This is a genomic window from [Clostridium] polysaccharolyticum (assembly GCF_900111595.1).
Taxonomy (GTDB): Bacteria; Bacillota; Clostridia; order Lachnospirales; family Lachnospiraceae; genus Clostridium_AI; species Clostridium_AI polysaccharolyticum.
The window spans coordinates 1-42,978 of sequence record NZ_FOHN01000026.1; the positions used below are offsets into that span (position 1 = coordinate 1).

Below are 42,978 nucleotides of genomic sequence, written 5' to 3' on the forward strand. Positions count from 1 at the left end.
TTAAATCATTTAAGGAATATATAGTTAAATCAGTGGTTATATTAGTTTGAATGATCATAATAGCGCCTCCTATCAGGAATCTATTATAATCAGTTTTTGTACATATTTATATTAGATTTTCTGTACTTATTTATGTTAGCATTTATAAATATTGCAGCTACGTTCTTGAGCAATATGAGAAAGCCAAAGAATACTGCAGCGATCCTCTTGTATTTATCGAGCAGCGCTTGGACTTCTCCCGCTACGTAGAGAATGGTTTCGGTACCGGTGACTGCGTCATTATTGCAGACGAAGTGCTTCATATCATCGACTACAAGCATGGTCTTGGTGTCCTGGTTGAAAGCGAAGGTAATACACAAATGATGTGCTATGCCTTAGGTGCTTTAGAAGCCTTCGATGACTTATACGACGTGAACACCATCGAAATGACAATCTTCCAGCCCCGTCGTGAGAATGTTTCCACCTGGAGCATTTCCAAAGAGGAACTACTCAAATGGGCTGAGGAAGTATTAAAACCTACCGCTGCCCTCGCCTATGAAGGCAAAGGTGAGTTTAAGGCTGGCGACCACTGCCAGTTCTGCAAGGTCAAAGCCACCTGCAGAAAACGTGCTGAGACAAACCTTGAGCTTGCAAAGTATGACTTTGAGATGCCCGCAACACTTGATGATTACGAAATTGCAGCTATCCTGCCTCGTATCGATCAGTTAATTGCATGGGGCAATGACATCAAGGATTATGCGCTTACCCAGGCTCAGTCCGGTACACATTATGAAGGTTTCAAAATCGTTGAAGGCCGAAGCAACCGCAAATACACAGATGAAGCTGTTGTTGCCTCAAAGGTATCTGAAGCCGGTTACGACCCTTATGAGAAGAAGCTCCTCGGCATTACCGCCATGAGCACTCTTCTCGGGAAAAAGAAGTTTGAAGAATTATTAGGTGACTTAGTTTACAAGCCGCCAGGCAAACCAGCTCTTGTTCCTGAGTCTGACAAACGTCCGGCCATGAACACTGCAGCAGATGATTCCAAAGACAATTAAGGAGGAAAATATTATGTCTAAAATCGCAAACCCTACTAAGGTGATCACAGGAGTGAACACCAGATGGTCCTACGCTAACGTATGGGATCCTAAGTCAATCAACGGAGGCGCACCTAAGTACAGCGTTTCCCTCATCATCCCTAAGAATGATACCGTAACTGTTAACAAGATTAAGGCTGCTATCCAGGCTGCTTACGAGGAAGGCGAGTCCAAGCTTAAGGGTACCGCCAAGGTATGTCCTGCTCTTGATGTTATCAAGACTCCTCTTCGTGACGGTGACAAGGAGAGACCGGGCGATGAAGCTTACGCGAACAGCTACTTCATCAACGCCAACTCTGCTACTGCACCTGGAATCGTAGACGCAGATCGCCAGCCTATCCTTGACCGCTCCGAGGTTTACAGCGGTGTGTATGGTAGAGCATCCATTAACCTTTACGCTTTCAACTCCAACGGTAATCGCGGAATTGCCTGCGGTCTTAACAACCTTCAGAAGATCCGCGATGGCGAGCCTCTTGGTGGTAAGTCCAGAGCCGAGGACGACTTTGCCACCGAGGAAGACGACGATTTCCTTAGCTAACAAACTACTGACAATCATGGCGGTGGGTACGCCTGCCGCCCATCTTCTGAAAGGTATGGTGACAATCAATGACAATGGATTATATTAACCAGTTAATCGACGCTTCTATCCGAGGAACTTTAATCGGAATTACACTCTTTTTCTGGGGCTGCGGGCTTGTCGCAGTATGGAAGTGGGTGTTTGGGCTTGCTAAGAAATTTCTCAAATGGCTCTGCCCTAACCTCTTCAAGAAGAAGGAAACAACCGAAGCAGACAATAAATAATCTCAGGGCGGTAGCACATTCTGCTGCCGCCTTATTTTAGGAGGATGCTATGACAATACATGAAATGTCCATCGACTTAGAAACTTACAGCGATGTTGATATAAAGAAAAGCGGCGTCTACAAATACGCCGAGTCAGATAATTTTGAGATACTTCTCTTTGGAGTGTCCATTGACGGAGGCCCCGTAACTGTTTATGACCTTGCCTGCGGTGATGCAATCCCTAAAGACATTATTAATGCCTTGGTAGACGATACCGTAATTAAATGGGCTTTCAACGCAGTGTTCGAAAGAGTCTGCTTATCCTACTGGCTCAAAAAGAACTACCCTGACAAGTTTAAAAGCTACGGCCCTGAAAATGACACTACCGGTAATTACTTAAACCCTGTCTCATGGCGCTGTACTATGATTTGGACTGCTTACATGGGACTTCCTCTTTCTCTTGAGGGCGTTGGTGCTGTACTCGGACTTAAGGAACAGAAAATGAAAGAAGGCAAGGATCTCATCCGGTACTTCTGTGTTCCCTGCAAACCCACAAAAACTAATGGCGGCAGGACTCGTAACCTTCCGCAGCACGCTCCCGATAAATGGTCCACCTTTAAGTCCTACAATGAGCGAGATGTTGTTACAGAAATGGGCATAAAAGAAAAGCTGCACAAGTTCCCGGTCCCCGACTTTATTTGGGATGAGTACCACCTGGACCAGCAGATAAATGACAGGGGCATTCTCGTAGATATGCAGCTTGTAAAAAATGCCATCGCCTTTGACGAGCGTTCTAAGACAGACATCTCCGATCAAATGAAAGACATGACGGACCTTGAGAACCCTAACAGCGTAGTTCAAATGAAAGCCTGGTTATCCGAACAGGGTCTGGAGGCAATCAAATCCCAATATCGTATCCCTGTGGTGGGATGTTGATACTGCTGTAAAGAATGCAATTAAAATGCACAGCAGCACTGAAACGCATGGCATCAAGTTTACTTGGCGCAGCGGCATGTTATTTATCACTCTCCCGTCCGGACGTAAGCTCACATATATTAAGCCAAGGATCGGTGAAAACCAGTTCGGTGGAGAAAGCGTAACCTATGAAGGTATCGACTCCACAAAGAAATGGGAGCGTCTTGAAAGCTACGGTCCAAAATTCGTCGAGAATGTGGTCCAGGCTATTTCCAGGGACCTTCTTATGAATGCCATTAAGAACCTGCCAGGTGCACTTATTTGTGGGCACGTGCACGATGAGCTTCTCATCGAATGCAAAGAAGATGTATCCCTCGATGACGTCTGCAAGGCTATGGCGCACAACCCTGAATGGTTCCCAGACATTTTACTTCGAGCGGACGGTTATGTAACATCATTCTATAAAAAAGACTAAAAAGAAAAGCAGCACCGGCGTGATCCAGTGCTGCTTCTTATTATGCCTAATCATTTTCTCCAGATAGTTATACTTTTTCTCAATGCAACTCTTCCGTACTTAGCCATCTGTTGGCTGCTATTACCTTTCTGCTGCTTCAAACAGTACACCTTCTCTGCCTTAAATCCAAATTGTTCAGCAAAACTAGTAGACAAAAAATCTACAGGGATAACTTCTCCCCCATATCTCACATTATCATTTACAAAGGCTACCAGTGCTCCAGGTTTGCACAATCGATATAATTCAGCGTATATGAATGCTAATTCGGTAAAATATCCTTCTATCATTCTTATAACGCCCTTGTTATTTAAGTCTCCATTGTCCTTTCGTTTATCCATCGCCGTTTTTATTTCAGTAAAGGCCGCGTTACTTTGTATCGTGTCATATATCTTTTGGAAGCGTTCTTCTTGCCCAATAGACGAATAGTACTCTTTTAGTGCTTCAACTTTTGTTTTACTCTCAACAGTACACGATAACAAATCTTGACGCATTTTTTTGATTCCGTCCTCTGTAGCCCCCAAATAAACCAATTCAAGAGCATAAGTTCTTGTATAATCGTACCTGTTGCAATATGGTGGCGATGTAATTACACCTTTGAGACAACCATCTTCTAATTCAGCTAATCCATAAAGTACACTCTTTTCTCGATAGTCTATTTCAGAAGTGTATTCCTTTTCTCCCTGAGCCTGAATCATCTCTATATCAGCTAATATGTGCTCTAATTCAGCAACTATTGTGTCTTGAACATTCTGTATCTCTTCTCTAACATGTTTTTCAGGAAGAAGCTTCCTTCCTTGCTCTTTTCGTATAATATTTGCATTCTTAACTTTATCAGATCTACAATCCCAACTTAAATACTGCCCCGACTTAGTGGTATAGCTACACCGTTCTAACGAATTCAAAACTGCTAATGTAAATAAATTTTTAACAGTATCATCAAAAGTTGTTGTTTTGATCCAATCTGATGAGTACTGAATAAATTGACCATTAAATACCGGATAAGCCGTATCGGTGATAGTCACATATGGCGTGAATCCCTTATAACCATCTGGTAAACTAAGATTTTTTACTGCTGCAATTAGTTTCCTAATTTCATCTTGGTCATATCTCATGACATTTGCCTTGGCTTTAATAGCTACTGCAGAAATTGGCATAATATCAAATCCTATGCTATTAATTCCCCTCATTTGACATACTAACGCAGTAGTTCCCGACCCCATAAATGGATCCATAACAAGATCGCCTGGTTTAGCCTCCATATCATCTAAAATCTGACCAACCAAGTCAGCAGAAAAGCCTTCTTTATATTTAAGCCAACTATGTAAAGCATCCTTTTTACTTAGCTGATAGCTTACACTTCTTCTGTCGAATCTGTTTGTTACCTCTAGAATTGATTCATATTTCTCTTCTAATGCTTGTCTAGCCCGCTCATCACACAAATCTCCTGCTGAAAATTTATCTACAATATATTCGGACTTATCAGCTACCACTCCTATTTCTTCTAAAAAAGACATCTGTTCCATTTTTTCTTATTACCTCACAGTTGAATTATCCAGTTACAATACTCGACTAGTTGATTAACGTCGGTCAAATTAGCTGCATTACTTAGCACTTCATCCTGTAACTGATCATAAATCTCTACAGCCATAGCATTTGCGATTGCTGCGCCGATAAAGGATGTTTTTATACCGGGATATCCCGCAGCACTAAACGAATCTCTAATACGTATAAGCGCGGTATTTCCTGTTTTCCAATGTTCATCAGCTCCCGCAGGGTCAATTCCTCCTTTGAGCTCACCTAACATAATTGCTCTCTCTGGTCTTCTAACGATTTTCCCTTTATCGTATTCAGTAGTATTGCTCTTATACAAACAAATATCAACGTTTTTCTTAACTGTTGGTATAGTCATATTAAAAGCAAGTATTCTGTCACCATTCGTATTTTTCCAATGTAAAGCCTTTACCTGTGATTCTATATCAGCCTGCCCCACCGCTTTTCTTTTCCATGTAAAAGTTTTATCATCACCAGATAACCAATAGCAATCTATCCCTTGGACATCCATACTAGAAAAAATTGCTCTAATAAGTTTCTCCTGTCCTAATGCACCGATCTTATTTCTCATGGTGCCTCCAACAGCATCACCCTTGATCAACAAATAACGATATGTTGCCTCGTCAATATAGTCAGCTCCTGCTGGTTTCAAAAATTTTTCTATCAATTCTTTAATGGCCGCAGTTTGATCGTCTTCAGTTAAATAATTCATAGACTTATCCGACAACCCAGCGGCAGTTAACAAAAAAGGACGTATGTTGGGCATACACCAAAAATCATCTGGCGAAGTAGTATGACTAACCATAGCCTTAAAGGCCAATGCATTCTTTACATATGGGTCACCCACCTTATTTTTTTCTAGCGCAATGCTTAAAAAACCAGCTCTTGTCTGCTCATGTGTTGTTACTAAGCTCTCAGCACTTGTTATAAACGAATTAAAAGACATACTATTATCCTCCTCAGGTTCTATACTTACTATAAATCATTATGTGTCCTAAAAAATGGACTCAATATCTCTACTTATATATTTACAATTTTTTAGTTTCAGGCTTACTTAATTAGGAACACGCTCAACAATATCGTTAAGCTCAACATCCAAAGCTTCACAAATCCGAAGCAAAACATCCATTGTTACGTTTTCACATCGACCCATTTTTGCTATTGAAGCAGCACTAACATGGCTCATTTTCTGCAATTCCTGTTTTTTTATTCCTCTATCAATAAGCAGATGCCATAGCGGATTATAGCTAAAATGTGTTTTTAGTTGTGTTGTGGAATTATTCATTTTTGTTTTCCTCTTCTTTTAATGGCTCTTTGTTCCAACCTCTGCCAAAAAGCTGATTACCATTACCTGATAATTCAATTACTTTTCTCTTTTTTATTAGGGGCTTCGCTTCCTCAGCATAAAAGTCTAATGATCTGAATGATACAAATGTCTGCTGTCCTCGCTTCCCTACTGCATCATACTCTTTTATTATTTCCGTCAATGCTGGCTTCTCAATCGGATCCAGTAAGTCAGAATCATGAACGATAAATGGAATATTAGACACCTCCATGTTAGCTAAATCAAAAGTAATTAACCCTCTGAACTGAGCACCACTTCCACCATCATCTCTTGTGCTAAAACTATATTTACCAAGCTTCTCTAACTGCAAAGTAGGTGGCCGCTGAATATCATTCTTGACAATCCTGGCTGTGATTTCTCGCATTTTCTTATTTACAACAGTTTCTATATCAGACAATTGGGTTGCAATCACTTCATCTCTTGTCTCAGCATATTCTGCGGCTGTCTTTTTAAGCCGTTCAAAAGTAATAAAGTTTTTATTAGCTTCTCGAAGGTTGTTCAGCTCTGTAGTTATTCTCGCATACTCTCTAAGCACTGCCTGAGTAACATTAGGAATACTTTTCACCTCGGCAATCTGCTCTTTTATACTTACAATTTCATTGCCAAGCAAAACATACGCCGTCGCGAGATCTTTTTCTGTTTCCTTAAACTCTGTAGTTAAGACCTTTGCCAAACTCTGATGAAACTGCTCTACTTCTGTTAAAGCCCTAAACTCTTCTTGCGGGAAATACTTTTCTAATTCTGTAAACGTTTTTTTAAAGCTCTTTTTCCCTTCAGTCATTTCTCGTCTTAACGAATTAAGCTGTGTTTGTACTTTTGCGCGTTGCCTACGATAATTTATAAGCATTTCATTTAATTCACTTAAGCGCTGCGCCTGCATGCTATCAAGATCTAATAATCCTTTACTACTATTTTCAGCTAACTGCTGCTCCTGAATTTCTAATTCAGCCGCTTTCTTTTCGTTTTCGTCGTATTCTTTTTGATTCTTTGCAGCACGAATATGCTCATATTGTTGTGTTTTTCTAAATGCATCCCTTTCATCAGCGGCTTTATCTGCCTGCTTTATCTGCGCATCAACAACATTATATTTGCTAAATTGCTGCATGTATTTCTTGATTGCGTCCTTCACATTCTCCTGCTTTGCAGATTGTAAAGGCCTCTCTTCATCCATTGTTTCTCTTTTATATACCCGGATGAATTTTGACATCGCTCCTCGCCAAGCTAACCCTTCAGTATTAACCGCATACTTCTCAGCAAGAAAGTCCCTGAAGTCGTCTATATGCATTTTATCTGCGCCTTCACTAGGTCTATAGTCTTTATCACACTTCGTAACTGACATATAATCTACTGTATTTCGCGCAAAATGGTATTCCTGACCATCGAACAGAAATGTAAAATTTATGGTATGTTCAAGAACATTTTCCTGGACATCCTGGCATTTTTTTACATAGTCTTCGCCTCCAAATACAAAATCAAGTATCATTAAAAGTGTTGATTTTCCTATGGAATTAGATCTATCCTCATCCCCAAGAATAGCGTTTAGCCCTTCATGAAATTCAATTGCTGGACGCTTCTTTCCATTGGCAACAAACTTGTCACACTGCACTCTAACCAACATAATGAAGCATCTCCTCTCTTAGTTCTATCTTGTTTAACGTATATAGACAGTCGAGTATTTCCATATACTCCCTAACATCTGTCACCTTGTTTTTCACCTTTTTATATAACTCCCCCGGCGTCATGTCACTCTTCTCAAGGTAAGACAATAATACCGGAAACTTTGATATTGTACTTTCTTTATATGTCGTTACTTTACTTGGAAATCTCACGACTAAACACCTCACAATTCTGAATAAAGAAAGCCACCACTATGCGGCAAGCTGTCCTACTCCTGTCTCCTAAATTTGCCTTTTTTCTTATCCACTCTGCCAAACTCTCAATAACGTCTTCCTTTGACAAACCAGCCTTTTCAAGCTTTAAAGAGCTTAGTTTAATCTCTGTTGCTATAGTATCAAAATCAGCCTCACTGTCGTTGAATGCACCTTCTATAGTTCTATAATATTGAAGTACATGATTCTGCACTTCATTTTTTAATAGCGGCTCATTCTTAATCTTCTCATCAATTCTTAATGCCTTGTAGTCCAATCCAATCATTTTTGATGGATTTTTTATTTCCATAAGCGCTGCCAAGGCTATCCTTATATCTTCTTCAAGCTCCATACGATCTATCGACTTCTGGGCCTCATATCGCGTTGATAGAAATTCTTTTATGTCACGCAGTTTTTTAAACTCTTCAACTGTAGGATTAAGCAAATATTCTTCAGATGCTTTCTCCCCAAGTGCTATAAGGTTGCTTACCGAATCGTAATCCTGCGGCCTTGGAACTACTTTTTCAAACTCTTTTAGTTCATCCTCCGTCAAATCGTCTGGAAAAATCTGTGTGATTACATACCTACGCATAGGAACATCTTTCACATATTCCACTAACTTATCATGCGTGATGGGACATTCATAATTCACCTCTGTTAGGAATGGTACATCCTGAGGCTCTACCTTATCTGAAACCTTTTTATTATCTCTACTTAGCGTATATAAAAAAATATCTGCAAGAAATTTATCATACTCGGCATTATCAAAAAGACTTTTAAACTCTTCTTTCTTTTTTCTTGCTACTTGAACATCCTGCTCAATAACCTTACACAGCTTTTCAAATATATCGTACTTTAGATTTGGATTGAGGTCAGCCAATACTTCTTTCTTAAAATACTCATATACTTTATCCGCAACCTTGCTATCAAGTGATGCCTGCTTTATGTCGTCTGGGACAGGATCTTTCCTGCTGACCAGACGGCTTATTTTTTTGGAGTTTAAATCAGTTGTACAATTCGCATCTTCCTGAAGGGATACTGACTCTAGTAAAAACCTTCCTGCTGCTTCTTGCTTATCATTTCTTACAAATCCACTCTGCATAATCTGAATGAATGTAGACAGTATCAGTTCGTTCAAATATATTTCTCCCTTCTCAACAGAAAAATATTGGCAAAACAGTGGCAAAACGGTGGCAAGTACATTCATTCCTCAAAAATTTATACTTAAAGCAGCTTCAGAGAAAGACCGTTTGAGCCCACTATCGTTATTCATTATATCACGCGCAGACGCAAAAATCTATCCTTTAAGATTATTTTTTATGCTTTCGCATAAATATTTCTCTGATTAATACGTCCTGAGTAAGACGTTAAAAGATTCCCATTCAGGGCAGGGATGCTTGGACGCAAGTGTCCGTCTCAACGGTCTCTGATTGGAAAACTAAATACAGCGTCAGTTCATTGAGACGAGCTGGCCACAGAACAAGATGGAGGAAATTTATCTTGGTGGTCAACTACGCTCTTTTTTCAAGCTGCCTGACGGATTTCCTCCGGGCCAACCTAAGGAGGAAATCAAAATGGCAAAAGACGAATTTTATAGAAACTTTAGTAATAGAGCATCATTCAATGGACAGGCTATCAGAGCCGATGAAGAACTTGTTCCTGTAGTTCTTTCCAAGGAGATGGCCCAGACACTTAAACCAGCGGGCCTCAATTATGACAACGTTGAAACCTGGACATTCCGTCATGGTAAGAAAGTCCCCGTTGTCTTCATCCCTAACAAAAAGGGTAATATGGAATCGTACATGAAGATTTTTAATGATGACGTGGAGCGGTATCTTAAGCACAAAGACAGCATTCTTTCCGACGACTTATCTCTTGATGAGTTTTTGGATAATATTGACGATGAAGATGGTTCTGGCTACGACCCTACAGGAACCACTGAAAACGAAGATAATGCTATGTTCTTAATGACAATTAGTATGTTAATCGATGACCTTGCAGAACAGGATGCGAACATGGGTAAAATCATGCAGCTACTTATCGACGGATATCAGAAAAATGAAATTCTCAGTAAAGTAGAGCTTGGTAAAGGTAAGACTCAGGGGTATGCATTTATTGAGAAAACCCAGAAGCTTGCAAAGGAACTCTTCGATAAGAAATATCGTTAATCGATTATTAAAGGCAGCAAAACTCTATTTGCTGCCTTTTCTTCCCCCTAAATCGTAATATCAAAGTCCTCTAAAATCCACATTAATTGGAAATCTTCGAGTTCTATAAATTTATCAACATAATCCTTATATTCTCTTGTAGCATCATGGGTTTCGTTGATTACTAATTCACCAATAGAAAGTATTTCATTTGTGGATGCCATTGTCAGACATTTTTGAGCATACCCATATGCCATATAAGGCATCCCATACCGAAGTGCACTAATGCAAATATCCGCATAGATCTGAGCACATTTTTTCTCGTCTCTGAGAATACCATGATCCAACAGGCTCATTATATGTACTGTATTCTGCAAATAGTAACCATTCAAAGGATGTATTATTTTTTTCTCTTTTTCTTGCTTAAGTTCCAAGTCCGACTGTACATTCAGCAAATCAAGAGGTATCTCTATCCACTCACCTATCAATGGTTTTACATCTTCCCACTTTGTAATTCTTCCCAAACTATGAGCGGTATTTCTTAATGATTTTTCCACGAATAAGAAACTAGAATATCCATTGTCGCGAGCATCTTCATATACCATATGACCCAACATTCCGGATCTTGCCAAGAATCCTGCTCTAACATAGCTTTGTGCTTCAAAAGATCCTTCGTAGTTATCAACAAGTGAAAAAATAGATTCTTTTATGATTCTAATAACATCCCTTGTTAGTGCTGCAGGTAATTCAACACCTATTATATCTGCATAATCCATTAGCACCGGTATCCCATTCCTGATCCCCACATTTTCAACTTGAAAATCAGGTTGGATACATCCTTTGGAAATTAAAAGTTCACCAGCAAATACCCCTAATAGAAATGCTTCCATATTCTTATTTGGTTTTTTCATTATAATCCGTCTCCAATAGCAAAATAGTGAACTATCATTTCATCCTCGCTCTTTTCAAGTACCTCAAGCCATGCTATACATGTAACACTTTTAACTTTTGTAACATTATTCACATAGCTTCTTGAAATCCAATTATCTAATGATGTATCCCCGCATATTACTAATCCACCAAATATCGTCTTGACTCTTATACTTCTTGCTCCATCATTGTCATAAAAAGAATCAAATGAAAATGGGCCTTCTAAGACATACTTGCCGTTAACGCTGATGTCGTCGATTTTTGTAATGCGATTAAAAGTTTTATAAATCTGTTCAGTCGCTCCATCATCTGACAGTATAGAGCTTTTGTATAATAGCCTTTTCGGGCGCTGTATTATCGACTTACTGTTTTTCTTATTATTCTTACCTAGAACATATAAAAATATTTCTGCCAAATAATGATCATACTCTTTTGTATAATAAAGAGTCGCCAAATCGTTCTTTTTCACTGTTGAAATAGTACTATCATCTTTTATGAGATCAAACAGCTTTTCGTAGACGTCACATGCAAGATTAGGATTTAATGCCTTTAGGATTACTTCTGTGAAATATTTATAAACCCCATTTATTATTTTTTGATCTGCAGATGCTATAACAATATCTTCTGGTACAGGATCTTTTCGATTAATAATATTACTAACTTTTTTTGAACTAAGATCACAAGTACAATTTGCTTCTTCCTGATTAGTAATTGCTTCTAGTATTAACCTGGCTGCTGATTCTTGCGAATTTTCCCTAGCAAATCCACCCTGAAGAACCTTAATATAAGTTGCTAAAACCAGCTCATTCATAAATCACCAGTTCCTTTCATTCCTCATATATTTATAAACCTATCGTTGAACTGTATGCATTTTTCATATGTCCATAGAGTAGTGTCAGCCCCCTGCTATGGACCAGTTCCTACTGAGTTTATTTTATCCTAAAAAGAAAAGGCCTATCCAAGGCCAAATCTATCGTTTAACGATAGTGCCTGAATAAGCCTTAGAAATCAATACTTTTATTCTCTATATGTGCTCACCTTTGACAGCAAAACTACCGTCTCGACATGCACCGTCTGAGGAAACATATCCACACAGCAAACCTTCTCCACCTTATATCCTCTAGCCTGCAAGGTCACAAGATCCCTGGCCAGACTAGTAGGCTTACAAGACACATATACCATACGATCCACACCATACTCAATAATTTTTGCTAACGCCTTAGGATTAATTCCATCTCTAGGAGGATCTAGCACAATTAAATCTGGCTTGTCTTCAATCGTATCCAGCATCTTAAGAACATCCCCAGCAATAAACTCACAGTTGTCTAATCCGTTAAGTTTTGCATTTTCACGGGCTGCCTCTACTGCTTCCTCTACAATCTCAACACCTACAACCTTTTTCGCAACAGGAGCCAAAATCTGCGCAATGGTACCTGTTCCACTATATAAATCAAAGATTAACTTATCCTTTGTATCACCAATGAAATCTCGTACAGTACGGTAAAGCACTTCTGCTCCAAGGGAATTTGTCTGGAAGAAACTAAAAGCAGAGATCTTGAATTTCAATCCAAGAAGTTCTTCCATAATATAATCCTGACAATATAAGATCGCCGTTTTATCACTTTGCACTACGTCGGCTAAACTGTCATTTTCAATATGAAGAATACCAGCTATTCTGCCTTCTAATGTCTCGCCCTCTATTGCCTCCCCACCTGTTACAGCAGGGCATAGACTAAGAAGTTTTTCCTTCAGTGGTTCTAAATCCACATTTTTCTGAGAAGAAGTAACCAGACTGATTAAAATTTCCCCTGTTTTCACAGCACGACGCACTAAAAGATGACGTAAGCAGCCTGTATGGGATAATCTGTGGTAGAAATCCACATTTCTTTCCGTAAAATACGCAAGTATGCACTTTAATATGATGTTATAATCCGGATGAACGATTTTACAGTCTCTGGCATTTACAATATCATGGAAGCTGCCACGTTTGTGCAGCCCTAGAGCAAGTGGGCCATCTTTAAATTCATCTCCAAAAGAGAATTCCATCTTGTTGCGGTATTGCCATTCATCTGGGCTTCCTTTAATTCCCAGCAGTTCATATTCTGGCACAACAGGATTTAGTAAATCTGTCACCTGTCTCAATTTCATCTGCAGCTGGTTCTCATATGAAATTGTCTGATAGCTGCACCCGCCACAAGGTCCAAAAGCTGGACATTTTGCTTCACGTGTCTCTAGGGTGGAGGGTTCTAATACTTCCAGTAACCGTCCCTCTGCTTTTCCATTTCTTATTTTATTTACTGAAAAGCGGATTTTCTGACCTGGAAGTGTGTTCTTTACCGTCACTTTTCTACCTTCCACTTTTACGATTCCCTTACTTGGAAAATCGGCTTTTTCTACAATGCCTTCATATACTTGGCCCTTTTTCATTGTATGCTCCTTCAAATATATATTCTTCGTCCATTCTACTATTTCATAGATAAGCCGTCAAGAAGTTTTAAATCGGCCCTTGTCATTTTCTGAATGATTTACTATAATAATAAGTCGGTTAAATAATATTTATTTGAATAGAGTAGAATGGAAGTGAAACGATGGAGTTTCTAATTGATACCCACACCCACACCCTTGCTAGTGGTCATGCTTACAGTACAATGAGCGAAATGATTACGATGGCAAAGGAAAAGGGGCTGAAATATCTTGGAATTACAGAACATGCACCTAAGATGCCAGGAACCTGTCATATTTTCTATTTTGAAAATCTGAAAGCAGTTCCTAGACAATATGGCGGTTTAACATTACTTCTAGGTGCGGAAGCAAATATAATAGACGCCAATGGTACCCTTGATTTATATGACGACCTAATGAACCGTTTGGATATTATTATTGCCAGCCTTCACAACCCTTGCTATGAATGTGGCTCTGCAGCAGAAAATACCAATGCCTATTTAGGTGCTATGAAAAATCCAAAGATTTCCATTATTGGACATCCTGATGATGGACGCATTCCTGTGGATTATGAAGTACTTGTACGTGCAGCCAAAGAACATCATGTGGTACTGGAAGTAAATAACAGTTCCCTATCCCCTAACAGTTTCCGCCAGAATACCAGGGAAAATGTAATGACTTACCTGTCTTTATGCAAGGAACAAGGGGTTCCCGTTATCTATGGAAGTGATGCGCATATCTGCTATGATGTGGCGAACTTTACCTTTGCAAAAGAAATGACGGATGCAGCAGCATTCCCTAAGGAACTTATTGTCAACTATAATCAGAATTTAATTGAAGAATATATTTTAACAAAAAACAAACATACAACTTTACTTTAAAACTTTACTGTGATAAAATAAATAAAAAATTAGTTTTAAGCGCATTCTGGGATTTTTATGATGTTTTATCACAGTTACGCTTTGAAATGAGGAGATTACATGAATAAAAAGTTAAAAACACCGGCTGTTGATTTTTTATTTGATGCAATATTAAGTTTAAATAGTCTAGAAGAGTGCTATACATTTTTTGAAGACATATGCACTATAAATGAATTATTGTCATTATCCCAACGTTTTGAAGTTGCAAAAATGCTGAGAGAACACAGAACATATCTGGAAATTGCAGAAAAGACAGGGGCTTCTACTGCTACAATCAGCAGAGTAAACCGTTCTTTAAACTATGGAAACGACGGATATGACCTGGTATTTGAACGAATTGCACCTGAACTAGTAAAAAAGGAACAGGACTAGAATACATTTTGCTTTATAAAAATAAAGCATGCCTGAATTTTGCATAAAATAAACAAGCTCGGAAACCTGCAGTTCCGAGCTATTTTTTTTCTTTCTCTTTTTCCCTTTTCTCACGCTTCGCTGCCATAGGTGCCAGCTGTTCGTCAATTATTTTTTCAATCATCATTTTCTTACAGTATACATCAAAGCTTAACATGCAGATAAAAGAGAATGTTGTTAAAAATTCACGATCTTCTTCATTTTCAGCATTTTGGAAAGTTTCTTCTGCGTCTTTATATTGTCTGATTACACTTTTCACATATCTATCAATCTGATTTCGCTCAAAACGATATACTTCTTTGTAAATTTCCTCCAGACTTATGCCATCCAGTTTTCCATAAAAACGCTCTGTAAGCGGTTCAAAAATCATCTGAATATCACTAATGGAAAGAAAACTTTTAAAATAATAGATAAAGATTAATAATAACATGTGTTCTTTGGAATACTTCTTCTTACTTGGAGAAGGCAACAGGTTATTCTTCGTATAGTTATTAATCATTGTCTTCGTAAGCATTTTATCATCTTCATACCGCTTACAAGACTTTAAGTGCTCGTCCATAAAAGTAGTGACTTGATCCATATACAAATCAATATCTGGTACTTCAGACGGTTTAATATAATTCACACGCTCCATTTTCCTTAACAGTGATCGCACATAATCCTCGTTCTTAACTGTCACAAGAAATCACCTCTGCTCCCTATTATATAGTATTTAAAACCATATCGCAAGCCATTTTTTTATTGTAAATGGATATGACCAATGCTATAATAGAAACGTATGTTTGTAAAAATAATAGTTAATTGGAGGCCTCTATGAGCATTTACGATACATTAAATCCAGAACAGAAGAAAGCAGTAATGCATGACCGTGGACCTTTGTTAATTCTTGCAGGTGCAGGTTCTGGGAAAACAAGAGTTTTAACTCACAGAATCGCATATTTAATCGGCGAAGCAGGTGTAAATCCCTGGAACATTCTTGCCATTACCTTTACCAATAAAGCTGCACGGGAAATGCGGGAACGTGTGGATAAAATTGTGGGATACGGTTCCGAAAATATCTGGGTCAGCACTTTCCACTCTGTTTGCGTCCGTATATTAAGAAGACACATTGACCGATTAGGATATGATACAAACTTTGCCATATATGATTCGGATGACCAGAAAACATTAATCCGTGAAGTCTGCAAATATTTAGATATTGATACGAAGAAATACAAAGAGCGTTTCTTAATGGCAGCCATCTCCAGTGCCAAAGATAAACTCATATCGCCTGAACAGTTTGAAAGGGAAAACCAGGTGGACTTTGGCAAGCGAACCATCACTAAGGTTTACAAAGAATATCAGGCTAGGCTTAAGAAAAACAATGCCCTTGATTTTGATGATTTAATAAACAAAACCGTAGAATTATTCCAGACTAACGAAGATGTTCTTGGCTATTACCAGAACCGCTTTAAGTATATTATGGTAGACGAATACCAGGATACCAATACAGCACAATTTGAACTAATCCGTACTTTAGCTTCTACCATTAACGAAACTGGTGAAGTGGAACATAATTTATGTGTAGTAGGTGATGATGATCAGTCCATCTACAAATTCCGTGGAGCCAATATTTACAATATCCTGCATTTTGAAAAAGAATATCCAGATACGGCAGTCATTAAGTTAGAGCAAAACTACCGCTCTACCAAAAATATTCTGGCTGCTGCAAATGAAGTAATTGCCCATAACACAGAACGTAAATCCAAAGCTCTTTGGACAGAAAAAGAAGAAGGCGATCCGATTTACTGGCAGGTATTTGATTCGGATTGGGAGGAAGCGGAATCCATTGCATCAGACATTGCGTCTGCTGTTCTTCATGGTGGAAAAAATTATGATGATTTTGCCATTTTATACCGGACGAATGCTCAGTCCCGTATTCTAGAGGAACGCTTAGTCAATCTAAATGTCCCTTATAAGATTATTGGCGGGGTAAACTTTTATCAAAGAAAAGAAATTAAAGATTTGCTTTGTTATCTAAAAACAATTGACAATGGAACTGATGATATTGCGGTAAAACGTATTATTAATGTTCCAAAGCGTGGAATCGGCTTAGCCAGTGTTGATAAAGTACAGGTTCATGCAATTGGAAAGGGGATAAGTTTCTATCAGGCACTAAAGGAAGCAGACTACATCCCAGCACTTGGCCGTGGTGCTAGTAAAATCAGTCCATTTGTCAGCATGATGGAAATATTAAAAGGAAAAATACAAAATCCCGATTACTCTCTTTTAGACCTATTTGATGAAATTATTGAAGCAACTGGATACGTGGAAGAACTAAAAGAAGATGGAACCATTGAATCCCAGACTCGTATTGAAAACATTGAGGAACTTCGTAACAAAATCGTTTCCTATCTGGATTCTGCCGACGAGCCATCTTTAAGTAATTTCCTTGAAGAAGTATCTTTAATTGCTGATATTGATAATGTTACAGACGACACTAATGTAGTTATTCTGATGACCATTCACAGTGCCAAAGGGCTTGAGTTCCCTTACGTGTATATGTGCGGTATGGAAGACGGCATTTTCCCAAGCTATATGACCATTACTTCAGACGATGCTTCGGAAATTGAGGAAGAACGCCGTTTATGCTACGTTGGCATTACAAGAGCCCAGACAAAACTGTCTTTAAGTGCGGCTAAAATGCGTATGCAGAATGGAGAAATGAAATTTAACAAACCTTCCCGTTTTATTAATGAGATTCCTCGTTATTTATTAAAACAGCAAGGTACTATTAAAACTCCTAGATTCCCACGAGAAGATTCTGCATTCGGTAATTCTTATGGCAGTTTTTCAAATTACAGTACCATTTCCAACAAAATGGCATCTTCTCCTTATCAGAAGTCTGCTCCTATTGGAAAATCAGCTGCCATGTTTGACAAACCCAAAACAGGAACTAAAGCCCTTAACAGTATTCCAGGCCTTCAAAAAGGACTTTCAGCTCCTACGGCAAAAGCATTCCAGCCTAACTACAAAGTTGGCGATACCGTTAAGCATATTAAATTTGGTACCGGAATGGTTACCAAAATGCAGCAAAGCGGCACAGATTATGAAGTAACTGTTGATTTTGGTGGCAGCCAAAGAAAGCTTCGTGCTTCTGTGGCCAGATTAAAGAAACTATAATTCCAATTAAGTTAGGAGGCTTTGCATACAAGGCTTCCTTTTATTACCAATGCACAAACAAACGATATTCAGAAAGGAATTGAGTTCTTACTAAAACATGGCTACACTTACGAAGAAATTGTTAATACATTTCCTGATAGTGATTTAGAACTCATTGCAAATGCAACTTCATTTAATGAAAATGAAATTGTTAGCACAACTGATGAAAACGGAAACATTTTAAATAACAGCACATCATTATTAACAAGTAACTACATAGTTCTACCAGATAAAGATGTAAAATCAACTACAGGTGGTAAGTTGCAACAAAGAGTTGATGTTTTTGGTTTAGACGATAACACAGTAATGTTATCATATTCATTTCATTGGTTAGAAATCCCCAAAAATCGAAAAAAAAACAGACCAACCGTTACATCCTCACACGGGGTAGGCTTTTCATTTTCTTTTGCAAAAGATACTACCCATGCAGATGGCATCAAAGATCATCAAGCTTGGGATGATCGTGGATACATAAGCTGTCGTGCAACTATAAAAAGTAGTAATTTATGTTTATGGTCTAGATACTATCATCAGCAAGGTGTGTTATCGTTATCACCTAGTATATCTCTTTCAGGTGCTAACGTTTCATTAAGCAACGATTACCAGATGGAATTAATGCTTCCAAATCCTTATTTAAACGTAAAAGCCAAATAATTAATGATAATAAATAACTGATTAAAAATGATGTGCCTGAATTTATATACCGCCTCCAAAAGCCAGATCAAAAATCCAACATTGGAGGCGGCTATTTTTTATACTAAACTATTATCACTAAATTAAGAGAATATTGCCCTAATATACCTTAGAGGCGATGGCAATTTTAAATACTTAACATTCTTCTGTACTTACTACTGCTCCATCATAAAGTACTTCTACCTTTTCTGCTTTAAAATTATCATAGGATGACCAGTCATTCTGATAGAAACGTACTCCCATAGATAAATTACCTTGGGCAAAAAAAACTGCATCTGTAAAAGCCAGTTCTAAATATCCATCATAAAAGGTACCTTTTACATCACTTGCATAATTTATATAATAAGGTGCTTTATTTAATGAAATACCAGCATTGTCGCAAGAGAATGTCTGTGGCTTGCTGCTAGTTTTCTTATAATAAAAACGCACTGTTACTTTTGAAATATCAATTTCCTCTTTGCTGCTAGAAGAAGTTATCTTGTAGCTTTGAGATACTCCGCCACCAAGGCTAGTTGTGACAGATACAACTGGAACTGCACCAGATAGTTCCACGGGTTTAGCAGAAGCACTTGGTACCGGTGTCTTGACTGGTTCAACCGATGGACTTGGTGGGATTACAGCTGGTTCTGCTGACGGGCTGGTGGCAGGCTGTTTACTTGGCTCTGCTGATGGACTGACAGCAGGCTGTTTACTTGGTCTTTCTGTAACCATTGAACCGTTCTTTTCCTGCATTTTCTTAGACATTGTCATGAAATAGTCTAAGATTTTATCCCCATCCATTACCGTAAATGGACTTAAACGGAATGTGTTAAACTCCCAGAACAATGCACCTGCCGCATCTTCTTCCTCAATCGTATCATAAACGGAACGCCAATATGCTTCGTATTTTTCGTAAGGCAAGTTGTTGTGTGCATTAAATTCTCCAATTACAATTGGTTTGCCCACTTCTTCATGGGCATCTTTTATCCATGCACGAACTAATTTCGCATTTCCTTCCGGTGTCAATCCTGCCCAGCCTTCTGATGGGTATGGATGGGCACTGCAGAAATCTATATATGGTGACTGTTGTAAATACACAAATGGATTTCCTTCATTTCCACCAAAACCATATTTTGCTTCATGGCCTTCAATTCCTGCACATACCATATGATTCGGATCTAAAGATTTTAGATAACTTGCAGAAGCATCTACCCATTTACGAAGAGTTTTTCCACTAGCATCTTCCTCGGTGCTGTAATCTTCATATCTAGGTTCATTCATCAAATCCCAAGCGAAAATGTCTGGGTCATCTTTGTATGTTTCTCCTGTAAAATAGTTGACACGATTTACAAAGTGATCAATATAATTCTGATACCATTTCTGGCAATCTTCATTGGTGAACCATTCACAACGTGCTTTATAATTTCCAGAATCTTTTCCTGCCCAGTTAAGTTTTTCATCAATACCGCCATAAGCATCCCAGAAATTTTCTAACGTAATAATCATTTTAATGTCATATTTTTCTGCACATGACATAATATAATCAAAGAGCATAAACTGTGCTTCATTGTATTTTCCTGGTGCCGTTTCAAAACCATGCCATGTTTCGGAAGAAAATCCCCATGTACGGCAGACAGTTACACCGTTTTTAGCCATTAATGCAAATCTTTCTTCAATTTTTTCCTGGTTCATAAATTTATCACAGATTAATTCTTCTGTAGAATCGTTCCATCCGTCGCCCAATGTAAACAGATCATATGAGTTACATCCCGCAAAATAAAAGGGATGGCCATCTAGCATAAATTTTGTTCCTTGTGTGTATACAAATCCTTCATCCGAAGATGCTGCTTTTACCGTTTTACTGCCAATGCTTACACTTCCTGGGATTGCAAGTGCGGCTGCAAGACACAGTGCAAGACATTGTCTGATTGATTTTTTCATTTACGTTCCTCCCTTATTTCTTTTGAACTAACCTAACTATAGACTAAAATTCTTCTTACTTATAGTAGTTTTGTTCTAAATGTAAAGCTAATCTGTATAACATGTCAAAGCCTATGAGCGATTCACTTTCTAATCTTATTTTCTACTTTTTTTAGTAATATTCCTATAATTTTAATTAGTAAAAACGCTACTGTTGTGATATAATAATTGTATTGTTATACAAATTTAAAAGAAAAGAGGAAAGGACGTGTTTTTCATGAATAGTAAACTTGAAGAAATCTCATCAAAACTGACTCAGCTGCTTCATAAAAAAGAAGAAGAGGAAAAGAGAAATTGTCCTATCGTCATGATTTTAGCAATTATCGGTGCTGTTACTGCAGTTGCTGCCATTGCTTACGGGGTTTATAAATATTTCTCACCAGACTATTTAGAAGACTTTGATGATGATTTTGATGATGACTTTGATGATGACTTTTACGAAGATGATGAAGTAGTATCTTTCTCCACAAGCAAGGAAGAAGATAAGGCTTCTGATGATTCTGAAGAATAATATAGAGCTTTAAGCTGTTATCCGTTACAAGGTAACAGCTTTTTTTCTGTTTTTCCAGAAAATTTACATCTTAATACCTTATATCTATCATGTTACAATACTCAACACAAAAAAGTATTTACTATTTCTTTTGTTATGCTATGATTATTTTAACAGAGGAAATATTCTATTCTTCTGCCATAGGATAATCATTGATAATTAATAAGGAGGTTTACTTATGAAACGAAAAGTGTTTTTACCAGTTCTACTAATGATTGCCATGATACTTACCAGTATGAATATCATGGTTCCAGCATCACAAGTCCAAGCGGCAACCACTTGGAACAATACTGCTAATGTGTCCTGGATCGACTCTAGCAAAAAAATTGTTGCATTTGCATTTGACGATGGTCCTGTAAATGGAAATACTGCTACAAGAATCCTTGATACGTTAGAAAAGTACCAAATGCATGCTACTTTCTTTTACGTTGGCAACCAGATTAACAATTCCAACAAAGCAGAAATCCAGCGTGCTTACAGATTAGGAAATGAAATTGCTAACCATACCTGGACTCATCCATACTTAACCAACATGTCCTCTTATCAGATCCAAGATGAGGTAAATAAAACAGCAAATCAGTTAAGAAGCATCACAGGTGCCAGCAATGCAAAATATTTAGTACGTCCACCATATCTTGCAACAAACCAGACTGTTTTCAATGCTATTGATACACCATTAATCACATGCAGCCTTGATAGCCAAGACTGGAACGGTGCAAGCAAAGACACCATTATCAGCCGTGTATTAAATGGTGTGCAAGATGGTTCTATTCTATTAATGCACGAAACATACAACACAACCGCAGAGGCAGTTGCATACCTTGTTCCTGAATTAATCAAAAGAGGTTATGTAATCACTTCTGTTTCTGAGTTATTTAAAATGAAAGGCAAAACAATGACTTCTGGACAGGTTTACACTTCCTGTTCTGGACGTAATGTTGTTAACAACACTAACCCTGTAACTAGCATAGCTCCAAGTTCAGCTCCAGTTCAGCCAAATGCTAGTATCCAAAATGGTACATATTATATCAAAAATGTAAATGCACAGAAATATTTACAAGTCAAGGGCAATACTGGTGCCGACGGACAGAATGTGGAAATCGGTGCTGGTACTGGTGCTGCTGGCCAGAAATGGCTTGTAACCAACACTTCCGACGGCTATGTAACATTAACAAGTTCTGTTGGCAATTACATGCTTGATATCGCCAACGGTGCAGATGAAAATGGTGCAAATGCCCAGATTTACTCTGCTTACTCAGGAGACCCACAGAAATTCCAAGTAAAATTAACATCGACAAATGGTGTTTACACTATCGCTTCTAAAGGCAGCAACGGCTCAAAAGTATTAGATGTATCTGGCCGTGGAACTGCTGACGGAACCAATGTACAGCTTTACACAAGTAATGGACAGACTAATCAGCAATGGATTTTTGAAGCGGTAAATCAGGCTCCTGCTGCAACTCCAAGTCCATCTGTAAAACCAAGTGCAGCTCCTAGCATCGCTCCATCTGTGGCACCTAGTGCAGCTCCTAGCATCGCTCCATCTGTGGCACCTAGTGCAGCTCCATCTGCAAATCCAGGAAACACATCTGGAACTTTACCTGCTGGTATTACATGTACTTACAAAGTAACCGGTGACTGGGGAAGCGGTTACCAAGGTGAAATTACTGTAACCAATGCTTCTGGAAAATCCTACAATGGATGGACTTTAGGCTTTACCTTATCAAACAGCATTAACTCCTTATGGGGTGCTGACCTTGCAAGCCAGACTGGTTCTAAAGTAACAATTAAGAGTCCTTCCTGGTCAGGTGCATTTGCTTCTGGCTCATCTGTAACAATCGGATTTGTTGCAACAGGAAGTTCCTCTAATGCACCATCTGGATTTACCTTCCAATAAATAAACCACTGCAAAATATCAAAAGTGCCACCTAGTAATCTAAGTGGCACTTTTCTATTTAAAAAGAAATTCTGTACTCTCCTAATTCTGAGTTGCTTTTACTGCCTTTTCTGAATACGATATGGTTACTAGTTCTTCATAAGGAACTATTTTCTCAATCACCTTTGAATCCTTTAAAATATTCTGTAACAGTTCAAAGTTTTCTTTTTGGAAAATAGTATCTTCCTTCCAAGTATCCTGCTCATAATATCTTTCTACAATGGCCTCTATCACTTTCCTATCGGTCTCAGGAAATTGTGGCTGAATCACCAGAGCAATTTCATCTGGCGTATGGGTTGCCACATAATCAATGCCTTTTTGAATTGCATTCGTAAAGGACTGTATAACCGCTGGATGCTTCTTTATATAACTCTTCTTTGCCGAGAACGCTGTATAAGGAACCAGCCCACTCTCCACCCCAAGTGAGGCCACAATTTTACCTTTGCCTTCTAACTCAAGTGCTTCTGCTGCCGGCTCAAATTCAACGGTATAATCACCCTCTCCCGCTGAAAATGCTTCCGCTGTATATCCAAAATCTATATTCTTTATAATTTTCAAATCAGAACTAGGATTTAATTCTTTTCCCTTTAGAATGTACTCAAAAACCATTTCTGGCATACCGCCTTCACGGCCTCCTAATACGGTCTTATTCTTTAGGTTACTCCATTGAAACTCTTCCTCTAAATCTCTGCTCACAAGGAAATTGCCAGCTCGCTGGGTCAGCTGTGCAAAGTTTACAACGTAATCCTTCGCCCCTTCCTGATAAACGTAAATAGATGATTCCGAACCCATAAATCCAATATCACTGTCTCCAGATAATACCGCTGTCATAGTTTTATCTGCACCCAGGCCATTTACTAGCGTTATTTTCAAACCCTCTTCTTCAAAATATCCTTGCTGGATCGCTACATACATTGGTGCATAAAAAATAGAGTGTGCAACTTCCGTTAGGGTAACTTCTGTATACTTATTCTGCTTTCCACATCCTGTTAATGGGATAACCAAAAAAACAATGCATACACAAAAACTTATAAAACGACTCATTTTTTTCACCTGAAAAGCCCCCCCATATTCTAACTGCATCATAGTTACTTTTATGATATCCTATGAAGAATCGGGGACTTTGGTTCTTCTTTCTATTTCAAATCACAGTTTTGAAACAACTGTTTCGTAACACTGTGGTATTCACTTAAATGATTCATTTTCCGTATCTCTTTTAAATATTTATCTGCACCTGTGAAAGATTGACCCATATAGAACCATACTTCCTTCATTTTAAACAATACATTTCTGTCACCTGACATAATCTCCTGGTACCCTGCACATAATTCCTCATGAAAGTCAATTAATGTCTGTTTATCTAATGTTTTCCCTTTTGCGATCTCTTCTCCCAGCGCTGGATTCCTTATAAGCCCTCTACCTATCATTATGGACTCAACTTGCGGAAATGTTTCCTTTATCCGATGATAATCTTCCACCGTTACAATATCTCCATTGTAGCATACAGAATTCTTGCTTTCTTTCACTGCCATGGAAAACACCTCTAAATTTGGTTTATTTTTATAATAATCCTGCTGCACTCTAGGATGAATGATTAACTCTTCTATTGGGTACTGATTATATAACTTAAGGATATCCACAAACTCCTCTGGATCTTCCACGCCAATTCTTGTTTTGATGGACAGCTTCACATGAATCCCTTCATAAACCTTATCTAAAAAACGCTCTAAATCTTCTAGATGTAATAGAAAACCAGATCCCTTCTTCTTAGTAACAACAGTTTTTGCTGGACAGCCCAAGTTCAGATTGATTTCCCGATACCCATATCCTTCCAAAAAATGGGCCATTTTAAGAAACTGCTCTGCATTGTTGCTAAGTATCTGTGGTACAGCAACAATCTCTTTATTATTTTCAGGTAAAATGTCCCTTAGTTCTTTTGATTTGAGTTTTCCTGTCTGACTGGTTACTATAAAGGGAAGAAAATATTTATCTATATTCCCAAAATATTTCTTGTGTGCATTTCTATAAACGTATCCCGTTACCCCCTCTAAGGGTGCAAAATATAACTTATCCATTCCGTTCTTATTCCTCATTTATAAATTTCTTAACTTTCTGCAGTTTCTTTTCCAATCTGATTGCCATACTCAAAAAATTCCTTTATCCCGTTCTAAGCCGTTTTTATTGGCTTAACGGCTGGAATATCAGGCCAAAAGATTTCTTTCTATTTTTCTAAGTATAGCCCATTCTTATACAAATGTAAACGTAACTTTAAAAATTCAGATTCGTACATGCACACAAAAAAACTCTGTTTAATAAAATAAAAAATGTCAATACTTTTGCTGGAGAATAAATTCAGAAAGGGTTGAGGGTTATGTGTATATTTTCTAACCAGGTGCTACAGATAGAAAATACTGATTTTACCAAATGGCCTACCATTAATGGAGATGCAGTTGTATTAGAAACGGCTCGTTCCGAATACTTAGATACCTGTCTTGAAAAATTGAATTATTTCATGAACCGTTATGTATCCCACATGAATTACCCAGTATGGGAAAAATATGCAGATGTGATAGAAGACATCTTAGCCCATCGCAATTAATAAAACATTACGCAATTGCGGAATTTCCTAAAATTAAAAATGACTGCCTCGCCTATATTTCTTGCGGTGCAGTCATTTTCATATATTTCCACTTAATTATCTTCCAAAAAAGCTAAATGGATCTTCATTGTAAAAGTCATTTCCATTATCACCATTTGGATTCTGGTTTGGATTTTGATTTCCGTTTGAACTAGAGCCTGATTTTGAATCTTTATCCAATTCCGATTTGGATCCCATTGTAACTGTAAATTCTTTTGTTTCGTATTTACCACCGTTATTAACAGCTACATTAATAGTGACCATATCCCCTGCATGTAAGGAACTTAACACTTTCATTAAATCGTCTTTATTTTCAACTTTCTTTCCATCTAAGCCTACAATAACCATACCAGTATTTAAGCCTGCTTTCTTGGCTGGAGAGCCTTCCGCAATCTCTGTCACATAAACACCCATTGGAATATTAAATCTTACGGAATTACTCTTTGTAATATCCTGGCCTACAATTCCCAGATAAGCATCTTCTTTGGAGCTGCTCTTTCCCTGCATTAAATTTTCTATAATTGGCTGGGCATCTGAAATTGGAATAGCGTATCCCATACCTTCTACTTCTGTTGTAGCAGTCTTAACAGAATTAATGCCAATAAGCTGTCCTTTAGCATTTAACAAAGCACCACCACTATTTCCAGGATTAATTGCAGCATCTGTCTGCATTAGTGTCATAGAAGAATCTTCTACCGCAATTTCACGTTCCAATGCACTGATATGACCTACTGTTACAGACTGTCCATAACCTAAAGCATTTCCAATGGCAATGGCAACTTCACCAACTTTTGTTTCTTTGGACTTGCCAATACTGATTACTTTAATCTGTTCTATTGTTTCTTTTTCAATATCTGCAAACTTAACAGCTACCACTGCCAGATCTGCACTTGGATCCGCACCTTTTACGGTTCCTTTTACTGATTTTCCATCGTGGAATGTAATCTCCACTGTAGCTCCTTGCCCTGAAATAACATGATTGTTTGTTGCCACTAAAACTTCATTGCTATTCTGGCCAATAATGATTCCTGAACCATTTCCCTGTACATCCTCTGAATAGGTTCTTCCAAAGAAATCACTAACCGTTTCTGTTGCCGTAGTGGTAATTGAAACAATAGAAGGCATTACATTTTCAACTACTTTTGATACGGAATCAGCTGGTCCTGCTGCTTCCTCCGTTGTATCCAGCTTTGACTGGCCAGATTCTTCTGTTTTTTCTGTTTCATCTGGAAGTGAAGTGCTTTGTGCCATCTGCTTTTTGATATTAGCAAACTGTGTAGATAATCTGTCAACAGTCAGAAATCCTATGCTGCATACCAAAACCAGACCACTGACAACGCCTAATACAACGGCTCTCTTTCTCCATTTATTATCGTCTTTTCCAGGTCCGTGATTGCCACTGCCCATATTGCAGTTTCCATTTCCCTGATTCTGAGGATTATAGGAATTGTAATTCTGATTATCATCAAAGCTATTGCCCTGATTATAGCTTTGCTGCCCTCTGTCCTGATTATCATCTATATTATTGTCATGATTAAAATCTTCATTATTCATTCTTAAAATCTCCTTTCACCTATCCTCTGTTTACTAAAGAGTTTACCAGCAAAATATGTTGACTTTGTGAACATTTTCTTATTACCGCCAAATTATACGGTTTTAAAATTGCCTAATATCCTACATTTACTTGCTTCTTCCTGAATTCCGTACAGTGCATTCTGAACCCCTGAATCTTGGAAGTTTCCTTCAAACTCTACAAAGAAACGGTATTCCCACTTCTTCCCCTGGATAGGTCTTGACTCAATCTTTGTCATATTTAAATTATTGTAAATAAAATGTGAAATCATATTATGCAGCGATCCACATTCATGTGGCAGCTGCACGCATATGCTTACTTTGTTAGAATCTTCCAGATAAATCGGCTCTCTTGCAATAATAATGAAACGTGTTGCGTTCAATGCCTCGTAATTAATATTTTCCTGCAATACCTCAAGTCCGTAATATTCTGCTGCTCGCTTGCTTGCAATAGCACCATACTGCAGATTCTGTTCTTGTGCAACCTTTTTAGCACTAATGGCTGTGCTCATATATGGTACCTGCTCCATCTTAGGGTACTTCTCTAAAAAACTGGCACATTGCATAAGCCCCTGTTCATGAGAAAATACTCGAGTCAGGTTTTCTGCTTTTGCTCCTGGCAATCCCAAAAGACATTGATTTACTTTTATTTCATGTTCTCCAATAATATAGTTATCATAATCAATTAACAAATCAAAGCAGTCCGTAATGCCGCCAGTAGATGAATTTTCAATTGGCAATACCCCATAATCTGCATTTCCAAGCTTTAATTCTTCCATGACTTCTTTAAAAGTTTTCACGGAATAGGATTCCACTTTTTCTCCAAAGAATTCAAACATGGCCTGTTCCGTATAAGCTCCATGTTCTCCAAAGAATACAACCTTTTTACCATTCAGGTTAAGGCTTTTTACTGGTTCTAGATTATGTGCTGCTTCATCCCGTTTCAGCAGAGAATACTGAAGCTTCCGGCTAATGGACATAATCTGTGCATAAATCTCCTGTACTCCTTGCCTATTAAATTCATCTTTTGCCATTCCACCTAGTTTTTCTAATATCTCTTGTTCTCTTACTTTATCAAATATCTTTTTACCAGTTTCTTTTTTATATTTCGCAACTTCTACAGAAACACCCATTCTTTCCTGAATCAGTTCTGCAATCTGTTTGTCAATACTGTCAATTTTTTCTCTGCTTTCTTTTAAATCCATATACTTTGCCCTCTCTTTTTTCTCGATCTTTTGGTGTTTTCTAACTCTCTCTATAGTACAGAATTAACTTTATTATAAGCTATAATAAACCATTATATTACTGGTACATATTATATACTAGGGTTTTCAAAATAACAAGTCTAACTCCAATGCAAGTTAAGCTTGCTTTGAAAGATCTGGTAATTTATAATAGAATTACATATATTTTTAGGAGGAACTGCTTTGAAACAAAAAATACTTTTTCCAATTGCAATGGTACTCATCATCTCCATTTTAATTGCATATGCCAATTTTTCAAGTAAAATGGAATATAACAATGAAATGGTTATGGGCAATACCCCAGGTAATATTATGAATGGTGGCTATTATTGCGAAGACGGCAACACAATTTATTTTAGTAACCTAAATGACTTCGAAAAATTATATTCCATGGATTTAAACTGCAGGAATTTTAAGCGGATTTTAAATTCCACAGTCTCTGACATTAATTGTGCAGGCAAATACATATACTATGCAGGCAGAAATAATAAATACAAATCTGCTAATGGAAAAGGTGCTGGAGCGACATTATCCAGTGGCGGAGTCGGGCTTTTCCGATCCAGCCGAAAGGGAAACCATACCAAACCTCTTTACAGCAAGACAATTGGCAGTATGCTTCTTTCAGGAAACCATTTATACTATCAGCATTATGACAAAGTACATGGTTTATACTTATACAAAACAGGAATTGATGAAAAAGAAGGCAAATGTCTATTTCAGTCCAAAGTAAGTCCTGTTGGCATTGACAATGGCAGTCTGTATTTTTCAGGAACAGAATCGGATCATAACATTTACAAAATGTCCCTGCGCAATGATTCTTATGATCGTCTGTACGAGGGAAACTGTTCCAATGTTATCGTTTTCCAGAATAAAATATACTTTATTGACTTAAATAATAACTATGCCTTAACACGAATAAACTTAGACGGAACGGAACCTGTCGTTCTGGTAAATAAGCATATCCTTACTTATAACTTTAGCTTAAACGGCAATTTTTTATATTACCAGATAGATAACCAGCAGGACAGCTATATCTGCCAGATGGATATGGAAACCCGTCAAGAAATCATTTTATTGAAAGGAAATTTTTGTAATATTTGTACCACTAGTAATTACGTATTTTTCCGAGAATTCGATACGGAAAATGAATACGTTATCAAAGACGAAAAAAATCCGAAACTGAATTTCTTTAAACCGCCAGTTTTAAAATAATATAATAAACATGCAAAGAATGGAAATGCCGATTAGCAATTTGAAAAATCGCTAATCGGCACTTCTTTTCTTCCCTTTTTAATCAATCTGACGTATAATTTGAACAGATTATTTATACTTCTAAAAAGGATAAGCTTAACTCCACTAACTATTGTGGCTTATATCTTTCATTTATTCTTTTCGTGATAGTTCACAAAAAAGCTGATATACTGTTTTCTGCAACAATGGATGCTTTTTATCTGGCGCAATTTCAGCTAAAGGACGAAGCACAAAATCCCTTAAATGCATTTCCACATGAGGTATCTTTAAGTCCATTTCCCAAATTACGTCTTCTTCATATAGCAGAATATCTAAATCAATAGTTCTTGGTCCCCAATGAATGATTCGTTCTCTGCCAAGTTTCTGTTCTATAACTCCAATTTCATCCAGTAATTCTCTTGGAGAAAGCAGCGTTTTTATAGTTACAGCTCCATTTAAGAAATCATCCTGCTCTACACAACCATATGGCTTTGTTACAAAAAATTCTGATACCTTTTCCACTCTGACTTTTGGATGCTTAGAAAGCATAGAAATCGCCTGTTCCAGATTTTTTCTTTTATCTCCCATGTTAGAACCAATGCTTAAGCATGCTTCCTTCCATTTCCGTTCAATAGAAACTGCCACAGTCTCTAGTGGAAGCAGAATAGGTGCCCAAGGTTTTTTCATTTCTACTCTTACCTGTTCAATAGGAAACCGAACCAGCAGTTCATTGGCAACATGTTCTGCTGCTGCCTCAATTAATCGAAAGGTATTTTCTTGTAAAAATGTATTAACAAAATGTGCAACTTCGGCATAATTTACAGAATCCTTTAACTCATCTGACTTTCCCGATTTTCTTGTATCTGTTCCAAGCTCTAAAGAAAGTAAAAATTTCTGCCCCAGTACATTTTCTTCTTCTAATACTCCATGATGCGCATATACTTCCAAATTCTCAATCTTAATAGTATCCAATTTTTTCTCCTTTACTCTCCAGCCTGTAGAATCGCTTCTGTCATTTTTATAGCACGTACATTGGCCTTTACGTCATGAACACGAACAAACTGACATCCCTTCATCACAGCCATCACTGTAGTCGCTAAAGTTCCTTCTTCTCTTTCTGTTACTGGAAGATTGAGGGCCAGCCCAATTACGGATTTTCTTGAAGTTCCAAGAAGGACTGGATAATCTAATAATAGCAGCTTTTCTAAATGCTTCATTGCCAGCAGATTCATTTCATATGCTTTAGCAAAGCCAACTCCTGGATCTAAAATAATTTTATCGTCACCAATTCCTGCCTGTTTCGCTATCTGAATGGATTCTTTTAAATCCTGAATCCATTCATCTACAAAACTGGCATAATCCTGATTGTTCCGATTATGCATAATACATACTGGCTTTTCATATCTTTTTACAATTTCCGCCATTTCATCATCATATTTTAAGCCCCAGATATCATTCACCAGATCTGCCCCTGCTTTGCAGGCTTCCCTTGCTACCTTTGATTTGTATGTATCAACGGAAACGGGAATATCAAAATTTCTTTTAATGGCTTCTATCACTGGCACTACACGCTCAATTTCTTCTTCATCTGCTATCTTAGTATAATTTGGTCTGGTAGATTCTCCACCCACATCCACTATTGCTGCCCCGTCCTGTATCATTTCCTCTACATGCTGCAGTGCCTTGTCTTTCTGATTCCAGCTTCCTCCATCTGAAAAGGAATCTGGTGTCACGTTCAAAATTCCCATAACGTGTGTATGCTTCAGAGAGAATCTCTCTTTTCCTATGATCATTTCTTCCATCATGTTCTTTTCCTCCCAAACTAATACAGAATATGCCTGTTTTTCTTCTCATCTGGCCATTTACAAGCAGCTTGTGCTTTACAGGAAAAGCAGTCTCTTGAAAGTTTATCTGCCTGGTATAAAACCTTTCCCAAAGTTCCATCTGCACCATTTTTCCGATGTTCTTTAATTGCTGTTATTATCTCTTTTATCTGTTCTTCTGTAAATCCACACTTAGGCAGCCAGTCCAGTGCCATTAACACGCTTCCAGACTCATGAGAACAGAATCCTTTATATTCATATGCCCTGCCCATATCGTGTAAAAAAGCAGTTACATATATCATTTCCTTACTCAGTTCTAACTTATTTTCAAGGGAAAGGATATACGCAATCCGGGCTACATCCCGAAAATGCTCCTTTCCATGCCTGCAGTAAATTCGTTCTTTCTCGAAATCTTCTATCTGTTCCAATACCACTTTATAATCTGGCAAGTCTAAGAGTTTTTCTAATCGTTCCATACTATTTATCCTTTAATAAGCTGAAAGAAAGTCTGTTTTAAAGATTCCTTTTCCTCAAAAATACCCTTTGTTACAAATGAAACGGTCTTTGAGCCTGGTTTTTTAATACCTCGCATTGTCATACACATATGCTCTGCTTCTATATATACCATAACCCCTTTCGGCTTTAAATGTTCCATAATATCTTCTGCTATCTGGCAAGTCAACTGTTCCTGTATCTGTGCCCTTCTTGCATATACTTCTACGGTTCTTGCCAATTTACTTAATCCAACCACCTTCTTATCTGGTATATAAGCAATATGCACTTTTCCGTAAAACGGAAGAAAATGATGTTCACAAACGGAATAAAATGTAATATCTTTTTCAATCACCATTTCATTGTTTTCTGCTGTAAATGTTTTACTTAAATGTTCTTCTGCATCATTTCCTATCCCTGAAAAAAGTTCCTCACACATAGCACTTATCCTGGAAGGAGTATCCAGTAATCCTTCACGATTTACGTCTTCTCCTATGCCTTCTAAAAATAACCTGACTGCTTTTTCTATTTTGTTCTTATCCATAACTATCATCCTTCCGAGAAGTAAAATTCGTAATGAATTATAACATTAAATAAAAAAAGTAGCAACAAGGTTATTTGTGGCTACTTCTTTTCCTGATTTTCACCTAAGAAAAATATGCATATACTTCTCCTAGAAATGAAAGCGAACCAAAGCACACGGTCACTTCTTCCTGATTTTTCGTTACTTGATCCAAAGCACTAAACACTGTTTTTGCATCTACCACCTCTTCCACGTACTTAGAAGCAGCCTTTGCAAGTTTTTCAGATGGCAGTGATCGTTTGCTGTTTGACTCTATGGCATACACTCTTTTTGCCTGAGGGCAAGTAATCGAAAGAATTTTCTCGTATTCTTTATCTGCAAAAATTCCTGCCACATAAGCAATCTTCTTTTCTTTAAAATACAGCTTTAACGTTTTCGCAAGAGACTTCGCTGCATCTTCATTATGAGCTCCATCTACAATGACTAGTGGCTTCTCTGACACAATAGAAAATCTTCCCTTCCATTGTGTCTGCTTCAGGCCATTTTGTATATTTTCATCTGAAATGGCAATCCCTCGCATCTGCAGAACTTTTGCCGCCTCAATGGCCAACGCTGCATTTTTCGGCTGATATTCTCCTAGCAGCATTGTCTGATAAGGAACATCCCTATAGGAAAATGCAGTACCTTTGAGGGTAAAACAGCAATTGGATATCTTCTTAAAATCCGCAAAATGACAGCTTGCTTTTCCTTTTTCACATGCTGTTTCAATTACAGGTTTTATCCTATTGCCTGCTTCACATTCTGTATAATCATAGCATACTACATCACAGTCCGGTTTAATAATGCCAGCCTTTTTCTCTGTAATTTCTTCAATGGTATTTCCAAGAATCTGCATATGATCCATGCTGATAGAAGTTAATACTGCTAAATCGGTCGTTTTAATTACATTGGTTGCATCCTCTATGCCACCAAGGCCGGCTTCTAATACAACATAATCGCACTTTTGTTCTTTATATTCCAGAAATGCCATTGCCGTCTCGATTTCAAATCCACTAGGAAGAGGTTCTTTAGCCTCATCCATGTATCTGACTGCTTCCTGTATTATTTCAATCCTTTTTCCTACTGCCCTTTTGGAAATGTACCTGCACTCTGCTTTTTCTAAAATCTGAATTCGCTCACAGTATTCTAAAACAGCAGGAGACACATACCTTCCCACACGAAAGCCTGCATCTGCAAGAATATTGGCGATATAAGCTCCTACAGATCCCTTCCCGTTGGTTCCCGCAATATGAATAAATTTTAAGTCCTTCTGCGGATTGCCTAACCTTTCTAACAGTTTTGTGATGGCATCTAATCCTAATATCATTGCTCCCTGGCTGCGGCTCTCTATAAATTTAAGTGCATCCAAATATTTCATGCCTACCATCTCCGTTCTGTTATTTAGTAACGTTCCTCTATAACCTGAAAAATATAGAATTTCAAGTATAACGATTCGTCTGCTGCCCAAAGGATTGGATGGTCTGCTGCCTGCGTACGAAACTCAATCTGGCGTAATCTCTTATGTGCGCTTCTTGCTGCCTGTTTTATAGTTTCGGCAAATAACTCTGGATCCATAAAATGAGAACAGGAACAAGTCGCAAGATATCCACCATCTTTTACAAGTTTTAAACCACGCATGTTGATTTCTCTGTACCCTTTTGTTGCATTTTTAATAGACGATCTTGATTTTGTAAATGCAGGAGGATCTAGAATTACCACATCAAATTTTTCCCCCTGCTCTTCTAATTTTGGCAAAAAGTCAAAAACATCTGCACACTGGAAGGCTGCTACATTTTCCAAACCATTTAATTTGGCATTTTCTCTCGCCTGTTCACAGCCAAGTTCGGAAGCATCTACACCTAATACACTCTTAGCACCTGCAATTGCAGCATTTAATGCAAAAGAACCCGTATGCGTAAAACAGTCTAGTACTTTTGCATCTTTGCATAATGAGTGAATTGCCTTACGGTTGTATTTCTGATCTAGGAAAAACCCTGTTTTCTGTCCTTCAGCTACATCTACGTAATATTTCACTCCATTTTCTACAATTTGGACTTTTGTATCAAATGGTTCCCCAATGAACCCTTTGATACATTCCATGCCTTCTTGTTTCCGTACTTTTGCATCACTACGTTCGTAAACACCTCGAATGTTTATTCCATCCTGCTTTAATACTTCTTTAACCAGTTCAATAATCTCAAGTTTTACCTGATCAATTCCTAATGCCAGGGACTGTACTACTAATATATCTGAAAACTTATCAATTACAAGACCTGGCAGGAAATCCGCCTCTCCAAAAATAATGCGGCAGCTGCTGGTGTCCACCGTTTTCTTTCTGTATTCCCATGCTGCCTTTACACGTTTTAATAAAAACTGGCGATCAATTACTGCATCTGCCTGTTTTGTCATCATACGTACTGTTAATTTGGAATTGGTATTCAAAAATCCTACCCCTAGTGGATACTCATCAAAGTCTACTACCTTAACAAACTGTCCATTGACAGCCCCTGCTTCTATTTGATCAATTTCATTATCATATATCCATAATCCGCCAGCCTTAAACTGTCTGCCTTGGCCTTTTTTGATTTTTACTACTGGATAACTCATCTTTCCCTCCATTCGGTGTTTTTCATCTGTTATCCTAGTAAGTATAGCCCAGTCTGAGTTTTATTACAACATTTTCTTTTCTAGTCTACTATAACTTCTCCTCCACTAGAATCTGCTAATAACACTGAGCTTCCTATTACCAGTTCATTTTCTACTTTCCCTACCTTCACCTGTTTTGTATTTCTTTCAGCAAAACCACCATTTTCACTATAATCGTATACACAATAAGCAGAATCCTGCAAGTCTGCACTGCTGGATAAAAATCCCACCTTTGAGCCATCTTCTTTTAGGCTAAGTTCTCCTATGGAAACACTCTGGGCGCTTTCTATGGAAACTCTGTCTTTTGTTTCTAACGTACCTGACTCAAGCATGCTTAAGTGAATGTTGAAGGTATCATTTCCAAAGATAAGGATTCCATTCTCTGTAAATTCTCCTGCAAATATCTGCTCGCCTAATTTATTTTTCTTATCATAAAGGAATCGCATATGTTCGTCATATTGTATTAATCGTATACCATCGGATTCAGCAGCTAGAAGTTCTATGCTCTGGCCTGCCCCTTGCACTGCAACAATATTATCTAATAATACATTGCTCGTTACCTCTTCTCCCTTCTCCAAAGTTCCTTCTTCTAACTTGTAACTCTGAATTTCTGTTCCCTGATCGCTTTGTTTTAAAGCATATATCATGTTGTCAGACATATAATATTTTGCCCCGCTTTCTTCTAGTGAGAATGTGCTGGTCTGATTACTTCCAACATTAATATAATTTAATCTTCCCGTATCTGTAAACACATAAAGATTATCACCGTTCTGGTAGGAACACTGGTAGTTTCCCTCTATGGACTTTGTAAATGCCATTTTAGGTTCATCTAGGCTGCTGACATCAAAGACACTTACTGTAGTTCCATTTTTCTCATCAGACATAATACACACAAGATGTTCTGGAAACAGATAGAAATCTTTTGTTTCCTGTTCCACTTCAAGTCTTTTCACTTCTTGAACCTGATCGGAATCGTATTTTGAAAAAATAATATTTTTTCCAGCTCCTGAATAAATCATAGAACCATCCGTTACGGCCCCCTTCCCATCTCCTTCTTTAAACCCTCTAAGTTCGCTCACTGGAATGGTCTTCTTATCTACATCTTCCAGTTTCTTATCCACTTTCTCCTTATGATTATTTACAACACTTTCCTTGTGTCCTTTATTATCATGATTCTTTTCTTTTTCAGGAAGATCTGCCACCACAGCAACGACTCCCCTATCCTCTACAAAGCTTTTCTGGCTGGCTCTTTCCATCATTCTTCCTGTCTGTAAAGAAGCACCCACTACAAGAACTAGAGAAACTGCCATAACGGCTGTTTTCCTCCGTCTGTTATTACTATGTTTTTGTTCCATGCCCTTTACTTTTTCTAGCATCTGATCTGGTTCTAAGGCCTTAGGAATTTCTATCTCTTCACTTTCTTTTCCCATCCTCTCCTCCAGCCACTTTATGTCATCGTGTTCAAACCCATTTTTGTTTGTACTCATATAAATCCTCCGTTCTATTGCCTTTCCTATACCATAGCTTGCTTTCCCCTATCTAGTGCCTTCGATATTTTGAACGATGGTACTATGTTTTTTATGTAGCAGAATAATGTGTAACGAAATTTCCTGCAGATCAAAAAAAGACAGCCAAATTCCCTGGCTATCCAAACTTTTTTGGGAGTGGGCGCATGACTGCGCCCCTTTGTTACATACAGACGTTAAAACTTTTACAATGAGTGACATGTTACAACCAGCTTAAATGGGGGGAAGCCAGTTATAATGAAAGTTTTCTGCAAGCCGCTTTCACAGCATGTAGAACGTAATCAAAGATTACTTATAGTGTGTAGGGCGTACTGGAAATATAATCATTTTATTTCCTTTGTACAGTTACTATTATAAATCTTTTACATTTTCTTTCAATAGACATGTCCTATTCTTACGTTTAATCGTCCTATTTAACATTTCAAAGAAATCTCAACTTGACTATTTTACATTTTAACACACTATTTTCTTATTTTTTTCATTATTATATCAAACATATTGCTTGTATTTTTCTCTTACACTTTTCAAAAATGTTCTTCCAATTGTAAAAGTATCGCCACTGGTCATTAACACGCTTTCCATATCCATCTGCAGGACACAGTGAATATTCACAATGACACTTTGGCTAATTCGCATAAAATTCGTAGGAAGTTTTTTTTCAATGGACTGCATCGTTTCCCGACAGGTTAACTTTCCCTTTTTGGTGTTAATAATTAACTTTTTCTGAATAATCTCAATATCTATAATATCGTAAAAGCGAACAATGGTATCCTTCCGGTTCACGCATATTTCTAAAAATTCCGTCTGTTCTTCTTCCTGATCGATTTGTCCAATTGCCCTTTTTAAAATAATTTCCATCTTCTGAGGAACTACTGGTTTTTCTAAATAGCCAACTGCAATCATATCACTTGCAACACTCTTATATTCTGTAAAATTCGTAACGAACATAATTGGTATAGAAGAATTCACAGTCTGAAGCTGCCTGGCTATCTCGATCCCATTTCTATTTGGAAACTGAATATCCAGCATTGCGATATCAATTTTTTTTTGTGTGATAAGCTGTTCTAATTCTTCCGTGTATTCTTTAAAAGGTACACACCTAAGCTGCTTTTTCAGCCGCTTTCCAAAAAGTTCTATGTACTTTTGATTTACTTCCAAACTTATTTCATCATCATCACAGACTAATACTGTATACATCCTTCTGCTCATCATTACCCCCTGTTCCTTTCATCAAGAAGTCTTTTCATTTTTTGCCAGTTGCACACCAAAGAAACCTTTATTTTAGAGTAACACATTATCCTTTTTTTATCAATATTCCTTAAATGCTGTCTTCTTCCAGTTTATAAAGTCTATAAAAGTGCAGAAAGACCCAAGTTTCTTTTTCCCTGCCTCTTTCTGCCAAACTATTTTATGATTCGATATCCACTTTCCACAAACCATGCAGATTGCAGTAAGCATAAGCTGCAACAGGCTTGTCACTGGAATGTAGTGAAAAATGAACAATTGGATCATTATCATGGGCCAGATATCTGTATTGTGCTCCATTCTGGGTTTCTAAAACAACAGTTGTTATAAGATGTTCTTCTGTCATAGGATGGGTAACACTTCCTACATTAACCGTAACAGTATTCCCGTTTATAGTTACAACAGGCATGTGCTTTTCGGCAGCTGCGTCTACACTATTGGGCGTAATCTCTTTCACATCTTGTAAACTGTCTTCGTTTGTAAATACATGTGTAATCGGTATCACTAATCCATTATTGCTACATTTGAAAAATTTTATCATGGTCTTTGTCCACCTTTCTCTTTTTCCTATGTAGTTTATGGATTCTGATAAAATATATGCAGGAAAACATTGCAATTTTTGCCATCTTGCATTATTATTATATACGCATAAACATGTAGCACGCAACATTTTTTTAAGGAGATTAACATGAAATTAAAAACCTGCATCATTATCTGAATAGAATTCTGAAAAATTATTTATGAAAATTATGTACCTGCATAAGGAGGAAATTATGATTCGTCGTCTATCTAAAAGTATTCGTGAATATGCATTTATGACCTGGATGACACCTGTTATGATGACAGGAGAAGTTGTATGTGAATGCTTTATTCCTATGTTGACAGCATCTTTGATTAATAACATTCAAAGTGGCTGCGAACTGTCTATCATTGTGAAATATGGCTTAGGATTAACTTTAATGGCTATTTTATCCTTAACTTTTGGCTGTCTTGCTGGCGTCTTTTGTGCTACGGCTTCCACAGGCTTTGCTAAAAACCTTCGCCATGATTTGTTCTATAAAGTGCAAGGCTATTCCTTTTCTAACATTGACAGATTTTCAACATCATCGTTAGTAACCAGACTGACAACAGATGTCAATAACGTCCAAATGGCATTTATGATGATTATCCGTATAGCTGTAAGAAGCCCTCTTATGCTTATTTTTGCTTTTATTATGTCCATCCGTGTAGGCCGTAAGCTGGCATGGATTTTTGCTGGCTTTATTCCGTTTCTCGGATGTGCCCTGGCATATATCATTTATAAAGTAATGCCTCTATTCCGGGCTGTTTTTAAAAAATATGATAAACTGAATAACTCTATTCAGGAAAACATAAAAGGAATACGTGTTGTAAAAAGTTTTGTACGAGAAGAATATGAGAAAGAAAAATTTTTTGCTGCTTCTGATGATGTGCGAAAGGATTTCACTCATGCAGAAAAAATCCTTGCCTTTAACCATCCTATTATGCAGTTCTGCATTTTCTGTTCCTTGATACTGATTTCTTTTTTTGCATCAAAACTGATTATAACCTCACATGGATCTTACATTAACATTGGCTCTCTAACAAGCATGATTACCTATTCTATGCAGATTTTAATGAGCCTTATGATGCTTTCCATGATTTTTGTTATGTTGACACTTTCTTCTGCATCTGCGAAACGTATTGCAGAAGTATTGGACGAAGAAAATGACTTAAAAAATCCAGAACATCCTATTATGGAAGTTCCAAATGGCAGTATTGATTTTGAAAATGTAAGCTTCCAGTATTCAGCAAAAGCAGACAAAATGACTCTTGCTGGCATAAACCTTCATATTAATGCTGGTATGACAGTAGGTATTATTGGAGGAACAGGTTCTGGCAAAACAAGCTTAATACAGTTAATTTCCCGTTTATATGACGTAACGGAAGGCTCTGTAAAAGTCGGTGGAATAGATGTAAGGGAATATGATTTATCTGCACTTCGTGATCAGGTAGCTGTCGTATTACAGAAAAACATTTTGTTTTCTGGTTCTATCAAAGAAAACCTTCGCTGGGGAAATGCCAATGCAAGTGATGAAGAACTGGTTCGAATCTGTAAACTGGCACAGGCAGATGAATTTATAAGCCGTTTTCCTGATGGGTATGACTCTCACATCGAACAGGGTGGTTCCAATGTTTCCGGCGGTCAAAAACAGCGTCTTTGTATTGCACGTGCATTATTAAAAAAACCAAAAATCATGATTCTGGACGATTCTACCTCAGCTGTGGATACCAGGACGGATGCCTTGATCCGAAAGGCATTTAAAAATGAGATTCCTGATACAACCAAACTCATAATTGCCCAGCGTATCTCTTCTGTAGAAGATGCAGATCTTATTCTGGTAATGGATAATGGAAAAATCCACGGAATGGGTACTCATAGCCAGCTGCTTGCAAACGATGCCATTTATAAAGAAGTATATATGTTGCAAAATAAGGTAGGTGAAACAAATGAGTAAGGAAATGGGAAACAATAAACCAACTATTAAAAAAGGCAGCCTGAAGCGATTATTTCGCCTGCTTTTCCATGACTACCCTGGAATGCTTGCAATCACCATTGTCTGCATTATTATCAATGCAATTATTAATGTTCTTCCTGCTGTATACATCAAAACATTGACCGCCTATATAGAAGAAGGTTTAAAATCAGATTGGAGCAGTGTTCACGGTAAAATAATATCCACAGTAATGATAATGGTCATTTTCTACATTACCGGCCTTCTCACTGCTCTCATTTACAACCTGCTAATGGCTATTATTACGCAAGGTTTCCTGCACAATATGCGAACACGTATGTTTAAAACAATGCAGAACCTTCCAGTCAAATATTTTGATACCAACAACCACGGTGATATTATGAGCTACTATACCAACGATACAGATACCCTAAGACAGATGATATCACAAGGCCTTCCACAGATTATCTCTGCGGCTTTGACTATTGTATCTCTGCTTCTGGTTATGTTTTATTACAGTATCTCTCTTATGCTCGTTGTTTTTATCGGTATCTTTATTATGTTCCGAATTACCAAATTCATTGGAGGAAATTCTGTCCGTTTCTTTAAAAAACAGCAGGATTCCGTTGGAAAAGCAGAAGGATATATAGAAGAAATCATGAATGGACAAAAGGTTGTAAAAGTATTCTGTCACGAACAGGCTGTAGAAGAAGAATTTGACAAAATCAACGAACAGCTTTTCCGGGATTCAGAAAGTGCCAATAAATTTAGTAATTCCTTCGGTCCGATTATGAATAATGTTGGAAATATATTATATGTACTCACTGCATTTACAGGTGGTATTTTTATTTGTTCGAATCTTAATCTGCCTAACATTTCATTTGAAAATCTGTTTCATGGAGGCTCCATGATTGCACCGTTGACCATTCCTGTTGTGGCAACCTATTTGGGTATGACAAAACAGTTTACTGGTACTGTGAATCAGATTTCCCAGCAGATTAATGCCATTACTATGGCAATGGCAGGTGCTGATCGTATCTTCGAACTATTGGATCAGGTTCCCGAAGCAGATAATGGATATGTATCTCTAGTAAACTGCAAAGAGGAAGGCGGAAAACTTGTAGAATGTAAAGAACGGACAAATATGTGGGCCTGGAAACATCCTCATGAAAATAAGACTGTTACGTTTCAGAAAGTGGCTGGTGATGTAGTTCTTCATGATGTAGACTTCGCTTATGAGGAAAATAAACCTGTCCTTAAAAATATTTCCCTGAATGCAAAGCCTGGGCAAAAAGTCGCTTTTGTTGGTGCCACTGGTGCTGGCAAAACTACCATTACCAACCTGATTAACCGCTTCTACGACATTGCAGACGGCAAAATCCGATATGATGGCATTAACATTAACAAAATTAAAAAAGCAGATTTAAGAAGAAGTCTTGGAATCGTATTACAGGATGTGAATTTATTTACTGGAACAGTCATGGATAATATCCGGTATGGAAAATTAGATGCTACTGACGATGAATGTATCAAAGCTGCCAAATTAGCCAATGCCCATGATTTTATCTCCAGATTGCCAGAAGGATATCAGACTATGCTTACTTCTAATGGTGCAAACTTATCACAAGGCCAGCGTCAGCTTATTAGCATTGCCCGTGCTGCAGTTGCTGACCCTCCTGTCATGATTCTGGATGAAGCTACTTCTTCTATTGATACCCGTACAGAATTATTAGTACAACGTGGTATGGATGCCTTAATGGAAGGCAGAACTGTCTTCGTTATTGCCCATAGGCTCTCTACAGTACAAAATGCCGATGCCATTATGGTACTGGATCATGGAAGCATAATTGAACGAGGCACCCACGACGAACTGATTGCACAAAAGGGTGTCTACTATCAATTGTATACAGGTGCTTTTGAATTAGAGTAAATCGGGTAGGAGGTAGATAATTATCTTATCTACCGACCTCCCACAGCACCATACGTACGGTTCCGTATACGGCGCTTCTCTAGTTTTCACATATTTTCAAATAAAACTCTGTGAATGTTGGGTATCCAAGTTCGCGGAGTTTCTTATTCTTAAACGCAGTTTGTAACACAAAATAACCACCGCAATACCAGTTGCCATTTCGCATATTTGCACATATCCATGCTTTTTCTTCCTCCACGCCTAACTTTTTGAGTTCCTTGAATTTCGTCTTAACCTTCTTCCATTGTTTCCAATAGATTGTCCTTATCTTATGCCTTA

At 37.7% G+C, this 42,978-nt stretch carries 37 protein-coding genes and 3 pseudogenes; 15 read left to right on the plus strand and 25 right to left on the minus strand.

Features of this window, described 5'->3' with window-relative positions:
- Positions 1 to 146 precede the first annotated feature (146 nt).
- From BMY85_RS12715 to BMY85_RS12730, 4 genes and pseudogenes are all read left to right on the plus strand, one after another.
- A pseudogene (locus BMY85_RS12715) lies at positions 147 to 1,037 on the plus strand (DUF2800 domain-containing protein); the annotation flags it as partial.
- Positions 1,038 to 1,050: 13 nt separating this feature from the next.
- The gene (locus BMY85_RS12720) at positions 1,051 to 1,614 is read left to right on the plus strand and encodes a DUF2815 family protein (protein WP_092478650.1); all 564 of its coding nucleotides are present in this window, start codon (positions 1,051 to 1,053) and stop codon (positions 1,612 to 1,614) included.
- A gap of 68 nt (positions 1,615 to 1,682) precedes the next feature.
- Positions 1,683 to 1,877, plus strand: coding sequence for a hypothetical protein (locus BMY85_RS12725; RefSeq protein WP_092478651.1), 195 nt, complete (start codon positions 1,683 to 1,685; stop codon positions 1,875 to 1,877).
- A 55-nt stretch (positions 1,878 to 1,932) separates the two neighbouring features.
- Positions 1,933 to 3,247, plus strand: a pseudogene (locus BMY85_RS12730) (hypothetical protein).
- A gap of 50 nt (positions 3,248 to 3,297) precedes the next feature.
- Here the strand turns inward: BMY85_RS12730 and BMY85_RS12735 are convergent.
- The 6 genes from BMY85_RS12735 to BMY85_RS12760 form a co-directional block, all read right to left on the minus strand.
- Positions 3,298 to 4,809: a DNA methyltransferase gene (locus BMY85_RS12735; protein WP_207646555.1), complete on the minus strand. Its 1,512-nt coding sequence runs from the start codon at positions 4,807 to 4,809 to the stop codon at positions 3,298 to 3,300.
- A 14-nt stretch (positions 4,810 to 4,823) separates the two neighbouring features.
- Positions 4,824 to 5,783 carry an AvaI/BsoBI family type II restriction endonuclease gene (locus BMY85_RS12740; RefSeq protein ID WP_092478652.1) on the minus strand — a complete coding sequence of 320 codons (960 nt, stop codon included), beginning with the start codon at positions 5,781 to 5,783 and terminating at the stop codon, positions 4,824 to 4,826.
- Between the two features lie 108 nt (positions 5,784 to 5,891).
- Entirely contained in the window at positions 5,892 to 6,122 is a 231-nt protein-coding gene (locus BMY85_RS12745; RefSeq protein WP_092478653.1) for a helix-turn-helix domain-containing protein, read from the minus strand.
- Positions 6,115 to 7,800, minus strand: coding sequence for a DUF2326 domain-containing protein (locus BMY85_RS12750; protein WP_092478654.1), 1,686 nt, complete (start codon positions 7,798 to 7,800; stop codon positions 6,115 to 6,117). Before BMY85_RS12750 ends, BMY85_RS12745 begins: the two co-directional genes overlap by 8 nt.
- On the minus strand, positions 7,790 to 8,026 hold the full coding sequence (locus BMY85_RS16375; RefSeq protein ID WP_408643267.1) for an ABC-three component system middle component 7: 237 nt from the start codon (positions 8,024 to 8,026) through the stop codon (positions 7,790 to 7,792). Before BMY85_RS16375 ends, BMY85_RS12750 begins: the two co-directional genes overlap by 11 nt.
- Positions 7,995 to 9,188 (minus strand): ABC-three component system protein, encoded by a 1,194-nt coding sequence (locus tag BMY85_RS12760; RefSeq protein ID WP_092478656.1) that lies wholly within the window; start codon positions 9,186 to 9,188, stop codon positions 7,995 to 7,997. Before BMY85_RS12760 ends, BMY85_RS16375 begins: the two co-directional genes overlap by 32 nt.
- Before the next feature lie 436 nt (positions 9,189 to 9,624).
- Here BMY85_RS12760 and BMY85_RS12765 point away from each other — a divergent pair, with 436 nt between their 5' ends.
- Positions 9,625 to 10,218, plus strand: coding sequence for a hypothetical protein (locus BMY85_RS12765; protein WP_143066389.1), 594 nt, complete (start codon positions 9,625 to 9,627; stop codon positions 10,216 to 10,218).
- A gap of 47 nt (positions 10,219 to 10,265) precedes the next feature.
- Here the strand turns inward: BMY85_RS12765 and BMY85_RS12770 are convergent, their stop codons facing one another.
- The 3 genes from BMY85_RS12770 to rlmD form a co-directional block, all read right to left on the minus strand.
- Positions 10,266 to 11,108: a hypothetical protein gene (locus BMY85_RS12770; RefSeq protein ID WP_092478658.1), complete on the minus strand. Its 843-nt coding sequence runs from the start codon at positions 11,106 to 11,108 to the stop codon at positions 10,266 to 10,268.
- A complete protein-coding gene (locus BMY85_RS12775) occupies positions 11,108 to 11,938 on the minus strand; it encodes a hypothetical protein (RefSeq protein ID WP_092478659.1) in 831 nt (276 codons plus the stop codon). Before BMY85_RS12775 ends, BMY85_RS12770 begins: the two co-directional genes overlap by 1 nt.
- Before the next feature lie 206 nt (positions 11,939 to 12,144).
- On the minus strand, positions 12,145 to 13,554 hold the full coding sequence (rlmD, locus tag BMY85_RS12780; protein WP_092478660.1) for a 23S rRNA (uracil(1939)-C(5))-methyltransferase RlmD: 1,410 nt from the start codon (positions 13,552 to 13,554) through the stop codon (positions 12,145 to 12,147).
- Positions 13,555 to 13,715: 161 nt separating this feature from the next.
- Here rlmD and BMY85_RS12785 point away from each other — a divergent pair, with 161 nt between their 5' ends.
- A complete protein-coding gene (locus BMY85_RS12785; protein ID WP_092478661.1) occupies positions 13,716 to 14,450 on the plus strand; it encodes a phosphatase in 735 nt (244 codons plus the stop codon).
- A gap of 99 nt (positions 14,451 to 14,549) precedes the next feature.
- Positions 14,550 to 14,861, plus strand: coding sequence for a YerC/YecD family TrpR-related protein (locus tag BMY85_RS12790; protein WP_092478662.1), 312 nt, complete (start codon positions 14,550 to 14,552; stop codon positions 14,859 to 14,861).
- 79 nt (positions 14,862 to 14,940) lie between these two features.
- Here BMY85_RS12790 and BMY85_RS12795 read toward each other — a convergent pair whose 3' ends face one another.
- Positions 14,941 to 15,579, minus strand: a complete 639-nt coding sequence (locus BMY85_RS12795; RefSeq protein WP_092478663.1) for a DUF1836 domain-containing protein — start codon at positions 15,577 to 15,579, stop codon at positions 14,941 to 14,943.
- Between the two features lie 134 nt (positions 15,580 to 15,713).
- On the opposite strand from BMY85_RS12795, the gene pcrA reads away from it, so the two are divergent.
- Positions 15,714 to 18,062: a DNA helicase PcrA gene (gene pcrA, locus BMY85_RS12800; RefSeq protein WP_092478664.1), complete on the plus strand. Its 2,349-nt coding sequence runs from the start codon at positions 15,714 to 15,716 to the stop codon at positions 18,060 to 18,062.
- Between the two features lie 21 nt (positions 18,063 to 18,083).
- The gene (locus BMY85_RS12805; RefSeq protein WP_092478665.1) at positions 18,084 to 18,755 is read left to right on the plus strand and encodes a hypothetical protein; all 672 of its coding nucleotides are present in this window, start codon (positions 18,084 to 18,086) and stop codon (positions 18,753 to 18,755) included.
- Positions 18,756 to 18,929: 174 nt separating this feature from the next.
- Here BMY85_RS12805 and BMY85_RS12810 read toward each other — a convergent pair whose 3' ends face one another.
- Entirely contained in the window at positions 18,930 to 20,714 is a 1,785-nt protein-coding gene (locus BMY85_RS12810; protein ID WP_092478666.1) for a cellulase family glycosylhydrolase, read from the minus strand.
- Positions 20,715 to 20,970: 256 nt separating this feature from the next.
- Here BMY85_RS12810 and BMY85_RS12815 point away from each other — a divergent pair, with 256 nt between their 5' ends.
- Both BMY85_RS12815 and BMY85_RS12820 read left to right on the plus strand, forming a co-directional pair.
- Positions 20,971 to 21,264, plus strand: a complete 294-nt coding sequence (locus BMY85_RS12815) for a DUF4366 domain-containing protein (RefSeq protein ID WP_092478682.1) — start codon at positions 20,971 to 20,973, stop codon at positions 21,262 to 21,264.
- Positions 21,265 to 21,481: 217 nt separating this feature from the next.
- Entirely contained in the window at positions 21,482 to 23,200 is a 1,719-nt protein-coding gene (locus tag BMY85_RS12820; RefSeq protein WP_092478667.1) for a polysaccharide deacetylase family protein, read from the plus strand.
- A gap of 81 nt (positions 23,201 to 23,281) precedes the next feature.
- Here the strand turns inward: BMY85_RS12820 and BMY85_RS12825 are convergent, their stop codons facing one another.
- A complete protein-coding gene (locus tag BMY85_RS12825) occupies positions 23,282 to 24,283 on the minus strand; it encodes an ABC transporter substrate-binding protein (RefSeq protein ID WP_092478683.1) in 1,002 nt (333 codons plus the stop codon).
- A 92-nt stretch (positions 24,284 to 24,375) separates the two neighbouring features.
- A complete protein-coding gene (locus tag BMY85_RS12830; protein WP_092478684.1) occupies positions 24,376 to 25,314 on the minus strand; it encodes a tRNA dihydrouridine synthase in 939 nt (312 codons plus the stop codon).
- Between the two features lie 296 nt (positions 25,315 to 25,610).
- On the opposite strand from BMY85_RS12830, the gene BMY85_RS12835 reads away from it, so the two are divergent.
- Complete coding sequence (locus BMY85_RS12835) at positions 25,611 to 25,838, plus strand: hypothetical protein (RefSeq protein ID WP_092478668.1); 228 nt, start codon at positions 25,611 to 25,613, stop codon at positions 25,836 to 25,838.
- 96 nt (positions 25,839 to 25,934) lie between these two features.
- Here BMY85_RS12835 and BMY85_RS12840 read toward each other — a convergent pair whose 3' ends face one another.
- Positions 25,935 to 27,431 (minus strand): S1C family serine protease, encoded by a 1,497-nt coding sequence (locus tag BMY85_RS12840; RefSeq protein WP_092478669.1) that lies wholly within the window; start codon positions 27,429 to 27,431, stop codon positions 25,935 to 25,937.
- Between the two features lie 92 nt (positions 27,432 to 27,523).
- Positions 27,524 to 28,654 carry a bifunctional chorismate mutase/prephenate dehydratase gene (locus tag BMY85_RS12845; RefSeq protein ID WP_092478670.1) on the minus strand — a complete coding sequence of 377 codons (1,131 nt, stop codon included), beginning with the start codon at positions 28,652 to 28,654 and terminating at the stop codon, positions 27,524 to 27,526.
- Positions 28,655 to 28,876: 222 nt separating this feature from the next.
- Here BMY85_RS12845 and BMY85_RS12850 point away from each other — a divergent pair, with 222 nt between their 5' ends.
- A complete protein-coding gene (locus tag BMY85_RS12850) occupies positions 28,877 to 29,905 on the plus strand; it encodes a DUF5050 domain-containing protein (RefSeq protein WP_092478671.1) in 1,029 nt (342 codons plus the stop codon).
- A 171-nt stretch (positions 29,906 to 30,076) separates the two neighbouring features.
- Here BMY85_RS12850 and folK read toward each other — a convergent pair whose 3' ends face one another.
- The 9 genes from folK to BMY85_RS12895 all read right to left on the minus strand — a co-directional run bounded on the left by folK (position 30,077) and on the right by BMY85_RS12895 (position 38,758).
- On the minus strand, positions 30,077 to 30,895 hold the full coding sequence (gene folK, locus BMY85_RS12855; RefSeq protein WP_092478672.1) for a 2-amino-4-hydroxy-6-hydroxymethyldihydropteridine diphosphokinase: 819 nt from the start codon (positions 30,893 to 30,895) through the stop codon (positions 30,077 to 30,079).
- Between the two features lie 11 nt (positions 30,896 to 30,906).
- Positions 30,907 to 31,716, minus strand: a complete 810-nt coding sequence (gene folP / locus BMY85_RS12860; protein WP_092478685.1) for a dihydropteroate synthase — start codon at positions 31,714 to 31,716, stop codon at positions 30,907 to 30,909.
- Positions 31,717 to 31,745: 29 nt separating this feature from the next.
- Positions 31,746 to 32,222 (minus strand): HD domain-containing protein, encoded by a 477-nt coding sequence (locus BMY85_RS12865; RefSeq protein WP_092478673.1) that lies wholly within the window; start codon positions 32,220 to 32,222, stop codon positions 31,746 to 31,748.
- A gap of 5 nt (positions 32,223 to 32,227) precedes the next feature.
- Positions 32,228 to 32,782: a GTP cyclohydrolase I FolE gene (folE, locus tag BMY85_RS12870; RefSeq protein ID WP_092478674.1), complete on the minus strand. Its 555-nt coding sequence runs from the start codon at positions 32,780 to 32,782 to the stop codon at positions 32,228 to 32,230.
- Between the two features lie 103 nt (positions 32,783 to 32,885).
- A complete protein-coding gene (locus BMY85_RS12875) occupies positions 32,886 to 34,178 on the minus strand; it encodes a bifunctional folylpolyglutamate synthase/dihydrofolate synthase (protein WP_177180789.1) in 1,293 nt (430 codons plus the stop codon).
- Positions 34,179 to 34,201: 23 nt separating this feature from the next.
- Complete coding sequence (locus BMY85_RS12880) at positions 34,202 to 35,407, minus strand: class I SAM-dependent rRNA methyltransferase (RefSeq protein WP_177180790.1); 1,206 nt, start codon at positions 35,405 to 35,407, stop codon at positions 34,202 to 34,204.
- Positions 35,408 to 35,487: 80 nt separating this feature from the next.
- Complete coding sequence (locus BMY85_RS12885) at positions 35,488 to 36,933, minus strand: beta-propeller domain-containing protein (protein WP_092478677.1); 1,446 nt, start codon at positions 36,931 to 36,933, stop codon at positions 35,488 to 35,490.
- A gap of 528 nt (positions 36,934 to 37,461) precedes the next feature.
- Positions 37,462 to 38,181 (minus strand): LytR/AlgR family response regulator transcription factor, encoded by a 720-nt coding sequence (locus BMY85_RS12890; protein WP_177180791.1) that lies wholly within the window; start codon positions 38,179 to 38,181, stop codon positions 37,462 to 37,464.
- Between the two features lie 199 nt (positions 38,182 to 38,380).
- On the minus strand, positions 38,381 to 38,758 hold the full coding sequence (locus BMY85_RS12895; RefSeq protein WP_092478686.1) for a desulfoferrodoxin family protein: 378 nt from the start codon (positions 38,756 to 38,758) through the stop codon (positions 38,381 to 38,383).
- Positions 38,759 to 38,990: 232 nt separating this feature from the next.
- Between BMY85_RS12895 and BMY85_RS12900 the strand changes: the two genes are divergently transcribed.
- On the plus strand, positions 38,991 to 40,733 hold the full coding sequence (locus BMY85_RS12900; protein ID WP_092478679.1) for an ABC transporter ATP-binding protein: 1,743 nt from the start codon (positions 38,991 to 38,993) through the stop codon (positions 40,731 to 40,733).
- On the plus strand, positions 40,726 to 42,660 hold the full coding sequence (locus tag BMY85_RS12905) for an ABC transporter ATP-binding protein (RefSeq protein ID WP_330387297.1): 1,935 nt from the start codon (positions 40,726 to 40,728) through the stop codon (positions 42,658 to 42,660). The genes BMY85_RS12900 and BMY85_RS12905 overlap by 8 nt, the downstream gene beginning before the upstream one ends.
- Positions 42,661 to 42,739: 79 nt before the next feature.
- Here BMY85_RS12905 and BMY85_RS15790 read toward each other — a convergent pair.
- Positions 42,740 to 42,978 (minus strand): annotated as a pseudogene (locus tag BMY85_RS15790) (group II intron reverse transcriptase/maturase); the annotation flags it as partial.

Coding starts and splice junctions, on each gene's coding strand:
- BMY85_RS12790 (WP_092478662.1), top strand. CDS start 14,550: ATGAATAAAAAGTTAAAAACACCGGCTGTTGATTTTTTATTTGATGCA.
- BMY85_RS12785 (WP_092478661.1), top strand. CDS start 13,716: ATGGAGTTTCTAATTGATACCCACACCCACACCCTTGCTAGTGGTCAT.
- BMY85_RS12750 (WP_092478654.1), bottom strand. CDS start 7,800: ATGTTGGTTAGAGTGCAGTGTGACAAGTTTGTTGCCAATGGAAAGAAG.
- BMY85_RS12885 (WP_092478677.1), bottom strand. CDS start 36,933: ATGAGTACAAACAAAAATGGGTTTGAACACGATGACATAAAGTGGCTG.
- BMY85_RS12820 (WP_092478667.1), top strand. CDS start 21,482: ATGAAACGAAAAGTGTTTTTACCAGTTCTACTAATGATTGCCATGATA.
- BMY85_RS12765 (WP_143066389.1), top strand. CDS start 9,625: ATGGCAAAAGACGAATTTTATAGAAACTTTAGTAATAGAGCATCATTC.
- BMY85_RS12835 (WP_092478668.1), top strand. CDS start 25,611: ATGTGTATATTTTCTAACCAGGTGCTACAGATAGAAAATACTGATTTT.
- BMY85_RS12905 (WP_330387297.1), top strand. CDS start 40,726: ATGAGTAAGGAAATGGGAAACAATAAACCAACTATTAAAAAAGGCAGC.
- BMY85_RS12840 (WP_092478669.1), bottom strand. CDS start 27,431: ATGAATAATGAAGATTTTAATCATGACAATAATATAGATGATAATCAG.
- folE (WP_092478674.1), bottom strand. CDS start 32,782: ATGGATAAGAACAAAATAGAAAAAGCAGTCAGGTTATTTTTAGAAGGC.
- BMY85_RS12895 (WP_092478686.1), bottom strand. CDS start 38,758: ATGATAAAATTTTTCAAATGTAGCAATAATGGATTAGTGATACCGATT.
- BMY85_RS12725 (WP_092478651.1), top strand. CDS start 1,683: ATGACAATGGATTATATTAACCAGTTAATCGACGCTTCTATCCGAGGA.
- BMY85_RS12825 (WP_092478683.1), bottom strand. CDS start 24,283: ATGAGTCGTTTTATAAGTTTTTGTGTATGCATTGTTTTTTTGGTTATC.
- BMY85_RS12845 (WP_092478670.1), bottom strand. CDS start 28,654: ATGGATTTAAAAGAAAGCAGAGAAAAAATTGACAGTATTGACAAACAG.
- BMY85_RS12900 (WP_092478679.1), top strand. CDS start 38,991: ATGATTCGTCGTCTATCTAAAAGTATTCGTGAATATGCATTTATGACC.
- BMY85_RS12775 (WP_092478659.1), bottom strand. CDS start 11,938: ATGAATGAGCTGGTTTTAGCAACTTATATTAAGGTTCTTCAGGGTGGA.
- BMY85_RS12830 (WP_092478684.1), bottom strand. CDS start 25,314: ATGGATAAGTTATATTTTGCACCCTTAGAGGGGGTAACGGGATACGTT.
- BMY85_RS12865 (WP_092478673.1), bottom strand. CDS start 32,222: ATGGAACGATTAGAAAAACTCTTAGACTTGCCAGATTATAAAGTGGTA.
- BMY85_RS12810 (WP_092478666.1), bottom strand. CDS start 20,714: ATGAAAAAATCAATCAGACAATGTCTTGCACTGTGTCTTGCAGCCGCA.
- BMY85_RS12770 (WP_092478658.1), bottom strand. CDS start 11,108: ATGAAAAAACCAAATAAGAATATGGAAGCATTTCTATTAGGGGTATTT.
- BMY85_RS12720 (WP_092478650.1), top strand. CDS start 1,051: ATGTCTAAAATCGCAAACCCTACTAAGGTGATCACAGGAGTGAACACC.
- BMY85_RS12815 (WP_092478682.1), top strand. CDS start 20,971: ATGAATAGTAAACTTGAAGAAATCTCATCAAAACTGACTCAGCTGCTT.
- BMY85_RS12745 (WP_092478653.1), bottom strand. CDS start 6,122: ATGAATAATTCCACAACACAACTAAAAACACATTTTAGCTATAATCCG.
- rlmD (WP_092478660.1), bottom strand. CDS start 13,554: ATGAAAAAGGGCCAAGTATATGAAGGCATTGTAGAAAAAGCCGATTTT.
- pcrA (WP_092478664.1), top strand. CDS start 15,714: ATGAGCATTTACGATACATTAAATCCAGAACAGAAGAAAGCAGTAATG.
- folP (WP_092478685.1), bottom strand. CDS start 31,716: ATGATCATAGGAAAAGAGAGATTCTCTCTGAAGCATACACACGTTATG.
- BMY85_RS12875 (WP_177180789.1), bottom strand. CDS start 34,178: ATGAAATATTTGGATGCACTTAAATTTATAGAGAGCCGCAGCCAGGGA.
- BMY85_RS12880 (WP_177180790.1), bottom strand. CDS start 35,407: ATGAGTTATCCAGTAGTAAAAATCAAAAAAGGCCAAGGCAGACAGTTT.
- BMY85_RS12735 (WP_207646555.1), bottom strand. CDS start 4,809: ATGGAACAGATGTCTTTTTTAGAAGAAATAGGAGTGGTAGCTGATAAG.
- BMY85_RS12890 (WP_177180791.1), bottom strand. CDS start 38,181: ATGAGCAGAAGGATGTATACAGTATTAGTCTGTGATGATGATGAAATA.
- BMY85_RS12740 (WP_092478652.1), bottom strand. CDS start 5,783: ATGTCTTTTAATTCGTTTATAACAAGTGCTGAGAGCTTAGTAACAACA.